Annotated in this window: 40 protein-coding genes and 1 rRNA gene (1 of these 41 running past the window's edge); 36 read left to right on the top strand and 5 right to left on the bottom strand. The window is 50.8% G+C overall.

The genetic code is table 11. From position 1 onward, the window contains the following. The 18 genes from IEW11_RS02890 to argH form a co-directional block, all read left to right on the top strand. Window positions 1–883 carry the 3' portion of a dTDP-glucose 4,6-dehydratase gene (locus tag IEW11_RS02890; protein ID WP_188528869.1) on the top strand. Its footprint begins 65 nt before the window's first position, so only the last 883 of its 948 coding nucleotides appear in the window; the start codon falls outside the window, past its left edge; its stop codon occupies window positions 881–883. 108 nt (window positions 884–991) lie between these two features. Beyond that, entirely contained in the window at window positions 992–2,143 is a 1,152-nt protein-coding gene (gene pseC / locus IEW11_RS02885; RefSeq protein ID WP_188529476.1) for a UDP-4-amino-4,6-dideoxy-N-acetyl-beta-L-altrosamine transaminase, read from the top strand. A gap of 128 nt (window positions 2,144–2,271) precedes the next feature. Then, window positions 2,272–2,688 carry a flagellar protein FlaG gene (locus IEW11_RS02880; protein ID WP_188528867.1) on the top strand — a complete coding sequence of 139 codons (417 nt, stop codon included), beginning with the start codon at window positions 2,272–2,274 and terminating at the stop codon, window positions 2,686–2,688. Between the two features lie 56 nt (window positions 2,689–2,744). Further along, a complete protein-coding gene (gene fliD / locus IEW11_RS02875; protein WP_188528865.1) occupies window positions 2,745–4,604 on the top strand; it encodes a flagellar filament capping protein FliD in 1,860 nt (619 codons plus the stop codon). A gap of 54 nt (window positions 4,605–4,658) precedes the next feature. Continuing rightward, window positions 4,659–5,054, top strand: a complete 396-nt coding sequence (gene fliS / locus IEW11_RS02870) for a flagellar export chaperone FliS (RefSeq protein WP_188528863.1) — start codon at window positions 4,659–4,661, stop codon at window positions 5,052–5,054. Next, window positions 5,047–5,397, top strand: a complete 351-nt coding sequence (locus IEW11_RS02865) for a flagellar protein FliT (RefSeq protein WP_188528862.1) — start codon at window positions 5,047–5,049, stop codon at window positions 5,395–5,397. Before fliS ends, IEW11_RS02865 begins: the two co-directional genes overlap by 8 nt. A 202-nt stretch (window positions 5,398–5,599) precedes the next feature. Further along, a complete protein-coding gene (locus IEW11_RS02860; protein ID WP_028599014.1) occupies window positions 5,600–5,797 on the top strand; it encodes a cold-shock protein in 198 nt (65 codons plus the stop codon). 211 nt (window positions 5,798–6,008) lie between these two features. After that, on the top strand, window positions 6,009–6,557 hold the full coding sequence (hpf, locus tag IEW11_RS02855; protein WP_188528860.1) for a ribosome hibernation-promoting factor, HPF/YfiA family: 549 nt from the start codon (window positions 6,009–6,011) through the stop codon (window positions 6,555–6,557). Window positions 6,558–6,738: 181 nt separating this feature from the next. Next, complete coding sequence (gene secA / locus IEW11_RS02850) at window positions 6,739–9,243, top strand: preprotein translocase subunit SecA (RefSeq protein ID WP_188528858.1); 2,505 nt, start codon at window positions 6,739–6,741, stop codon at window positions 9,241–9,243. A 50-nt stretch (window positions 9,244–9,293) separates the two neighbouring features. Further along, window positions 9,294–10,404 (top strand): peptide chain release factor 2 gene (gene prfB / locus IEW11_RS02845; RefSeq protein WP_188528856.1). Its coding sequence is split into 2 segments (ribosomal slippage): window positions 9,294–9,365 and window positions 9,367–10,404, totalling 1,110 coding nucleotides; the frame shifts between segments, so codons are not numbered across the junction. Between the two features lie 249 nt (window positions 10,405–10,653). Then, on the top strand, window positions 10,654–11,478 hold the full coding sequence (locus IEW11_RS02840) for a YitT family protein (protein WP_373289298.1): 825 nt from the start codon (window positions 10,654–10,656) through the stop codon (window positions 11,476–11,478). A gap of 123 nt (window positions 11,479–11,601) precedes the next feature. Continuing rightward, entirely contained in the window at window positions 11,602–12,651 is a 1,050-nt protein-coding gene (gene argC, locus IEW11_RS02835; RefSeq protein ID WP_229724932.1) for an N-acetyl-gamma-glutamyl-phosphate reductase, read from the top strand. Between the two features lie 62 nt (window positions 12,652–12,713). Continuing rightward, window positions 12,714–13,952, top strand: a complete 1,239-nt coding sequence (gene argJ, locus IEW11_RS02830; protein WP_188528853.1) for a bifunctional ornithine acetyltransferase/N-acetylglutamate synthase — start codon at window positions 12,714–12,716, stop codon at window positions 13,950–13,952. Between the two features lie 45 nt (window positions 13,953–13,997). Next, complete coding sequence (gene argB, locus IEW11_RS02825) at window positions 13,998–14,795, top strand: acetylglutamate kinase (RefSeq protein WP_188528852.1); 798 nt, start codon at window positions 13,998–14,000, stop codon at window positions 14,793–14,795. 19 nt (window positions 14,796–14,814) lie between these two features. After that, window positions 14,815–16,011, top strand: coding sequence for an acetylornithine transaminase (gene argD, locus IEW11_RS02820; protein WP_188528851.1), 1,197 nt, complete (start codon window positions 14,815–14,817; stop codon window positions 16,009–16,011). 113 nt (window positions 16,012–16,124) lie between these two features. Next, a complete protein-coding gene (gene argF / locus IEW11_RS02815) occupies window positions 16,125–17,084 on the top strand; it encodes an ornithine carbamoyltransferase (protein WP_229724931.1) in 960 nt (319 codons plus the stop codon). 17 nt (window positions 17,085–17,101) lie between these two features. Next, window positions 17,102–18,340 (top strand): argininosuccinate synthase, encoded by a 1,239-nt coding sequence (locus IEW11_RS02810; protein ID WP_188528849.1) that lies wholly within the window; start codon window positions 17,102–17,104, stop codon window positions 18,338–18,340. 111 nt (window positions 18,341–18,451) lie between these two features. After that, window positions 18,452–19,867, top strand: a complete 1,416-nt coding sequence (argH, locus tag IEW11_RS02805; protein ID WP_188528848.1) for an argininosuccinate lyase — start codon at window positions 18,452–18,454, stop codon at window positions 19,865–19,867. 690 nt (window positions 19,868–20,557) lie between these two features. On the opposite strand, the gene IEW11_RS02800 is transcribed toward argH, so the two are convergent. After that, the gene (locus IEW11_RS02800) at window positions 20,558–22,762 is read right to left on the bottom strand and encodes an MMPL family transporter (protein WP_188528847.1); all 2,205 of its coding nucleotides are present in this window, start codon (window positions 22,760–22,762) and stop codon (window positions 20,558–20,560) included. Between the two features lie 253 nt (window positions 22,763–23,015). Here IEW11_RS02800 and IEW11_RS02795 point away from each other — a divergent pair, with 253 nt between their 5' ends. From IEW11_RS02795 to IEW11_RS02765, 7 genes are all read left to right on the top strand, one after another. Then, window positions 23,016–23,951 carry an ABC transporter permease gene (locus IEW11_RS02795; RefSeq protein WP_229724952.1) on the top strand — a complete coding sequence of 312 codons (936 nt, stop codon included), beginning with the start codon at window positions 23,016–23,018 and terminating at the stop codon, window positions 23,949–23,951. A gap of 80 nt (window positions 23,952–24,031) precedes the next feature. Continuing rightward, window positions 24,032–24,856, top strand: a complete 825-nt coding sequence (locus IEW11_RS02790) for a carbohydrate ABC transporter permease (RefSeq protein ID WP_188529472.1) — start codon at window positions 24,032–24,034, stop codon at window positions 24,854–24,856. Window positions 24,857–24,989: 133 nt separating this feature from the next. Then, the gene (locus tag IEW11_RS02785; protein WP_188528845.1) at window positions 24,990–26,684 is read left to right on the top strand and encodes an extracellular solute-binding protein; all 1,695 of its coding nucleotides are present in this window, start codon (window positions 24,990–24,992) and stop codon (window positions 26,682–26,684) included. A gap of 93 nt (window positions 26,685–26,777) precedes the next feature. Beyond that, on the top strand, window positions 26,778–28,685 hold the full coding sequence (locus IEW11_RS02780; RefSeq protein ID WP_188528844.1) for a sensor histidine kinase: 1,908 nt from the start codon (window positions 26,778–26,780) through the stop codon (window positions 28,683–28,685). Window position 28,686: 1 nt separating this feature from the next. Continuing rightward, window positions 28,687–30,237, top strand: a complete 1,551-nt coding sequence (locus IEW11_RS02775) for a response regulator (protein WP_188528843.1) — start codon at window positions 28,687–28,689, stop codon at window positions 30,235–30,237. Between the two features lie 178 nt (window positions 30,238–30,415). Beyond that, window positions 30,416–32,176 carry an ABC transporter ATP-binding protein gene (locus tag IEW11_RS02770; RefSeq protein ID WP_188528841.1) on the top strand — a complete coding sequence of 587 codons (1,761 nt, stop codon included), beginning with the start codon at window positions 30,416–30,418 and terminating at the stop codon, window positions 32,174–32,176. After that, entirely contained in the window at window positions 32,173–34,155 is a 1,983-nt protein-coding gene (locus IEW11_RS02765; RefSeq protein ID WP_188528839.1) for an ABC transporter ATP-binding protein, read from the top strand. Before IEW11_RS02770 ends, IEW11_RS02765 begins: the two co-directional genes overlap by 4 nt. A 286-nt stretch (window positions 34,156–34,441) precedes the next feature. On the opposite strand, the gene IEW11_RS02760 is transcribed toward IEW11_RS02765, so the two are convergent. After that, window positions 34,442–35,599 (bottom strand): metallophosphoesterase, encoded by a 1,158-nt coding sequence (locus IEW11_RS02760; protein WP_188528837.1) that lies wholly within the window; start codon window positions 35,597–35,599, stop codon window positions 34,442–34,444. Between the two features lie 197 nt (window positions 35,600–35,796). On the opposite strand from IEW11_RS02760, the gene IEW11_RS02755 reads away from it, so the two are divergent. From IEW11_RS02755 to uvrA, 5 genes are all read left to right on the top strand, one after another. After that, window positions 35,797–37,542 carry an ABC transporter ATP-binding protein gene (locus IEW11_RS02755; protein WP_188528835.1) on the top strand — a complete coding sequence of 582 codons (1,746 nt, stop codon included), beginning with the start codon at window positions 35,797–35,799 and terminating at the stop codon, window positions 37,540–37,542. Beyond that, window positions 37,535–39,364 (top strand): ABC transporter ATP-binding protein, encoded by a 1,830-nt coding sequence (locus IEW11_RS02750; RefSeq protein ID WP_188528833.1) that lies wholly within the window; start codon window positions 37,535–37,537, stop codon window positions 39,362–39,364. The genes IEW11_RS02755 and IEW11_RS02750 overlap by 8 nt, the downstream gene beginning before the upstream one ends. A 219-nt stretch (window positions 39,365–39,583) precedes the next feature. After that, on the top strand, window positions 39,584–39,784 hold the full coding sequence (locus IEW11_RS02745) for a cold-shock protein (RefSeq protein WP_188528831.1): 201 nt from the start codon (window positions 39,584–39,586) through the stop codon (window positions 39,782–39,784). Between the two features lie 252 nt (window positions 39,785–40,036). Then, a complete protein-coding gene (gene uvrB / locus IEW11_RS02740) occupies window positions 40,037–42,034 on the top strand; it encodes an excinuclease ABC subunit UvrB (RefSeq protein ID WP_308422689.1) in 1,998 nt (665 codons plus the stop codon). A 16-nt stretch (window positions 42,035–42,050) separates the two neighbouring features. Continuing rightward, window positions 42,051–44,936, top strand: coding sequence for an excinuclease ABC subunit UvrA (gene uvrA, locus IEW11_RS02735; RefSeq protein ID WP_188528829.1), 2,886 nt, complete (start codon window positions 42,051–42,053; stop codon window positions 44,934–44,936). Between the two features lie 170 nt (window positions 44,937–45,106). Here uvrA and IEW11_RS02730 read toward each other — a convergent pair whose 3' ends face one another. Then, on the bottom strand, window positions 45,107–46,717 hold the full coding sequence (locus IEW11_RS02730) for a nitrite/sulfite reductase (protein ID WP_188528827.1): 1,611 nt from the start codon (window positions 46,715–46,717) through the stop codon (window positions 45,107–45,109). A 270-nt stretch (window positions 46,718–46,987) separates the two neighbouring features. On the opposite strand from IEW11_RS02730, the gene IEW11_RS02725 reads away from it, so the two are divergent. After that, entirely contained in the window at window positions 46,988–47,203 is a 216-nt protein-coding gene (locus IEW11_RS02725) for a hypothetical protein (RefSeq protein ID WP_188528825.1), read from the top strand. Window positions 47,204–47,460: 257 nt separating this feature from the next. Here IEW11_RS02725 and IEW11_RS02720 read toward each other — a convergent pair whose 3' ends face one another. Next, on the bottom strand, window positions 47,461–48,429 hold the full coding sequence (locus IEW11_RS02720; RefSeq protein WP_188528823.1) for a sugar phosphate isomerase/epimerase family protein: 969 nt from the start codon (window positions 48,427–48,429) through the stop codon (window positions 47,461–47,463). Between the two features lie 301 nt (window positions 48,430–48,730). Between IEW11_RS02720 and IEW11_RS02715 the strand changes: the two genes are divergently transcribed. Next, a complete protein-coding gene (locus IEW11_RS02715) occupies window positions 48,731–51,262 on the top strand; it encodes a U32 family peptidase (protein ID WP_188528821.1) in 2,532 nt (843 codons plus the stop codon). A 66-nt stretch (window positions 51,263–51,328) separates the two neighbouring features. Here IEW11_RS02715 and IEW11_RS02710 read toward each other — a convergent pair whose 3' ends face one another. Continuing rightward, the gene (locus IEW11_RS02710) at window positions 51,329–51,688 is read right to left on the bottom strand and encodes a hypothetical protein (protein ID WP_188528819.1); all 360 of its coding nucleotides are present in this window, start codon (window positions 51,686–51,688) and stop codon (window positions 51,329–51,331) included. Between the two features lie 168 nt (window positions 51,689–51,856). On the opposite strand from IEW11_RS02710, the gene pcrB reads away from it, so the two are divergent. The 4 genes from pcrB to IEW11_RS02690 form a co-directional block, all read left to right on the top strand. Further along, window positions 51,857–52,564 (top strand): heptaprenylglyceryl phosphate synthase, encoded by a 708-nt coding sequence (pcrB, locus tag IEW11_RS02705; protein WP_188528817.1) that lies wholly within the window; start codon window positions 51,857–51,859, stop codon window positions 52,562–52,564. 184 nt (window positions 52,565–52,748) lie between these two features. Beyond that, window positions 52,749–55,139, top strand: coding sequence for a DNA helicase PcrA (gene pcrA, locus IEW11_RS02700; RefSeq protein WP_188528815.1), 2,391 nt, complete (start codon window positions 52,749–52,751; stop codon window positions 55,137–55,139). Between the two features lie 43 nt (window positions 55,140–55,182). Then, window positions 55,183–57,201, top strand: coding sequence for an NAD-dependent DNA ligase LigA (ligA, locus tag IEW11_RS02695; protein WP_188528814.1), 2,019 nt, complete (start codon window positions 55,183–55,185; stop codon window positions 57,199–57,201). A gap of 410 nt (window positions 57,202–57,611) precedes the next feature. After that, window positions 57,612–57,671 (top strand): 16S ribosomal RNA (locus IEW11_RS02690); the annotation flags it as partial.

The raw sequence follows: 57,671 nt of genomic DNA, 5'->3' as shown, positions 1-57,671 counted from the left end.
TGACGGCCATGATATTTGGATTTTGGACGATCTGTCGAACGGGCGCAGGGAAAACCTGGACGAGTTTGCCGATCATCCAGGTCTTCGTTCATTCATCGAAGGTGACATCAAAGATGAGGCCCTATTAGGTGATATCTTCGCTGTTCATCATTTCGATATCTGCTACCATTTAGGAGCCTCGATCAACGTGCAAGACTCTATTGATGATCCGCGTACGACGTTTAACAATGATACGATCGGCACCTTTTATATCATGGAACAGTGCCGCAAGCACAATGTTAAAGCGGTCTTTATGAGTACCTGCATGGTCTATGACCGCTGCACGGATGAGACGGGCATAACGGAGGCGCATCCGACCAAACCGGCATCGCCATATGCCGGCGCAAAAATCGCCGCCGAGAACATGGTTCTCTCGTATTACTATGCCTACGACCTCCCGGTTGTTGTGATCCGTCCATTCAATACGTACGGGCCTTTCCAAAAAACAGGCGGCGAAGGCGGAGTTGTAGCGATATTTATACGAAATAAGCTTGCCGGGCTGGACTTGAACATCTACGGTGAAGGAACGCAGACCCGCGATCTGCTTTATGTGGAGGATTGTGCACGATTTGTCGTGGAAGCGGGTTATTCGGACCGCGTCAACGGGCAAATTGTAAACGCTGGTCTGGGGCGGGATATTTCGGTCAATGATCTGGCACGGCTTGTGGTTGGAGAGGAGTCGTGCATCAAACACGTCCCGCATATTCACCCCCAAAGCGAGATTCAAAAATTACTGTGTAATTATGAAAAAGCAAAATCCCTCCTTGGCTGGGAGCCGGCCGTGTCATTAGAGGAGGGCATTGCCCGGACAGAGGCGTGGATTAAAACAAGCCATTTGATGTGATCGTACATTCTAATAGATTGACGGAAGGGGGCGGATGCATTGAGCAAAAATCAAACCACGTGCCATCCTTTGCTTGCCTTACATGGCGGCCAGCCCGTACGTGGCAGCATGCTCGCCTACGGTGCGCAGTGGCTGGATGAAACCGATATTGAGGCCGTAGTCAGTGTGCTCCGGAGTGATTTTATAACCCAAGGCCCCAAGATTGCCGAGTTTGAACGGAAGGTGGCGGCCTATGCCGGGGCCTCCTATGCAGTTGCTTTCTCCAGTGGAACCGGAGCCCTTCACGGAGCATGTTATGCAGCGGGCATTCAAGCCGGGGATGAAGTGATTACGACGTCAATGACCTTTCTGGCCAGCAGCAATTGTGTGCTTTACTGCGGCGGTACACCGGTATTCGCGGATATTCATCCGGAGACGTACAACATTGATCCGGAAGACATCAGCAGCAAAATCACTACCCGGACCAAGGCGATCATTCCTGTTGATTATACGGGGCAACCGGTTCAGATTGACCGGATCATGGAGCTTGCCCGGGACAACGGGCTCGTTGTGATCCAGGATGCCGCTCACTCAATCGGGGCAGAGTATAAGGGACGCAGGGTCGGTTCATGGGCGGATATGACGATGTTCAGCTTCCATCCCGTAAAACATGTAACGACAGGCGAAGGCGGCATCATTGTTACGAATAATGAGGATTACTATAAGAAGCTTCTGCTGTTCCGCAATCATGGCATGACCAAGGACCCTGACGACCTGCTGAAAAATGACGGTCCCTGGTATTACGAAATGCAAAACCTCGGGTATCATTACCGGATGACGGATATTCAGGCCGCACTGGGTGCGTCACAGATGGACAAGCTGGATGAATACGTGAAAAGACGGCGGGATATCGCAGCATACTATACAAAAGAGATCGCTGAAATTGAAGGAATACAGGTGCCTGTTCAGTATCAGGATGCTTCTTCAAGCTGGCATCTGTATGTGATCCGCTTTGATGCCGGCAGGTTTAACGCCTCCCGCAAAGAAATCTTCGAAGCGCTTCGTGCGGAGAATATCGGAGTTCATGTTCATTACATACCGGTGCATCTGCAGCCGTATTATCAAAAGTTAGGTTATCTTCAAGGAAGCTGCCCGGTTGCGGAAGCCGTCTATCAGCAGATCATCACGCTCCCGCTTTTTCCGAGGATGACGGACCGTGATGCTGAAGATGTTATCACGGCTTTAAGGAAAATAGCGGCTTACTATCGAAAAATAGATTGAATCCTTTTCCGCCGGCACAGTGTGCCGGTTTTTTTTATACTTTTTTGCAATACTTCGCTTTAATTTCTAATATAACCGCCTTAACTGTCCGATAAATATAGAAAAGCGCATATTGTGGAGGGATTTGTATGGATGCAAGTTTACCAATTAACAACCTGAGTACTCCGGTTTCCTCGCCGGATTGGACGCAACCTGCTCAACCGGTAAGAGCTCCTGAACGCAAACTACCTTCTGGATCGGATGTTACCTCGGTTTCCTCGGAACTATCAAATACGACAGCACTGAAACAAACGGAGAATATTGGGGAACAAATCAACATTAGCAACCAGCAGGTGCTTAAAGCAATCGAAAAAGCGATCAAGGCGATTGAAGGCAAATCAACAGCGCTGCAATTCTCCATCCATGAAGATACCAAACGAATCATGGTGAAGGTGATGAATAAGGAGAGCGGCGAGGTGATCCGTGAGATTCCGCCGGAGAAGAACTTGGACTTTCTTGTCAATCTGTGGGAACAGGCCGGGATTTTGATGGACGAGCGCAGATGATGTCCGGTATGCCTTACTGTACGGTTAGTAATTCAAGAAAGTGAAGGTGAGTACGAATGATCAGTAATAACATGAGAATTTCGGGATTGGCATCCGGTATGGATATCGATTCGATGGTCAAAAACCTGATGAGTGCGAACCGGTTGCCGCTCGATAAACTGAATCAGAGCAAAACCATCTTGGAGTGGCAGCGCGACTCCTATCGCAGTGTAAACACGAAAATATCAGAATTCCGTAACATGATGTTTGATTTGAGGCTTGAATCCAACTTCAACAGCCGGAAAGCCGTATCGGCTAATGAGAATGCGGTCTCCGTATCCGCCAGTTCAACTGCAACGGAAGGCGTTTATTCCCTTGAGGTAACACAATTAGCAGAAGCGGCTAAGCTGACTTCTACCGCTGCGGTTGGCGCCAAAGCACTTCAAGGCGTCAATACAAAGCTTCAGGACCTCAATCTGGCGAATAATACAACGTTTACGATCGGTGGGGAAAAAGGAACGGCTACCATTAATGTGAATACAGGCGACTCCATTGATGGGTTAGTCAGAGCTGTGAATGAAAAAGCGAATACCACAGGGGTTAGATTAAGCTATGATGCTAATCTGGACCACTTTTTCTTCACTTCCACCAATACAGGCGCGCAGGCTAAAGTGAATCTTCACAGTGAGGAAACGTCTTTGTTTTCCAATGTACTGAAGCTGGGTACATCAGCAACCACTACAGCCGGCAGCTTATTGACCGGGGCGAAGGCATTTGCCGGTGGGGGAAGCAGCAAAATAAACGATGCTCTAACAGCAGATCAGACGTTTAAAGTGAAATATGATGGCGTAGAGGCCGAGTTCACGATTTCCAAAACAACAACGATAAACAGCTTAATCAATCAGATTAACAGCTCTGGAATAGGGAAGAAGGGCGTTTCTGCTTATTTGGACAGCAACAACAAGCTGGCTTTCACCAATCCTGCGGATAATGCCACAACACCGATCGAGTTTAGCGACATGACTTCGGATTCGACAGATATATTAGTCTCTCTTGGGTTGGACAGTGTTACTGTAACCGCTAGAGATTACTATACAAGCAGTGATGCAGGACTTGATGCCCTTATCAAATATAATGGCGTTTCCGGGCAGTATGCTACCAATTCATTTGAGATCAACGGCCTCAATTTTACCGCTAAGCAAGTGACGGGTCCGATTGATATTACGGTAACCCAGGATACGGATGCGATTTTTGACAAGGTTAAGGGCTTTGTCGACAAATATAATGAGTTGATTGATTCGACCAACAAAACACTGGATGAGCGAAGATACCGCGATTTCCTTCCACTGACCGCAGAGCAGAAGGAATCGATGTCAGAGGATGAAGTCAAACAGTGGGAAGAGAAAGCGAAAAGCGGCATGCTTCGCAATGACCAGATGATCTCATCGGCGCTGTCGGGATTTCGTACCGCGATTTCCTCGGTAGTATCGGGTTTGCCAAGCGATGATATGAAGCAGCTCTCACAAATCGGCATCACAACAGGAAGCTACAGCGAAAAAGGTAAATTGTACATTAATACTACGCAATTGAAGAAAGCAATCGCTGAGCAACCGGATCAAGTTGCAGCATTATTTACGGCCAATGACGGTTCGAAAGAAACTTCTGCCGGCGATGGCATTGCCACCCGGCTGGTCGAACAAGCTGATACCCTTATGCAGAAGCTAAGAGCAAAAGCTGGGACAACTTCCAGTGTGGACACGACGTACCTGATCGGGAAGAGAATGAAAGAATACGACGATCAGATTGTGAATATGAACCGCCGATTGGAAGCGCTGGAAACGAAATATTATAATCAATTTACGTCCATGGAGAAATATATCAACCAAATGAATTCCCAAAGCATGTATATGATGCAGCAATTCAGCGGCGGCGCTTGATAATCGATAACCTCAGACAATTATGAAATTACGGATTTGGAGGAACAGAATTAGATGATACAAACGCCAGCAAACAAGTATATGGCAACTTCAATTCAAACGGCGACGCCTGCGCAATTATTGATCATGCTAGTGGATGGTGCGATCCGTTTTTGCAGAGCGGGAATTAAAGGGATCCAGGACGGAAGATTTGAAGATGCGAATACTCAACTTGTCAAAGCCCAGAATATTATTAGTGAATTTGTGATTACATTAGACCGGACTTCGCCGCTTGCGGACAATTTACTGCAGCTGTATGAATACTTCAACCATCTTCTCATCCAGGCCAACATCAAGAAGACGACGGAGCCTGCAGAGGAAGTGCTGCAGTACCTGATCGAGCTGAAGGAAACCTGGATCCAGGCTGCCAGGCTGGCTGCTGCTTCGCAGACGGAAGTAAGCCATGGATAAGCTGATCGCTTCCCTGATAGCGATGACACGGGAGGCTGCGAACCATGCAAATGAGCTGGATGATGCACAGCTTGCACAGTTTGTGGAGGAACGCGAACAGCTGGTGAAGCAGTTAAAGCAGCTAACCGTCCATCTGCCTGAGGACGCACCGGAGCGGCTGCGCTACCGCGAAGATATGAAACAGCTCGGGGAATGGGATGCGATCATCGCAGGGCGAATGTTGGCCTTGAAAGACGAAGCGGTGGATCAGATGGGTAAGATCAACGTTGTCCGCAAACAGAAAAACGCATATGACAGCGGTTATGCCGCCGCCGACAGTTATTATTTTGACCAGCGCAAATGATTTGACTGGGAATAACTAACACATCATAAATGACCCGAAAAGAGTGCTGCGCGCACTCTTTTTCTTTTTCTGTCTAATTGTGTCGAAAAATGAAACGCTTACAAAATAACGTTTGACATTTCTGTGACGTCGTTGTATATTCGAAATGTGGGCCATGTTAATGCGATCTCACAGCTATATGATGACGAAGGGAATGTTCTGAATGCAAGGTAAAGTAAAATGGTTTAACGCAGAGAAAGGTTATGGATTCATCGAGACTGAGCAAGGCGGCGACGTATTTGTTCATTTCTCCGCAATCCAATCCGAAGGTTTCAAAACCCTTGAAGAAGGCCAATCGGTCGAATTCGACATCGTTGAAGGCGCTCGCGGTCCACAAGCTGCAAACGTAGTCAAACTGTAATCATCCGGCTTATTGAGCCTACGGATAGATCCATACAATTGACAAAGTGCTGGAAACCTACTAGCCCCCGGGAAACCGGGGGTTTTCTTATTTTAATTACCATTTATTTATAATTATCAAAATATTCTAAAATATTCATGAATAATTAATAATAATTTTGTAGTAGGGTATCCGAATATGATATGATGTAGTCAGAAAAGGAGGAGTGCCCATGAAATACAACATTCGAGGACAAAATATTCAAGTTACCGATGCTTTACGCGACTATGTGGAAAAGAAATTAAGCCGCTTGGACAGGTATTTTGAAGAACCTCTTACCTCCGAAGTTCATGTCACCTTATCCGTAACGAAGAACAAACATGGCGTGGAAGTAACGATTCCGCTGCAGGGCGTTATGCTTCGTGCGGAGGAGAAGAACGATGATATGTATGCATCGATCGATCTTGTGGTGGACAAACTTGAACGCCAAATCCGTAAATACAAAACCAAATTAAACCGAAAATTCCGTCAGGAAGGCAGCCTGAAATCCCTTATTAAAGAAGAAGGCGGTGCTGTTCGCGTCCTTGAGGAAGAAGAGGACGAGCTTGAAGTGGTTCGAACGAAGCGCTTCACGCTTAAACCAATGGATGTGGAAGAAGCAATCTTACAAATGAATATGGTCGGTCATACCTTCTTTGTATTCTCTAATGCAGAGACGAAGGAAGTGAACGTCGTATATAAAAGAAGCGATGGCAAATATGGGTTAATCGAGCAAGGCTGAATAACCGTCCAATAACGAACCGGGCCCAAGGGTCCGGTTTTTCAATTCGCGGGAGCGCTGTGCAACTGTAATGCGGTCTAACGCGTATATATAAGCATAGGTAATGCTCATTGCGAGTGCCTGCACAAACTGATACAATTTAAGAATTGAGGCGAAACACGAAAGGGGTTTACTATAGACTATGCTCGGACTTGTAAAGAAAATATTCGGCGATGCCAATGAGCGTGAGATCAAGCGATTGATGCGCACCGTCGAACAGATCAATGGTATGGAACCGGATTTTGTGAAGCTGTCGGATGAGGCGCTGCGCGGCAAGACCGACGAGTTTAAAGCGCGGATCGAGAAGGGCGAGACGCTCGACCAGCTGCTCCCTGAAGTGTTTGCAACGGTTAGGGAAGCATCAAAGCGCGTACTTGGCATGCGGCATTTTGACGTTCAGCTGATTGGCGGGATGGTGCAGCACGACGGCAAAATTTCGGAGATGAAGACCGGTGAGGGTAAAACGCTTGTAGCGACGCTTCCGGTCTATTTGAATGCGCTGCTTGGCAAAGGGGTTCACGTGGTCACCGTCAATGACTATCTTGCCCAGCGTGACAGCGAGATGATGGGCAAGCTGTATGAATTCCTCGGCCTCACAGTCGGCTGCAATCTGAATTCACTTTCTCATGAAGAGAAACAACAGGCTTATGCGTGTGATATAACTTACGGAACGAATAATGAATTCGGCTTCGATTATCTGCGTGACAATATGGTCCTGTACAAGGAACAAATGGTACAGCGCCCATTGTATTTTGCGATCATCGATGAAGTCGATTCGATTCTCATTGATGAAGCGCGGACGCCGCTGATTATTTCCGGGCAAGCCGCCAAATCGACGGAGCTGTATTTTGCCGCAGACCGGTTTGTGGGCCGTTTGAAGCCGGAAGAGGATTACACAGTTGATATTAAGCTGCGTTCGGTTATGCTGACGGAGGCGGGCGTGGAGAAAGCGGAGAAGGCCTTCGCGATCGAGAACTTATTCGACCATGCGAATGTGCTGCTGAACCATCATATTCAACAGGCGCTCAAAGCCCATGCGATTATGAAGCGGGACGTGGATTATGTTGTGCAGGACGATGAGGTTGTCATTGTGGATGAGTTTACCGGCCGTCTGATGTCGGGACGCCGCTATAGTGACGGGCTGCATCAAGCGATCGAAGCCAAAGAACAACTCAAAGTACAGAACGAGAGCATGACGCTGGCTACGATCACATTTCAGAACTATTTCCGGATGTACCGCAAGCTTGCGGGAATGACCGGTACGGCGAAGACAGAGGAAGAGGAGTTCAAGCGGATTTACGGTCTTGATGTCATCCAAATTCCTACCAATCGCAGCATGATCCGCAACGATATCCCGGATGTCGTGTACAAAACGGAAAACGGTAAATTCAATGCGGTTGTTGAAGAGATCGTCGAGCGCCATAAGAAGAATCAACCGGTTCTGGTCGGTACCGTATCGATCGAGAACTCGGAACGTCTCTCAGACATGTTAAAGCGTAAAGGCGTTACCCATAAAGTTCTGAATGCGAAACACCATGCAGAGGAAGCGGAAATCATCTCGCGTGCCGGACAGGCCGGAGCCGTGACCATTGCAACGAACATGGCGGGTCGCGGTACGGACATCATTCTCGGTGACGGCGTATCGGACGTTGGCGGCTTGCATATTATCGGCACGGAACGGCATGAGAGCCGGCGTATTGACAATCAGCTGCGCGGACGGGCTGGCCGCCAGGGCGATCCGGGCTCATCGCAGTTTTATTTGTCGCTTCAAGACGAATTAATGCGCCGTTTTGGCTCTGAGAATATTATGGGTATGATGGACCGGCTGGGCTTTGACGAGGATCAGCCGATTGAGAGCAGAATGATTACGAAAGCAATTGAATCTGCGCAGAAACGCGTGGAAGGCAATAACTTTGATACCCGTAAAGTTGTCCTCCAGTATGACGACGTCATGAATCAGCAGCGCGAGATCATCTATAAGCAGCGCCGCGAGGTATTGTATTCCGAGAATATTCGCGAAATTGTGCTTGAGATGATCAAACCGGTCGTCGAGAAGATTGTAGACGCGCATTGCCCTGGCGAAGAAGTGCCGGAGGATTGGGATCTGCAGGCGGTTGTCGACTATGCCCATGCGAACCTTTTACAGGAAGGCACATTAACGAAAGATGATCTGTGGGGCAAGGAAAAGGAAGAGATCGTCGCGTATATTCTTGATAAGGTAACAAAGCTCTACGATGAGCGTGAAGAAGAGATTGGCGTGGAAACGATGCGCGAATTCGAGAAGGTCGTTGTGCTTCGTGCCGTAGATAGCAAATGGATGGATCATATCGATGCGATGGATCAGCTGCGCCAAGGGATTCACTTGCGTGCTTATGGCGGTACGGACCCGCTTCGGGAGTACCAGTTCGAAGGCTTTGAAATGTTCAAAGAGATGATCGACAGCATCCAAGAGGAAGTTACAAAGTATATCATGAAAGCCCACGTTGAGAACAATCTTGAGCGTAAGGCGGTTGCCCAAGGACAAGCGGTTGACAATAAAAGCGAGCCGCAGGCGAAGCAGCCGGCGCGCCGCGAAGAACGCGTCGGCCGCAATGATCCTTGCCCATGCGGCAGCGGTAAAAAATACAAGCAATGTCACGGAAAATAATCGGCTTGCATATCGTGAAGCCACAGTGAATATATGAGGTGAGAGTTAACATGATCGATATATCGGTAAAACAGGACCTGCGTGAAATGGCTAAGAAACTCCAAAATTTAAGGGGGTCTCTTTGACTTAGATATCAAGCGGGAAATGATCGAGAACTATGAGGAAAAAATGACTGCGCCTGATTTTTGGGATGACAACGAGAAGGCGCAGGGCATTATTGCGGAGCTTAACGGTATCAAATCCGTTGTGGAGCAGTATGAAAAGCTGCAAACAGAGCATGAAGACCTGCAAATGATGCTGGAGCTTGCCGAAGAAGAAGACGATGAAGAAATGGGCGCTGAGCTTACAGGCAGCGTGTCGGAGCTTGTTCGCAAGGTCGAAAACTTCGAACTTCAGCTGCTGCTGAATCAGCCGTATGATAAATTAAATGCCATTGTGGAGCTTCATCCTGGAGCAGGCGGCACGGAGTCTCAAGACTGGGGATCCATGCTCTATCGCATGTACACCCGCTGGGTGGAGAAGCGGGGCTTTAAGTATGAAATCCTGGATTACCAGGACGGCGACGAGGCAGGGATCAAGAGCGCGACAATCCTGGTCAAGGGTTATAATGCTTATGGCTATTTGAAGGCTGAGAAAGGGGTTCACCGGCTGGTGCGCATCTCGCCTTTCGATTCCGCAGGAAGACGGCATACCTCCTTTGTATCCTGTGATGTGATGCCAGAGATCTCCGACGATATCGAGGTCGAGATTCGTACGGAAGATTTGAAGATCGACACGTACCGCGCAAGCGGTGCCGGCGGTCAGCATGTCAATAAGACCGAATCGGCCATTCGTATCACGCATATGCCGACCGGCATCGTGGTTGCATGTCAGCTGGAACGTTCGCAGATCCAGAACCGCGAGCGCGCGATGAAGATGCTTCGTTCCAAGCTCTATGAGCGCAAGATTGAGGAGCAGCAAAAACATCTTGCCGAAATTCGCGGCGAGCAGTCCGAGATCGCTTGGGGCAGCCAGATTCGCTCCTATGTTTTCCATCCCTACAGCATGGTCAAGGATCATCGCACCTCGGTAGAAACCGGCAATGTCGGCGCTGTGATGGACGGCGATCTTGATGCGTTTATCGATGGTTACCTGCGCAGCCAGATCCGGTACGAGGCTTAATGCTCCCAGCAGACACGTATCATCTATTACATTCAGCCGCCTGAGGGTTTCCTTAGGCGGTTGTTCGCGTTAAGGATAAATAGAGATGCTGCCTGTCTCAGGAAAGCAGGCTCATATAAAGCATAAAAGGCAGGTTAGCTTACTATGGAGCATAGAGAAAAAGCAACAAAGGATCCCGATCCGATTCGAACGCATAAAAAAAGGCAGCGAAACGGACGGATCAAACAGCCGCCCAACGCAAAACAAACGATGTTCATCAATTTGTTCCTGTTGATGCTCGGTTCTTTTGTCATTGCTGTCAGCTTCAATCTATTCTTGCTCCCGGGCGGGATAGCTTCCGGCGGTGTATCAGGCATCTCGATTCTTGTGCAGCGCGTAACCGGCATTCCGCCTGCTTATACGCAATGGGCGCTCAATATCCCATTATTTATTGCAGGTCTGATGATGTTGGGCAGGCGCTTCGCGCTGCAAACGGCGATTGGCTCGATTCTGCTGCCATTGTTTGTATTGCTGACCGCGGATTGGCCATCGCCTACACATAATGCGCTTCTGGCGGCAATCTATGGCGGCATCGGCGTAGGGATCGGGCTGGGACTCGTGTTCCGAGGCCGGGGCTCGACGGGCGGCCTTGACTTGGCAGCGCAGATTTTACATAAATATACCGGTCTGCGACTCGGCTTGGCGATCGCTTGCTTCGACGGATTGGTCATTGCGGCGGCAGGGTTCATCATTTCTCCTGAAAACGCTTTGTACGCGCTAATCGGCTTGTTTGTCACAAGTAAAACGATCGACGTGGTGCAGACCGGCCTGCTCGTCTCAAAAGTCGCTTTTATCATCTCGGACAAAGCCGATCTCATAAGCACGACGGTATTGAACGATTTGGACCGGGGGTTAACGAAGCTCGATGCTCATGGAGGCTATACAGGTGAAGCAAGAAGCGTGCTCATGGTCGTTGTGGGGCAGAATGAGGTGTCTAAGCTGAAATTGCTCGTAAAGTCCGTCGATCCTGCCGCCTTTGTCATCATAAGCGATACGGCGGAGGTACTTGGAGAAGGATTCAAGCATACAGAATAAACATTGTATTTATATGAATATAAATGTATAATAATTCAGTGATGTTGGTCGGGTATTTTCTCCATGGTCGCCATGGTGTACAATGGATATTTAGGGAAATAACACGGATGGGAGAGAGGGTAAATGAGCGGCAAATTGAATGTGGCCATTGTCGGTTCGACCGGGTATGGCGGTGTGGAATTAATACGGCTGCTGACGGCGCATCCTCAAGTGGAAGTGACTTCGGTCATCTCTTCTTCTAGCGCAGGAACGCCAATTGCGGAGGGTTATCCTCATTTGACGGAGATTCGCACGGATCTGCTGGACGGAATTGAAGCGGCAGCTATTCGCGCAAAGGCGGATGTTGTTTTCTTGGCGACGCCTGCAGGGATTGCGGCAAAGCTGGCTCCCGAACTGCTGGCAGAAGGACTGAAAGTGATTGATATTTCTGGTGATTTTCGATTGAAGTCGCCTTCATTATATGAAGAATGGTATAAGAAATCGCCTGCCGAGGAGGCTTATCTTGCGCAAGCGGTTTATGGATTGGCAGAAGTGTTCGGTGAAGAGGTGCGCGGAGTGGATCTCATATCGAATCCAGGCTGTTATCCGACGGCAACGCTTCTTGGATTGGTTCCTGCTGTGAAAGAAGGTTGGATCGATCCGGCTACCATTATTATCGATGCCAAATCGGGGGTTTCCGGAGCGGGCAGGGGAGCGAGCCTTGGCACGCACTATTCGGAAATTAACGAAAACTTTAAAGCTTATAAAGTAAATAAACATCAACATATCCCGGAAATCGAACAAGTGCTCACGCGGGTCGCGGGAAAACCGGTCGTGACAACGTTTACGACGCATCTGGTGCCGATGACAAGGGGCATTATGAGTACAATGTACGCGACGATTCAAGGGGAGCACACCGATCAGGATTTCATTGACCTCTACCGCCGTTATTATGAGGGCCGGAAGTTTGTGAGGGTTCGTCAAGCGGGACAATGGCCGGCGACAAAAGAAGTGTGGGGCTCCAATTATTGCGATATCGGGTTTGCCGTAGATAGCCGTACAGGGCGTTTGACGATTGTATCGGTGATTGACAATCTCGTCAAAGGGGCAGCGGGCCAAGCGATTCAGAATTTAAACCTGATGATGGGCTGGGATGAAGGACTCGGATTGAACTTCGTGCCTGCTTACCCGTAAGTAACGATGTATGAAGCTGTTGTGCTTTGCCATGACGAATAAAGAAGGAGATTGAAAGCATCATGGGATTGGGGAATGAAAAGGCCTATACGATCGTGCCGGATGGCTCGATCACAACACCGAAAGGCTTCAAAGCCGGAGGGCTGCATTGCGGTTTGAAAAAAACAACACGCCATGATTTGGGCGCTATCTTATGTGAAGTGCCTGCGACGGCGGCAGGTGTCTACACCACGAACAAAATTCAAGCTGCGCCGTTAAAAGTGACACGCGAGAGCATCGGCCAGGACGGGACGCTTTGCGCGATCCTCGTTAACAGCGGCAATGCCAACGCATGTACAGGCAAACAAGGGGAAGCGGACGCTTACCAGATGCGCAATACCTTCGCAGAAGCAATGGGCCTGCCAGGTCACCAGGTTGCTGTAGCTTCTACCGGTGTCATCGGCGAGCTGCTCAAGATGGACCGCGTGCTTAGCGGAATCGAGTCACTTCCTTCCCGGCTGGCATCTTCGACCGAAGGCGCGGAGGATTTCTGCCAAGCGATCTTGACCACTGATCTTGTGCAAAAAATGGTGTGCGTAGCGGTGCAGGTTGACGGTCAAACGGTACATATTGCCGGCGCAGCCAAAGGCTCGGGCATGATCCATCCGAATATGGCTACAATGCTCGGCTTTGTGACGACGGATGCGGCGATCAGCAGCGATGCGCTGCAGAAGCTGCTCCGTAAAGCAACCGATTTGACTTTCAACATGATTACGGTGGACGGAGATACGAGTACGAACGATATGCTTGTTGCGATGGCAAGCGGGCTTTCGGGTACGCCGGAATTGACCGAAAGCCATCCCGACTATGCAACGTTTGCCGAAGCGCTCCGCTACGTATGCGAAGTACTGGCTAAAGCGATCGCGCGCGATGGCGAGGGAGCGACGAAGCTTGTAGAAGTACAGGTTCGTGGAGCGGTTAGCGATGAGTCAGCGCAAGCGATTGCCAAAACGGTCATCGGTTCATCGCTTGTCAAATCAGCGGTATTCGGCGCAGATGCGAACTGGGGTCGCATTATCGCAGCGGTAGGACGTGCCGGTGAACCGGTGAATCCGGATGCGGTCGACATCCGCCTTGGCGATATTTTAACATTGGAGCAATCCAGGCCCGTTCCGTTTGATGAGGAAGTAGCCCTCGAATATTTAAAAGGGGATACGGTAGTCATTCATGTCGATTTGCATCTTGACAGCGGTCAAGCAACCGCCTGGGGATGCGATCTGACTTACGATTATGTGCGCATTAACGCGGCTTACCGGACCTAACGCAGACGGTGGTTCGAGGTAAGTGAAAGGGAGTAAAGATCGAGCATGGAAACAAAGGAACAGCGGTTTGTGATGAAATGCGGCGGCAGCACGCTCGCTGCGCTGCCTGCATCCTTTTTCGAGGATTTACGTGCTTTGCAGGAGCAAGGCGTGCGGCCGGTCATTGTACATGGCGGCGGACCGGCGATTTCGGAGACGTTAACGAAGCTTGGCATTGAATCGGAGTTCGTGAACGGCCTGCGCAAGACAAGCGATGAGGTGCTGGATGTCGTGGAGATGGTGCTGGCCGGCCGAATCAATAAAGAAATCGTGCGCAAAATCGGGCAAAGCGGCGCGAAGGCGATCGGATTATCCGGCGTGGATGGCCAGCTTATCCAAGCAAAGCCTGTAGCGAACAGTGCTGAAATCGGATTTGTCGGTGAAGTAACCGACGTCAATGCGGAAGTTATTGAAGGCGTAATGGGCATGGGCTACATTCCGGTCATTGCTCCGATCGGCATCGATGCGGGCGGACAGCGTTACAACATTAATGCAGATACAGCAGCAGGTGCGGTAGCTTCTCACCTTGGCGTCGAGCGTATGATCGTCGTGACCGATGTGCCGGGCATTTTGAAAGAGGTAGACGGTGTGAAGCAGGTACTGCCGACCGTCACCGTTGCACAAATTGATCAAATGATCGAATCCGGTGAAATTTATGGCGGCATGATTCCAAAGGTGCGCGCAGCGGTACAATGTATTCAAGGGCGTGTTCAAGAGGTTGTGATCGTGAGCGGAGAAGAGCCGGGCGTGCTTAGCAAGGCGGTCAAAGAAGGCGGCATCGGCACAAGAATTATTCAATCATAACGAAGGGTGGCGGCGGACAATGAGTGATGTGAAAGGGAGCGAAAGCTCGTTATTCCCAACCTATGCAAGGTATCCGGTGGCGCTGGTCAAAGGGCAGGGCAGCTGGCTGTGGGACGATAAAGGCACGAAATATCTCGATTTCATGTGCGGGCTTGCGGTGACGAACCTCGGCCATGCGCCGCAGAAGATCAAGGAAGCGCTGGTAAAACAGCTTGATGAGCTTTGGCATGTGTCGAATCTGTTTCACATCCCGAATCAAGAGGAAGCGGCCCGCCTGTTGACGGACAACAGCTGCGCCGATGCGGTATTCTTCTGCAACTCGGGTGCAGAGGCGAACGAGGCGGCGATTAAGCTCGCCCGCCGTTATCATCAAAAGGTGCTCGGCAACGGGCGCTACGAGATCATTACATTTACGAATTCGTTCCATGGCCGGACCCTGGCGACACTGACGGCAACCGGACAAGACAAGGTCAAAGAAGGCTTCAGCCCGCTGCCGGAAGGCTTCCGTTATGCGCCGCTGAATGATGAAGCGGCATTGGAAGCTGCAATTACGGATCAAACTGCAGCTATCATGATTGAGACGGTTCAGGCAGAGGGCGGCGTCCATCCTGTGGAGCCGGCTTTCATGCAGTTTGCAGCAAAGTTATGCGAGAAACACGGCATCCTGCTGATCGTTGATGAGATTCAAACCGGCATGGGCCGTACAGGCAAGCTGTTCGGATTTGAACATTATGGCATCGAGCCGGACATCTTTACGTTAGCGAAGGGACTTGGCAGCGGTTTTCCTGTGGGAGCCATGCTGGCCAAGGGCAAGCTGCGCGAAGCATTTTCTGCGGGCAGCCACGGTTCTACATTCGGAGGCACGCCGATTGCAACAGCGGTGGTCAAAGCGACCGTTGAGACGATTGTTGGCGATCGCGTAGCCGACCAAGCCGCGCAAGCGGGCGAGTATTTGGTCGGACAGCTGAGGACGTCGCTGGCAGGCAATCCGTTTGTCAAAGAAGTGCGCGGCAAAGGGCTGTTGATCGGCATCGAATGCGTACAGCCGGTCGGCGATTTGATTACGGAGGCGCGTGAGCGCGGGCTGCTCGTTGTGACGGCAGGACCGAATGTCATCAGGCTGCTCCCGAACTTGCTCGTGACCAATGAGGAAATCGATCAGGCAGTGGGCATTTTGTCCGCTCTGCTGGCAGAACAGACGGCTGCGGCGCAATAACAAAGGGAGTAGCGGGACTCAGGTCCAGCTACTCTGCATGTCCATGTATGTCCGACACCTATGCCAAGACAAAGAAGCCGCATATAGACACTAGATCAAAAGGAGTGAATTCATTGGCACAAGATACAATTAAAGAAGAATTGGCTCAAAGCTTGAAAGGCCGGGATTTTCTGGCGCTTGCTGATTACAGCCCGGAGGAAGTGCGGTACCTGATTGATTTAGCCATTGATTTAAAGAAAAAGCAAAAAGCCGGGGAGACCTATCACCCGCTAAAAGGCAAGACGCTGGGGATGATTTTTGAGAAATCCTCCACACGTACACGCGTTTCTTTTGAAGTCGGGATGTATCAGCTGGGGGGACACGCATTGTTCCTCAGCCGCAATGACCTGCAGATCGGACGCGGGGAGACCATTTGGGATACAGGCCAGACGATGTCACGTTATCTAGACGGCATCATGATCCGTACGTTTGCGCATCGCACAGTTATCGATTTGGCGCGTGCGGCGACCATTCCGGTCATCAATGGATTGACCGACCGTTCCCACCCATGTCAGGCGCTGGCTGACTACCAGACGGTTTTGGAGCACAAGGGCCGTTTGGAAGGGCTGAAAATCGCCTACATCGGCGACGGCAATAACATGGTTCATTCCCTGCTGATGGGAGCGGCCAAGCTGGGGATGCATATGTCCGTTGCAACGCCGGAAGGGTACGAACCGGATGAACAAATCATCCAAAGCACGAACGAGACGGCCGCCGAAACCGGCTCCAAAATCCATGTCTGCCGTGATCCTAAGGAAGCGATTGAGGGTGCCGATATCGTCTACACTGATGTATGGGCAAGCATGGGCTTCGAGGAGGAGCAGAAAGAGCGTGAGCTTGCTTTCGCAAATTACCAGGTGAATGATGAACTTATAAAATATGCGAAGAAAGACTACTTATTCATGCACTGCCTGCCTGCTCACCGCGGGGAAGAAGTGAGTGAGAGTGTCATCGACGGAAACAACTCGATCATCTTTGATCAAGCGGAAAACCGCCTGCATGCGCAAAAAGCCATCATGGCTGCTATTATGTAAAGGAGCGATTCAAAATCATGGCAAAAGAAAAAATCGTATTGGCCTACTCGGGCGGACTGGATACTTCCGTCATTCTTAAATGGCTGAAAGAAACGTATGATGCGGAGATTATCGCATTTACTGCCGATATCGGGCAAAAGGAAGAACTCGATGGTTTGGAGGAAAAAGCGCTGGCTACCGGTGCGTCCAAGGTATACATTGATGATTTGCGTGACGAGTTTGCAAAAGATTTTATTTATCCGATGTTCCAATCCGGCGCGCTCTATGAAGGTCAATATTTGCTTGGCACCTCGATTGCCCGCCCGCTGATCGCGAAGCGGATGGTGGACATCGCCCGTGCTGAAGGCGCTACTGCAATTGCGCACGGCGCGACAGGCAAAGGAAACGACCAAGTGCGCTTCGAGCTTACTGCTGCAGCGCTTGCTCCGGACCTTGGCGTTATTGCGCCTTGGCGTTTGGAAGCGTTCCGTGAGCAATTCCCAGGCCGTGCAGAGATGATCGCCTATGCGGAAAAGCATGGCATTCCTGTACAAGCTTCAGCAGCGAAGCCTTATTCCATGGACCGCAACCTGCTGCATATTAGCTTTGAGAGCGGCATGCTGGAGGATCCATGGTTTGATCCAAGCGCGGAATCGAACCGCGATATGTACGTGCTGAGCGTATCCCCTGAGGATGCACCGGATCAAGCGGAATATGTGGAGCTTACTTTTGAAAGCGGGAATTGCGTCGCGATTAACGGCGAACAGCTGAGCCCGCTGGGCGTTATGGATAAACTAAACGAGCTGGGCGGCAAGCACGGCATCGGACGCGTCGATATGGTAGAGAACCGTTTTGTCGGCATGAAGAGCCGCGGTGTGTATGAAACGCCGGGCGGATCAATCCTGTTCACCGCTCACCGCAAGATGGAATCACTCACGATGGACCGTGAAGTGATGAATCTGCGTGATTCTTTGATCACCCGATACAGCACGCTTGTATACAACGGCTTCTGGTTTGCGCCTGAGCGTCTGGCGCTGCAAGCGCTCGTAACCGAAAGCCAGAAGAATGTTACCGGTGTGGTGCGGGTGAAGCTGTATAAAGGCAACATCATCGGCGCAGGCGTCAAAAGCCCGGTCAGCTTGTATAATCCGGACATCGCGACCATGGAAGCCGATCCATCCAAAGCTTATGATCAAGGCGATGCAACAGGCTTTATTCGTCTGAATGCCCTTCGTCTCAAGGTCTCTTCGGGTGTAGAGCAGAGCAAGAAGCAATAACATAACGAATCAGGCGAAAATCCAAGCTGCTGATAAGACCCCTCTTATTACAGCTTGGATTTCCATGCGTATAGCTGAGTAACGTAAGGAATGAAAAGGAGTGTATCGACAGTGAGCAAATTATGGGGCGGTCGTTTTACGAAAAAAACAGACCAACTGGTTGAGGAGTACACGGCATCCATAACGTTTGACAAGGAATTGGCCGAAGAGGATATTCAAGGCAGCCTTGCCCATGTGGCGATGCTGGGCAAGCAGGGAATTCTGCCTGCCGATGATGTGGATACGATCAAGGAAGGATTGCTGCGCGTGCTTCAGCGTATCAAGCGCGGCGATATTGAATTCTCCGTCACCGATGAAGATATTCATATGAACATCGAGAAAACGCTGATCGATGATATCGGTCCGGTAGGCGGTAAGCTCCATACCGGACGCAGCCGTAATGATCAGGTTGCGACGGATATGCACTTGTATTTGCGCAAGCGCGTGGTTGAATTCATAGAACTGCTGCGCAAGCTGCAGGAATCGCTTGTTGGACAGGCCAAGGCGAACCTGGATACAATTGTGCCGGGATACACCCACTTGCAGCGGGCACAGCCGATTCTGTTCGCGCATCATCTTATGGCATACGTATCGATGTTCGGCCGGGATATCGAGCGCCTGCAGGACAGCTATAAACGCGTCAACACGCTTCCGCTTGGTGCTGGTGCGCTAGCGGGTACAACCTTTCCGATCGACCGCCATTTTGTCGCGAAGCAATTGAATTTTGACCGCGTGTATGAGAACAGCCTTGATGCGGTAAGCGACCGTGACTTTATTCTTGAGTTCCTGTCGCATGCCTCCATTATCATGATGCATCTGTCGCGTCTTAGTGAAGAGCTGATTCTATGGTCCAGCACGGAGTTTCGGTTTGTTGAGCTCGATGACGCCTTTTGTACCGGGAGCAGCATCATGCCGCAGAAGAAAAATCCGGATGTGCCTGAGCTTGTTCGCGGGAAAACCGGACGTGTCTACGGCAACCTTGTCGGCCTGCTGACTGTACTCAAATCACTGCCGCTTGCCTACAATAAGGATATGCAGGAAGACAAAGAAGGCATGTTTGATACCGTACGCACAATGCAGGGTGCGCTGCAGCTGTTCGCTCCGATGATTGCCACGATGAAAGTGAACAAGGAACGGATGCGCCAAGCGGTTAACCAAGACTTCTCCAATGCGACGGATATTGCCGACTTCCTGGTGGGCAAAGGCCTGCCGTTCCGTCAAGCGCATGAGGTCATCGGTAAAACCGTATTATATTGCATTCAGCAGGACAAGTACTTGCTTGATCTGACGATCGATGAATTCAAAGAATTTTCTCCTCTCTTTGACGAGAACATTTACGAAGTGTTGCAGCCGGAGCAGGTTGTTAATGCCCGCAATGTATACGGCGGCACCGCGACAACTCAAGTCAGCGACGCGATTGCTCGTGCGGAGCAGTCACTTAATGAAGTTTCGGCTTGGGTAAGCGAATATTCGGAACGTTGCAAGTAATTTCAATTTGTTCTCAAGTGAATAGAGCGTACCCTGAAGCAAACAGACAGAGTCCGAAGCATGCAGCGTGTGCCTCGAAAACCAAATGAAGAGAGACGTCATGGAAGCTAGACGATAAAACCAGAAAAAGCCCCGTTCTCGGGGCTTTTACTTGTCTTATAGCTATGCCGGAGAGGCGATCAACGCCGGACCGGAGATGGTTTTCGGCTAGCAGAACAGATTAACGGGAAAACCTCCATCAAATATTCTGATGATGCCTTTATTCCTAGGCTTTGCAGGAATACCTCCTCCTAATTCAATCGAATTCTGACATTTAATTAAATAAGTTAAATATTAGCTGGATGAATTCCAGTTAAGTACACTTGACATGGTCAAGTTGGATAGTTAGCAGGAGAATTTCCATTTAAATTATGCAGTAGCACGTAATCGCACAATAACACGTGATCACACAGCAGCGCGTAGCACGTAACTCACACCACGTAATCACACAGCAGCGCGTAGCACGTAACTCACACCACGTAATCACACAGCAGCGCGTAGCACGTAACTCACACCACGTGATCACACAGCAGCGCGTAGCACATAACTCATACCACGTAATCACACAGCAGCGCGTAGCACGTAACTCACACACCACGTAATCACACAGCAGCGCGTCAGCATCAGCATAACCAATAAATGCTGATATATTTATTCGTGTGCCCCGGGCTTATCCTTATGCCTGAACCATCGCGGTGCCCACCAGTTCCATTGGCCCAGCAGCTTCATCATGGATGGGACGAGGACCATCCGGACAATCGTGGCATCGATAAATATCGCCAGCGCGATCCCCACACCGAGCTGTTTAACCGGCATGACACCGGTGAAGGCAAAGGCGCCCGTAATCACAATCATAATCGCCGCAGCCGACGTGATAATCTTGCTTGTCAGTGCCAGACCCTCGAGCGTCGCTTGATCATTATTCCCCGTCTTGCGGTAGATCTCTTGAATTCTGGAGATCAGGAATACCTCATAATCGGTACTCAAGCCGAACACGATGCTGAAGATGAAGATCGGGATAAACAAGGCAATGCTTGTCGGATCCAGCCCGAATAATCCATCCTGAAAGATCCATACGATAATGCCGAACGTCGCGCACAGGCTGAGCACGTTCATGAGGATCGCTTTCAGCGGAATCAGCACCGAGCGAAAGGCGATAAATAGAATCAGATAAGTCGCGCCGAGAATCAGCGCAAGGCTGTAGCCGACTTTTTGATAGATTTCATCGAAAATTTCCTGGTTGAACTTCGGATAACCGCCCACCATCAGTTTAACGCCTTCCTCATCGCGGTCCATCTCCCGTACCCAATCCTTTGTCTCCTCATCATAGGTCCCGGTATTTAACTCCACCTGCAGCAATGTCTGATTTCCGCTCAGAAGCCGTTCAACAATGGGAGTGAGCATAGCGGATGTCCCAGGGTCAGAGTATACGGCAGCCCATTGCTCCGCATTCAGATTACCCGACAGAGAAAATAACGATTCCACCGTGCTGACCTGCGGATCGGCAGCGAGCTTTTCATTTAAGGTCTGCAATGCCGCTAAAGAGGACAATGTTGTCACATCCTCTGGCGTTTCCGCTATAATGACCACTTTTGCGGAATCTTCATTCAAGAAGGTGGCTTCATAGGTTTCGTAAGCGACCCTTGACTCATAACTCATCGGCAGCGCATCGGTACCCGGTACGCGCAGATTCATGTCCCGAATCGGTATCATGCTGACAATCAGAATGAGCAGTGCGCCGGCAGCCATAATAATCGGACGCTTCATCACGATTCGCGAGAATCGGAGCCATGCGCCTTCTTTATCCGGCCGTTCCTTCAGCACCATCAGCTTATTCACACGGTGGCCCAGCAGGGAGAGTAAAGCGGGCAGCAGCGTAATCGCCGAGAGAATCGAGAAGAAGACCACCGTCATTCCGCCCAGTGCAATGACTTTAAATATGTCGACCTGGATAAACATCATCCCAGCCAATCCGATAAACACGCACAGTCCGGAGAAAATGATCGATTCGCCGGCTGTCAGGACGGATATTCTAACGGCTTCATGGACGCTTCGATGCTTCAGCTCCTGCCGGAAGCGGTTGACGAACAGCAGCGCAAAATCAATGCCAAGCGCCAAGCCGAGCATGACGACAACATTAAGCAGGAAGATCGATAAGTCCATTTGCAATCCGAAGAAGTAAAGCACACCCATAGTGCTGACGACACTGATCAGGCCGACAATAAGCGGTAAACCCGCAGCGATCAACCCCCCGAATGCGAACAGCAGCACGATCATCGCCACAGGAAGCCCGATCATCTCGGCACGGGTAAGATCCTCTTGGCTGGCCGTGTTCAAGTCCTCTTCAATAATCGGCGCTCCAGTCAGCTGTACAGGAATCACTTCATCATTCAGATTGGCAACAGCATCGCGCACGGAGCGGATAACAGGCGGCATATCCTTACTCTCCAGATCAAAGCTTAACGTTGCATAGGCCACGCCATTCTTCGCCATGGCCGGATCCGCTCGCGCGCCAGCTGCTTCATAAGGAGAAGCCGTATCGGCCAAGCCTTCCAGCTCAAGGGTGCGCATCTGCTGCACGGTTTCTACAACATAGCGGCGGAATTCGTCGTCGTTCACCGCATCGGGCTGTTCGAATACGAGCATTAAGGTTGATTCGTAAATACCAAATTCTTCTTTTAGAATGGTGTTCACCTCAGCGAACGTACCCTCCATCACAAATCCGCTTCCTTTTAACACCGCAGGGAGCTGAAAGGCAAACACCGACAATCCAAGCACAAATACGATCCATACCGCAACGACTGACTTGCGGAACCGGTAGCACACATCCCCCAAAGCGCTTAACCAACGAGACATTCCTTCCCCACTCTCTTTACGTTTTGATTCTTACAGCTTTATCCACACTCAATTATTGCTATCGTAATCGATTGTGGAGCACGTTATCAAGTTTAGCACCTGAAATTCTGATACCTGATATAAAAAATGAAACCTTACGAACAGGGGCACAAAAGGACTACAATTTATATGACAGATAGAAGCGCTTACACCATGTCATAACTTAGGAGGTCTGACAATCATGAGAGCCAATCTGAGCTATGACGTTTCAGAGATGCGGCCGATGAGCCGCAAGGACAAGATACTCAAGCTGCTCAAACAATTTTACAGTCAGCGTTATTTGCAGGTCATGGCGCTGCTCGGCGTCGCGTGGATGTTTATTTTCAACTACATCCCGATGTACGGCGTCATTATCGCATTTAAGGAATTCAGTATTATAAGGTCCGTGGCTGAAGCGCCTTGGGTAGGGTTAGATCACTTTAGGGCTTTTCTCGATGATGACGAGCTGCCCAGTGTTATTCGAAACACGCTGGGAATGAGTTTGATCAAGCTCGTAATAGGCTTTCCGCTGCCGATTGTTTTTGCGTTATTTTTGAATGAGCTCAGATCTTTGCGCTTCAAAAGAGCGGTCCAAACCGTCTCGTACCTGCCGCACTTTCTTTCCTGGGTCATTCTTGGCGGTATTTTGACTACATGGCTGGCGGATGTTGGCATTATTAACAAAGTGCTGCTTGCACTTGGCTGGATTGATGCGCCGATCAGTTACCTGGCGGAGCCGCAATACTTCTGGTCGATCGTTATCGCTTCGGATATCTGGAAGGAGCTCGGCTGGTCAGCTATCATTTATCTGGCTGCAATGGCGGGTGTCTCCCCTGAGATGTATGAAGCCTCAACAATCGACGGTGCGGGAAGATTCCAGAAGATGTGGTATATTACGCTGCCAAGCATTAAAGGCACCATTACAATTCTGTTCATTCTGGCCGTGAGCGGCGTCCTCAACTCCAACTTCGATCAAATTCTGGTGCTGAAAAATCAGCTCAACGAAAGCGCAAGTAACGTTATCGATGTGTATGTTTATGAGACGGGTCTGGCTAGCGGCAGATACTCTTACGCTACGGCAGTGGGGCTCATCAAATCTATCATTGCGCTCATCTTGCTGCTGATTGCGAACTCGGTGACCAAGAAAATTAACGGTCATTCTCTATTCTGATATAAAGGTGGTTGCTGCGGGTGCTGACAAAACGAAAAACAGCCGGAGAAGCCTTATTTGACGGCTTCAATATACTCGGCATGCTGGCCATCTGTTTTATTACGCTTTATCCGATATGGTATGTCCTTGTCAACTCCTTCAATGATGGTCAGGATGCGATGCGGGGCGGTATCTACTGGTGGCCAAGAGCATTTAGCATGGATAATTACGTCGAGGTGTTTAAAAACCCGGGCATCATGACGGCGATGGGCGTCACCGTAGCCAAGACCTTAGTCGGTACGGCCGCGCATGTGTTCTTCACCGCAATGGTCGCATACGCGTTCTCACAGCGTGAATTGATTGGACGCAACATCTACCTGCTCATGGGTACCTTCACGCTGTTCTTTAGCGGTGGATTAATTCCTTTCTACCTGTTGATTCGCGATCTGGGAATGTTGGATAATTTCATGGTCTACATTATTCCGTTCTTGTTCAGCTTCTTTGATCTCATCATCTTCATGTCCTTCTTCCGGGAAATCCCGGGGGCGCTGAAGGAAGCGGCAAAGATTGACGGGGCGAATGACTTCTCCATTTTTACCCGGGTTATTATTCCGGTCTCCATGCCGGTTATCGCAACGATCTCGTTGTTCCACGGGGTGTGGCAATGGAATGATTACTTTGTCGGCATGATTTACATCAACAATATGGACCTGCAGCCGATCCAAACCTTCTTATTCCGGGTCGTTGCGCAATCCAGCTCCAGTCAAATCGTAGCCGCTGCCGGAGGAGGGGTTGACCGGACGGTTACCTCGCAGTCGATTAAGCTTGCCACAATGGTTGTAACGACAGCGCCGATTGTGTTCGCTTATCCGTTCCTGCAAAAGTATTTTGTAAAGGGTCTTATGATTGGTTCAGTGAAAGGTTGATCCTTTTCCAACATGGTTGCCGGTCTTCGGCGGCAGCGAACCGTGTTTTGCCGTCTTACAGCAAGGCCGGTTCGTTCGCCAAAGATTGATTTATACAACACCAGTACGAAAAAACAAGTAAAGGGGTAGAGCAATGAAGAAGAGATTGCCAAAAAGTTTGTTGGTCTTAACGTTGATTTTCACGCTTGTTTTTGTGGCAGCATGCTCCAATGGAAGCAGCAACAACGCTGAACCAGCTAATCAAGGAGCAAACGAAGGGGCAGGCGAGAATACGGCGGCAGCGCCATCACCCGATACACCAGGCTGGACGCTTGATACTTCACCGATTACGTTTGACTGGTATTTGAACTTTGCATGGTTCCCGAATAAATGGGGCGTTGACCCAACCTCCAAATATGTAACGGAGAAAACGGGCGTTAACATTGAGTTTATCGTGCCTGCCGGCAATGAAAATGAAAAGCTGAACACGATGATCGCTTCCGGCGACCTGCCTGACTTCCTGACGCTTGGCTGGTGGGAAGACGGCGTGAAAACGATGATCGAAGGCGACCTGGTGCTTCCGCTGAATGAGTTGGCAGAGCAGTATGACCCGTACTTCTTCAACGTATCCGATCCGGCGAAGATCGCTTGGTATACGCAGGAAGACGGTCATATCTACGGTTACCCGAACTCCTCCTCTTCACCAAGAGACTATGAAACTTACGGCGAGAATTACATTTCGAACCAAACGTTTGTCGTGCGTAAAGATATGTATGAAGCCATCGGCAGCCCGGATATGCGTACACCGGAAGGCTTCCTGAATGCGCTTCAAAAAGCGCAAGAAATGTTCCCGGATGTGAACGGCCAGCCGCTCATCCCGATTGGCTTCCATGATTTCGGCGATGATGGCAACTACTCTTTCATCGACTATTTGCAGAATTCGTCCTACCTGGCTAACTATCTTGCTATTCCGCGTGAAAAGGATGGCCAGCTGTATGATGTTTCTACCGATCCGGAATTCGTAAAATGGCTGAAAGTATTCCGCCAAGCTAACGAAATGGGCTTGATGTCCAAGGATGTCTTTATCGATAAGCGTCCGCAAATGGAAGAGAAAATCGCGCAAGGCCGTTACTTTGCCATGATGTATCAACGTACTGACTTTGCAGCACAGCAGAACGTATTGTTTGCTAATGATCCAAACTCTGTGTATATCGCAGTAGACGGACCGGCCAATGCCGACTTGGATCAGCCGACATTGGCAGGCCCTAGCATCTCCGGCTGGACAGTGACATTGATCTCCAAAGACGTGAAGGACAAAGAAAGAGCGATCCGTTTCTTAAGCTACTTGCTGAGCGAAGAAGGTCAAAAGGATCTGTATCTCGGTGAAAAAGGTGTCAGCTACGACACGATCGACGGTAAGGATCAATTCCTGCCGGAGGTACTGGAACTGCGCAATACGGACCGTTCCGCATTTGACAAGCAGTATGGATCCTCGCTCACCTTCTGGATGATGCAGGATACCAATATGATCACGAAGTGGGAGCCGCCGTCTGTCGAACCATTCAAACAGCTGGAAGACTGGACGAGAGGGAAGACGGTCAGCTACTCGCAGTTTGACCTGATCAATCCGCCGAACAGCTCGCCGGAAGGCATTAACGCGAAGAAAATCTCTTCGCAGTGGGGTAAAGTGCTTCCAAGATTGCTCCTTTCCGGATCGGAAGAAGAGTTCGACCAAATCTTTAACGAGTTCATTGCCTTCCGCGACAAAAACGGCTTCGCCGAATTGATGGAGTACCGTCAAGCGAAATATGAAGAAAATATCGGAAAGCTTGCCGAATTCCTGAATTAATCTTATATTTAACTCACCAAAAAACCCAGACCCCATGGGTTTTTTGGTATATGATAAGACTTAGTTTCCACCACCCTACGCGGAAGTGATCGGATGAATAAACGTCTACGCAATCTTTTTAACCGGATGCTCTTTCGCATCGAGCAATTATCGCTGCAGTCAAGGCTCAACATCGCCTATGTGGTCATTATTTTGCTGCCCAGTATTTTGATTTCCATCTATATATTTAATGAATTCTACGGCAATTATCTCAGGGACGTGGAGCGCAGCAACGAGAATGCCCTTGAGATTGAGCGAATCAACATTAACAATAATATTGCGGCGATGGAGCGTGCGGCGCAGCTTACCATTTCCGATGAGGATGTACTGGAGTATCTGGGGCAGACAACCGAGCCAAGCACAAGTGAGCTGATCGCATTCAGTAGAAACACTGTGCCCAATATCCTTAGAATTCAATATAACAATCCGACGATTGAGCATATCCGGATTTTTACGCGGAGCGAAGCATTATTCGAGCTATGGCCGGTATTTCACGGGGAGAGGCGGATCAATAACGAACCTTGGTACGATGAAGTCATGGTGAAAAACGGCATGGAGCATTGGATGATCCAAAGAGAGGATAAGGAAATTATCCGCTACTCGGAGGAAGGAAGGGGCGAGCAGCCGAAAATTTCACTGTCCAAAGTGATTCAATATCCGCAAGGCAATCATGTGGGCATTATCCAGGTGGATATGCTGCTGACGCAGTTTTTTTCGAATATGTTCAACACGCTGCAGGATGAGCAAGCCCAGCTGCTCGTGATGGATGGGAAAGGGGAGCTGTATACAAACCCGGCTCATTCCTTCCTGGCGGAAATCGGATTGACGGAAACGTTCATTAAGGAACAGTTCAATCAGCTGCTGACAACCGATCGGCAAAGCGCTGAGTTTATGTTTAACGGCATTCCTTTTCTGCTCGCACATACGTATATCGAACGAATTGACGCCTATATGCTAAATGTCGTATCGCTGGAGAATGTGTACCGCGATTTAAATAAAACGCGCAATTATATCCTGCTGGCTAATATTGTTTTGATCGTTATTTTAGCGGTCGCAACCTACATTATAAATTCGATTATTTTAAAAAAGCTTCATATTCTCGCGAGTTCGATGAAAAAGGTGCGGCAGGGCGATTTTCACATTGAGCTTGCCGTTCGCGGCGGCGGCGAAGTGGGGGAGCTTGCCCACCATTTCCGCAAAATGCTCAGTAAGATTAACGAGCTGATCGCAGAGGCGGTTAATAAACAAGCCGCTTCGAAGGAAGCGGAGCTGAAAACGCTAAGAAACCAGATCGATCAGCATTTCCTGTATAATACGCTCGAAAACATCAAAATGCTGGCCGAAATCGAGAATCAACCGGTCATCTCGGATGCCCTTACTTCGCTTGGCGGTCTGATGCGCTACAACCTGAAATGGACGAGCGAATATGTTTCGCTGCGTGAAGAGATCAATTACATTACGAATTATATCGCGATCATGAATGTCCGGTTTGACGAGAAAATCATGCTGCAATTGGATATCCCGCCCCAATACCTGAATCAGGAGCTGCTGAAGATGTCGCTGCAGCCGGTTGTGGAGAATGCCGTAAAGCATGGACTGAAAAGCGGCGAGATGACCATTACAATTAAGGCGAGCGCAACAGACGGAGATATGGTCATTGAAATGACGGATGATGGGATCGGCATGACAGCAGACGTGCTGCAGCGGTTGAACCGGAAATTCGATTCGGAAGCGGATGTTTATGATGATACTCCGGATTCACTGGCAGGAGGGACGCCGGCCGGGTCCGTGATGGTTGGGGGCAGCAGTCCGGGAACAGGCATTGGATTGCACAATGTGCATCAACGGATTCAGATGTTTTACGGTAAGGAGTACGGTCTTCGAGTTGAAAGTAAAGAAGGGAAGTACACCCGGGTGATTATGAGAATTCCATACTTCATATTGACGGGAGGGCTCTCTTAGTATGCGAACGCTGTTGATTGTCGATGACGAGAAAAATATTAGGCTTGGCTTGCGTGCCATGATTGAGCGGGAGTATCCCGACGTATATCGAATCCTGCTGGCAGCTGACGGCAATGAAGCATTGGAGACAACACAGCAGGAGAAAGTAGAGATTATCATTACAGACATTCGGATGCCCGGGATGGACGGCATTTCATTCATTAAGCGCATTGCGGGCTTCACTCCAAAGCCATCGGTTATTATACTGAGCGGTTATGATGATTTCCAGTACGCCAAGGAAGCGATCAAACACGAGGTCAAAGAGTATTTGCTGAAGCCGATCGTGCGCGACGAGCTGTTCGGGGCGCTGGGCAGAATTGAGGAGGAAATCACGCGTTATGAGGAAATTTCGGGCCGTTTGCAAGCTTCGGATCAATATCGGGAAGCGCTGCGCGCAGCGACGCTGAGCAATATTCTTCTGCAAAATGAGCTGTCCGAGGCTGAAGTCGCCGAACGCTGTGCGGCAGCCGGGCTGGACGAGTTCGATGATTGTTATTATGTTGGTCTATTAAAATATACGGGTTCCGGTCAGGAGCTGTTCAAGGGCGAGGAATTTTTACAGCGCGAGGCTCAGAAAGAAGGCACCAAGCTCGTTTATTTTGAAGATAAAAACGACCATTTGACCCTGGTAACCGAGGATGAGGGATTTTTTCAAGGCCTGCTCGAACATTTAATTGGCAAGAGCTCCGCCGTATTCTACATCGGGTTAAGCGAGCGCGGCCAAGGCATTGGCCGGATCGGCAGCTTTTATAAGCAGGCAAGGCATGCGCTGAAATACAGCCTGCTGCAGCAGCATGCGCGCGCGGCGGTTATCCGGTACGATGAGATCAAAGGCCGGGAGCAGGTGTTGCATGTGCCGGTGGATGATATCCGCAAGCTTGCCAATATGATGGGTACTGACCGCGAGAAAGAAATGAAGTCGCTGCTAGTCGAACTGCTCGATTTCCGTAAGTTCAATGGGGTGGATATCTGCAGCCTGGAGTCAATCAGCAAACATCTCAATGAGATGGTATTCGACCGGGTCGTCCATTTGTACGGCGAGGAATCGGTTGAAATATTGAAAATGTACCGGATGGCCGGCAATATTTATAACTTTGAGAGCCTTCAGGACTATTTTCACAGTGTCGAGAGCTTGCTCTTTCAATTAAATCACTATATCCGCAATATCAGGTCGGTTCATGTCGAGCAGAAGGAAATGGGCAAGGCGGTACAGTACATTCATGAGAACTACAATAAGGACTTGAATATGGCCATTGTGTCCAATCACGTTTCATTGAATTATTCATATTTCAGCCAATCCTTCAAGGAATATACCGGTGAAAATTTTGTGCATTATTTGAAAAAGGTGCGCATCGAAAAAGCGAAGGAGCTGCTGCTGCAAACGAACGATAAAGTGTATGAGGTCAGCGAGAAGGTGGGCTTCGAGAACCCGAAGCAGTTTAACCGGGTATTCCGGGAGCTTGAAGGCGTTACCGCCATGGAGTACCGGTTGAATCGGAGCCTGCGGTTATAAGGAAAGGCAATAAGCTTCGCTGCGGCCAACGCCGCGGCGTTTTTTGTGTTAACTGCATTCCGGCTTATAATGGGTAACAAATCCATTTTTTCAAATTAAGGGTACACAGGGCAGGAGTCACAAGGTAAAATGGAAAGTACTGATTTCTATGATCTAAATGAAGAAGGGGGCGCCATCTATGCAGTATTTTTCCAAGCTGAGTTGGTTTTTCCGTGAACGTTGGTTATTCTATGTGCTCACTGTCCTTCTTGTGGCCTCCACCAGTTTTTTGAATAGCATCTCGCCCCGCCTGATCGGCAATACGATCGACCGGATTCGCGAAGAAACACTGACACAGGCAGGGTTGTATCAAACCGTGGGATGGCTGCTCGGCATTGCCGTTTCGATGTTTATTCTCGTCTATTTGTGGAATAACCTGTTATTCGGAAGCTCGGTACTGCTTGATAAGCAGCTGCGGAGCCGGCTGTTCAAGCATTGGACGACAATGACCCCTTCTTTCTTCCAGCGGAACCGTTCCGGCGAGCTGATGGCGCTTGCTTCCAACGATATAACGGCGGTTAGCAATACAGCCGGCTTCGGCGTCCTGACGCTTGTGAATACGATAGTCGCCACGACGATCGTTGTCATTTCCATGGTGATATTCGTCAGCTTCAAGCTGATGGCCGCCGCGTTATTGCCGCTGCCGCTGCTTGCGCTGGCGATCAATCGCCTCGGCAAGGCAATGAGGATACAGTTTCTGGATGCGCAGGAATCGTTCGGGCGGATGAACGATCATGTGCTTGAATCGATCTCCGGCATGCGCGTGCTTCGATCCTACGTTCAGGAGGATAAGGATATTGAGGCATTCGGCCGCGTGACGGGCGATGTGATGGAGAAAAATATCAAGGTTGCGTACATTAACGCGATGTTTCAGCCTGCAATCTCGATCATTGTCGGATTAAGCTTTGCGATCGGCATCGGTTACGGCTCGTACCTGGTGTTCCGAAATGAGATCACCTTAGGCGAGCTGGTTACCTTCAATATTTACCTGGGGCTGTTAATATGGCCGATGATCGCGTTTGGCGAGTTTATTAATATTTTGCAGCGCGGCAGCGCTTCCGTGAACCGGATTCAAGATAATCTGGAACAGCGGCAGGAGGTTGTCGAGCCTGAACGCCCTGTAAAGGTTGAGGTGCCTGAACGTATAGAATTCCGCGGACTCACCTTCCGTTATCCGGGCTCGAATGTTGACAGCTTGAAGGGAATTTCCCTGCGGATAGACCGAGGGGAAACCATCGGCATCGTCGGGCGAACCGGCGGCGGCAAGAGCACGCTGCTGAAGCAGCTGCTGAGGCAATATCCCATTGAGGCCGGCAAGCTGTTCGTGAGCAATGTTCCCATCGAGCAGATTTCATTGGATCGTTTAAAGCGTTGGATCGGTTATGTGCCTCAGGAGCATCTGCTGTTATCCAAGACAGTGAAGGAAAACATCGCCTTAGGCAAACCTGAAGCGACAGAGGAGGAATTGGCCGGCGTTATTGCCATGGCATCGCTTGAAAATGACATCAGGCAGATGAAGCAGGGCCTGCAAACGATGATTGGCGAGAATGGCGTCATGTTATCCGGCGGCCAGAAACAGCGGGTGGGTATTGCAAGAGCGCTGCTGGTCGATCCTGAAATTTTAATTCTGGATGATGCGTTATCCGCTGTGGATGCCCGAACGGAACATGCGATCCTGCAGCATATCCGCGGCAGCCGTAATGGCCGTACGACGCTGATCGCTACCCATCGGCTAACTGCAGTCACTCATGCGCATCGGATTATTGTGTTTGAAGACGGCGTCATTATCGAGGAAGGCACGCACGCGGAGCTCATGCAGCGCAAGGGATGGTATGGGCGCCAATACGACCGGCAGAAGCTGGAACAAAGCTTGCTGGCTGATGAGAAGGAGACGCCATGAGTAAACCGCATACGAAATCTGTAGCCAAACGGCTGTTCAGTTATATGCTGCTATTCAAACGCCGGATAACCGTGGCGATTTTGATCTTAATCGCAGCGATGTTATTCCAGCTTGCCGGACCGATGATTGCCAAAGTCATTATCGATGACCATATCCTGGCGATTGAAAAGGATTGGTATGAGCTGGCACCGCGGGATGTACCGGATGATATGAATGCTGTTCCATTTCAGGATAAAGCGTTCGTGAGGTCGGATTGGGCGCGTGAAGGCGAGCTGGGCCAAGCCGCCGCTGTGGCCAACATCCGGCAGGAAGGCGCCTCGTTCGTCCTGCAGAGCGATTCCATCGGCACTTTCACGCTGACACCGGCAGAGGTATGGGACTTCTACCAATACGATGTTCAGCCGGTCATGCAGCTAGTCGGCTTGATTGTGTTATTAGCGATCTGCGCAAGCGGATTGAATTTTGTGCAAAGCTTTATGCTGCAGAGCTCGGCGCAGCGCATCGTCCAACGGATTCGGATGGATGTGTTCCGCAATATGCACCGCATTGATATCCGGTATTACGATAATACGCCGATCGGGCAGGTGGTGTCCCGGGTCGCGAATGATACAGAGAATGTCAAAGACCTCTATATGAGCTTCATGGCGACCTTTGTCGTCAGCGGGTTGAATATATTGGGCGTATTCGGCGCATTGCTCTTTCTCGACTGGAGAATGGCGCTCATCTGCTTTATCCTGCTGCCGATCTATACGGGCATCATCGTGCTGCATCTGAAATATTCGCGCAAATACGTAGCAGCTATTCGCGCCCGGCTGGCGGAGATGAATGCAATGCTGAACGAAACGATTCAGATCATGCCGATTCTTCAGGCTTTTCGCCGGGAACAGAGCGTCCGTTCGGAGTTTGAGGCTTTGAATGATGACCGTTACCGTAATCAGATCATGCAGTTCCGCATCTTTGCGTTTTCGGGACGGAATGCCGTTTACTTCGTCGGAAGAATCTTTACGGCGATGATCATCTGGTATTTTGGCAGCGGATCGCTGGAGTCGGCGATTTCATTTGGCGTGTTTTACGCGTTCATCGATTATTTGGGCCGAATCTTCGAGCCGATCATCGGGATCTTCGACCAAATGATGAATGCGCAGCGTGCGGTCGTATCGGCAGAGCGTGTGTTTGAATTAATGGACAAAGAGGGAGAGGATATCGATGCGAAGCAGGAAGCCGCGCGCCCTCAAGGCCATGTCACGTTTAGCGGCGTCACGTTTGGCTACAAGCGGGAGGAGCCGGTGCTGCGCGATATTTCCTTTGAAGCGGGACGGGGCGAGACCATCGCGCTGGTCGGGCATACTGGCTCGGGCAAGAGCTCGATTATGAACCTGCTGCTCGGTTTCTACGAGCCGGATGAAGGGACGATACGGATAGACGGAGAGGATATCACACAGATGTCGAAGCAGGCGCTGCGCAAGCATATGGGCATTGTGCTGCAGGATCCGTTCCTGTTCACAGGTGATATTCGATTCAATGTCCGTCTGCACAATCAGGAGATCAGCGATGAGCAGGTCAGGCAGGCGTTAAGAGAGGTCGGCGCCGAACCGTTTGTGCGGCAGCTGTCCAAAGGCATCGAAGAGCCGGTCGTGGAGCGGGGCAGCACCTTGTCCGCAGGCCAGCGGCAGCTTGTTTCCTTTGCACGGGCGCTTAGCTTTGATCCGGCTATTCTTATTCTGGACGAAGCGACATCGAGCATTGACAGCGAGACGGAGGCGCTCATCCAGAAGGCGCTTGATGTGCTGCGCCATGGGCGGACGACCTTTATTATCGCCCATCGTTTATCGACGATCAAAGAAGCGGACACGATCCTAGTGCTGCACCGCGGGGAGATCGTAGAACGCGGCACGCACGAGCAGCTCATGGCGCTGGAGGGGCGCTATTACCGAATGTACCAGCTGCAGAGCAACGAGACCGCGGGCTCGATCCGTTGATTGGCAAGCGAAAGCCACCCGACCACCTCTTCGATCGTCGCGATAAGGTTACGCTTAAACGAAGCAGATCGAATGATTCTGGAGAAGCGTCAGCGGTCGCCTTTGTTCCCGGATTCCCACCTCGGCTTATTCATTTAAGGGAATCCGGGAACAACAGCGATCGGAAGAACATTCGACTGCGCAGTGAATGCGGTACAACCAAAGCTTTTAAGAGAACGGGGCTATCCCATCGTCATCGATGAGTTATGGGACAGCGCCATCTTGCGGTTATGTCACATAGGCAAGCTTAGGCTTTGTCATCAAAGGTAATGATTAATTCAATGATTTCCGAGCGGCTGCCGAGCCGGATTGGCGGTCCCCAGAAGCCTAAGCCGGAGGATACGATGGCATGCATTGTATCTTTGCGTTTGTACCCCCAATCGAGCTCAAACAAGCGTCGTGTAATAAAATGGTTGGGTGTCATTTGCCCGCGGTGCGTATGCCCGGACAGCATGACATCCACCCCTGCGGCGGCTGCCAGATCCAGATGATACGGCTGATGATCCATTAGGATGACCGGGTGACTGAGATCGACGCCGCTGAGCAGCTCACCGAGCTTTAGCCTGCCGGCGCTGCCAAAACGTGCTGAATCAGCGCTGCGGTCCTTCCTGCCGACGATATACAGTGAATCGGCTACTTGCACGGAGCGATCCAGCAGCACCTGGATGCCGACCTGCTGCAGCCGTTCCACAAACTCATCCACATGGCCGCCGATATATTCATGATTGCCGAGCACGGCATATACGCCATGTTTGGCCTTTAATCCGCGCATGGTCTCCGCCATATTTTGCTGAATGAAAGGTTTAATATCGTCATCGATAATGTCCCCGGGCAGCAGGATCAGATCAGGGTTCAGCGCATTGATCCGTTCTACAAATCCCTGAAGATGCTTATTGCGCACGATCGTTCCCAGGTGAAGGTCGGAAGCGACGGCGATCCGCATGGTTTTCAATTGTCCGGCCGGTTTATCGATCTTGATCTCATAGGTGCGCACAATCGGACGCCATGCATTCCAAGAGCCGACGGCCAGCAGGAGCGCCAGGATGCCCAGGATAATATAGCCGATACCCGGCACGTATTCGTCCGCAGGCACATTATTGATATTTAACAAGAGGGCGGCGACATCAGCCATAGGCAGCAGCAATACGGCATACATTAAAATAGCGAACCAATAAGAGCCGGCAGCCTTCAACAAATAGAAAACAAAATAAGGGACAAAACGCTCCGCCAATCTGGCAAGAAGATATCCCAAACTTACGATCCAGAACACGATCCAATAGGGCCAAGGATTGGTCATGCCGAAGGTATGCTGGAGAAACACAAGGCCATGCCAGCCAATGTAATAATTGATGCCCAGATATACGATAAGAATCGTTGTAATAACAGCGATGAAACGACGGCGCATACAGTACACTCCTTAGATGATAGACTTCTAGAGAAGCATTACGGATGAGCCATGCGTTTCGTCGCAAAATTATCCATATAAATCACGGATGAGAAAAGATCGTTTAATATTATTGAATATTCAGTCATACTGGATTAACATGTAACTTAGCAATGTTTCTTCCGTGTTTGTATGAATAAGGCAGGGATGTGAAGCTCATGAGCGGGAAAAAATTGTTAACCGATCATTTTAAACGGTACGGCTGGATCTATGTATTTGCTTTTGTATTGCTGGCTTCGGCCAATATCATCTATGCGTTTTTCCCTAGAATACTGGGGCAATTCGCCGATGAGCTGAACCGGAATGGACTGACGCGGCAGGCGATTGTTCTCTACAGTCTGACTTTGCTGGCGATCGGCATCGGTTATGGCGTGCTGTTCGGCTTCGGACAGTATGTGAACCACCGGATGGGGAGAAGGTTTGAATACAATTCGCGGCAGCGCCTTTTCCAACACTTTACGCGTCTGAGTGAGCAGTATTATTCAAAAAACGGCATTGGCAAGCTGCTTAGCTATGTCATGAACGATGTGACGGCAGTGCGGGAATCGATTGCTAATGGAGTTAACCAATTGACGAATGCGTCTGTCCTGCTCATATCCGTCATTACGATGATGATCCTGAGCGATATACCCAAGCTGTTGATTCTGTCCTGCATACTGCCTCTGCTGTCTATTCCGATTCTTGTGGTTTACTTTGGTCCGCGTATACGTGAACGATCAAAGAAGGTTCAGGAAGCGCTCGCAGAAATGACCGAATCGGCGGAGGAGCAGTTTGGCGGCATTCGCGTAACGAAAACGTTCGGCATTGAAGACATTGCACAGAAGCGGTTCGGGCAGACAGTCGACCGGATCAAAGACAATCAACTGCTGCTTGTCCGCATGACAGCGATGTTTCAAGCGATGATTCCGTTCGCGGGCGCTTTGTCGCTTGTCGTTGCGATTACGTATGGCGGATATCTTACGATTGAGGGAGCTCTCTCGATTGGCAATTTTGTAGCATTGACGCTTTATTTAAGAATGATCATGAATCCGCTGCAGTCGATCGGCAACGTGATTAATACCGTGCAGCGCTCGCGGGCGTCTCTTGACCGTCTTAACCGGCTGCTTGCGGAAAAACAGGATATTCAGGAAGCGGAGCAGGCCGTGCCGCTGGTGCAGGGGGCAGGGGATATCACCATCCGGGGCTTGTCATTTGCTTACCCCGAAACCGATCGCTTGTCCTTGGAGCAGCTAAACATTCATGTGCCGCAAGGGAAGACGCTCGGCATCGTGGGCAAGACCGGGAGCGGCAAGACAACCCTCGTTAAGCTGCTGCTGCGCACTTATGATCCGCCCAGGGGCACGGTTTTCATCGGGGGCCAGGACATTAGGGATTTGACGCTGGAGAGCCTGCGTACCCAGATCGCATACGTGCCGCAGGACGGTTTCCTGTTCAGCACCACGATCCGCGATAATATCGCCTTTTATAACCGGCAAGCTGGCAATGCGAGTGTAGAGCGGGCGGCAAAGCTTGCGGAGGTGTATGATAACGTCGCTGGCTTCACCGACCGCTTTGAGACCAAGCTGGGGGAGCGGGGGTTGACGCTCTCCGGGGGACAGCGCCAACGGACCAGCCTTGCCAGAGGGCTCATCAAGGACGCGCCGATTCTTATTCTCGATGACAGCGTAAGTGCTGTAGACGCTTTAACGGAAGCGAGTATTTTGCAGAACCTGCGGGAGGTCCGCAAAGGCAAGACGACGCTGTTGATCGCGCACCGGATCAGCGCAGTCAAACACGCCGACGAAATCATCGTGTTGGAGGAAGGCCGCATTATCGAGCGGGGCACGCATCAGGAGCTGCTGAGCAAACGGGGGTATTACGCTTCGCTGCATGAGATCCAGGAAGAAGGGGTGTCCCATGGCTAAGGAAGGCGATATACGATCGGAAGAGGATATTAATCCGAATTACACAGTGAGCAAGGAAAATAGGCGCAAAGCTTTTCTGGCGATGCTTGCCTACGCCAAGCCGCACCGGATGATATTTGTAGCTGTCTTCTTTTGTGCCGTATTTGCAATATCGGCTGACCTGCTTCAGCCCTATCTGGTCAAGGTGGCGATAGACGACCGTGTGCTGTTCGGCGACCATGGCGCAGGCAGATTGATTATGCTTGGCGTGATCTATTTTCTGTTGGCCGTTCTCAGCATGCTGTTTACGTTTTGGCAGGCGAACCTGCTTCAAAAGGCAGGGCAGAGCATCGTCGCGGCGCTTCGCAAGGATTTGTTCAAGCACATTTCAGGGCAGTCGATGTCCTTCTTCGACCGCCACGCGATCGGCAGCCTCGTGACCAATGAATCAAGCGATACGGAGACGATCAACCAGTTTTTTACGCAGGTGCTGTTAAGCATTATCCGGGACGGCATGTCGCTGCTGATGATTATCGGGTTTATGTTTTTTCTTGATGTACAGCTTGCGCTGTATTGTTTGATTCTGCTCCCGCTTATTGCGGTCATTGCTGTCGCCTTCCGCGCGCTCCTGCGCAATTCATACCAACGCGCGCGCACGCAGCTGTCGCGGTTAATCGCCTTTCTGGCAGAAAATTTGGCGGGGATGAGCCTGATTCAAAATTTTCATCAGGAGAAGGAGCAGGTATCGCGCTTTTCCGAGCGCAATGAGAAATATTTAAAGGAAAGCCTGCGCGAGGTGCGGGCAACCGTTATCTTTAACCGCTCATTTGATATCTTAGGAAATGTGTCGGTCGCTTTTGTCGTGTGGATTGGCGGCATCGCTGTATTTAACCAGCAGCTGGAGTTCGGGGTGCTGTATGCCTTCATCAGTTATATCCGGCAGTTCTTCCAGCCGATCAACCAAATCACCCAGCAGTGGAATACGCTGCAATCCACGCTTGTTTCGGTCGACCGCTTGTGGCGTATATTTTCCGTTCAACCGGAGGTCCGCGATCCCGCACCGGAAGCAGCCCGCCCTATAGGCTTGTCCACCGTGAAGGGCAAAGTCGATTTTAATCATATCCGCTTTTCGTATGCGGATGACAAGGACGTCCTGCATGATCTGGAGCTGCACATCCAGCCGGGTGAGTTTGTAGGCATCGTCGGCACAACCGGCGCAGGCAAAAGCTCCCTTGTGAATCTGCTGGCCCGTTTTTACGATGTAAAGCGGGGCAGCGTGGAGATTGACGGCGTCGATATCCGCAGGCTGCCGCTGGATTCCCTCCATCGCATTGTCGGGCTGGTGCAGCAGGATCCGTATCTCTATTCGGGATCGATTGTGGACAATGTGCGGTTGTTCGATGAACGCATCTCGCGGGAAGCGGTCATCGAGGCATGCAGAACGGTTGGCGCAGATCCGATGATCGCCAGATTGAAGAAGGGATACGATACGCGGCTGTCCGAGCGGGGCAGCGGCCTGTCGGCAGGCGAGCGGCAGCTGATCTCCTTTGCCCGGATATTGGTGTCCCAGCCCAAAATTCTAATCCTGGACGAAGCAACCGCTCACTTGGACTCGCATACCGAACGATTGATCCAGCAGGCGCTGAACATCGTTTCCGAAGGCAGGACCACGCTGGTCATCGCACACCGGCTCTCCACGGTTAAGCATGCCGACAGGATCATTGTCATGCGCAGCGGCATGATTGAAGAAGAAGGTACACATGAGACGCTCCTTCAATTAGGGGGATATTACGCCGAGCTGTACCGCCATGCGTTTCAGGGAACGGCAGCGGGAGAGCGGTAATGAAAGCGGATATCTTTTTACTTGAATATTTGTCGGTATGGTGAATTAATTCGTTTGCATTCCGTATGAGTCTGTGATATGATCATAACAGTTGATAAAAGGTGTTACCGATTCGCATATTGAAAAGGGCTAACATTTACAATGAAACCTTTTTCAATATGTGAATTTTTGTTTATCGGCAAAATGAACATGTTAAAAACACTTTTGGAGGTAATAACTATGCAACAAGGTACAGTAAAATGGTTCAACGCAGAAAAAGGCTTCGGTTTCATCGAAGTTGAAGGCGGAAGCGACGTATTCGTTCACTTCTCCGCAATCACTGGCGACGGCTTCAAAACCCTTGACGAAGGTCAACGCGTTGAGTTCAACGTTGTTCAAGGCAACCGCGGACCACAAGCTGAAAACGTAGTAAAACTGTAATCCACTTACAGATAAAACTGCTCTTCCCCTCTGGGGTGGAGCAGTTTTTTTTGTAATTTTAAGAAATGATACGTTTCGCTTGTACCGGAAAATAGGGAACATCCTCCGATTGCAACAGGGCATTGAAACCATTATAATGGATGGGAACACATATTCTTATTAGATGTTCATTGTCTACTTTACTGGATAATTTGGGTATGATTATTAATAATACTTTTTCATAGATTAAAAGGGATACGAGAGGAGAAGGGCATGAGCGAATTGGAAGTGATGTCAAAATCGTTCGAGCTGCTTTCTGAATACTCGCCGCAGGGCGACCAACCCGCAGCGATCAAAGAGTTAGTGGAAGGGATTAAGCTGGGCAAAAAGCATCAAACCTTACTAGGCGCAACCGGAACGGGGAAAACCTACACGATCGCCAATACCATCGCGCAATTGAATCGGCCTACCCTCGTCATCGCGCATAACAAAACATTGGCTGCGCAGCTGTGCAGTGAGTTTAAAGAGTTCTTTCCGAACAATGCCGTCGAGTATTTCGTCAGTTACTACGATTACTATCAACCGGAGGCTTATATTCCTTCGTCGGATACGTACATTGAGAAGGATTCCAGTATTAATGATGAGATTGACAAGCTGCGCCACTCCGCTACAAGCGCACTGTTCGAACGCAGAGACGTTATTATCGTGGCGAGCGTCTCGTGTATTTATGGCCTCGGCTCGCCTATGGAATATAAGAGCCTTGTGTTATCGCTGCGCGTAGGGATGGAGAAGCCGAGAAATGCGATCCTGCACAAGCTGGTGGATATTCAATACCAGCGCAACGACATCAATTTCGTGCGCGGGACATTTCGCGTACGCGGCGATGTGATCGAGATTTTTCCCGTAGCGAATAACGAGCGGGCGATCCGGGTTGAGCTGTTCGGCGATGAGATAGAGCGGATCACGGAGATCGATGTATTGACCGGCGAGATTGTGGGCGAGCGTGATCATGTCGCCATCTTCCCCGCCTCTCACTTCGTAACCCATGAGGATACGATGAAGGCGGCGCTGGTTAATATCGAGCGTGAGCTGGAGGAACGGCTGGCGGAACTGCGGGAGCAAGGCAAGCTGCTTGAGGCGCAGCGCCTGGAGCAGCGGACGAGATATGATATCGAGATGATGCAGGAGATGGGCTTCTGCTCGGGGATCGAGAACTATTCGGGGCCTTTAACCTTCCGTGAACGGGGCTCTACGCCCTACACGCTGATGGATTTTTTCCCTGACGATATGCTGATCGTCATTGATGAGTCGCATGTGACGCTGCCGCAAATCCGCGCCATGTACAACGGTGACCGTGCGCGTAAGGAAGTGCTTGTCAACCATGGCTTTCGTCTGCCGTCGGCGATGGATAACCGGCCGCTTCGATTTGAAGAGTTCGAAGACAAGGTCAAGCAGATCATCTTTGTCTCGGCGACACCGGGCCCTTATGAGATAGAGCATTCTCCGGAGATGGTCGAGCAAATCATCCGTCCGACCGGACTGATCGATCCGATCATTGAGCTGAGGCCGACGAAAGGGCAGATCGATGACCTGCTTGGCGAAATCCGGGACCGCATGGCTAAGGATGAACGGGTGCTGGTTACGACATTAACGAAGAAGATGGCGGAGGATTTAACGGATTATTTGAAGGAAGTGGGCATCAAGGTCCGTTACCTGCATTCCGATATCAAGACCCTGGAGCGGATGGCGATTCTGCGCGATCTGCGTCTTGGCACTTTCCATGTTCTTATCGGCATTAACCTGTTAAGGGAAGGGCTCGACCTGCCGGAGGTATCGCTCGTTGCCATCCTGGATGCGGATAAGGAAGGGTTTTTGCGTTCGGAACGCTCGCTTATTCAGACGATCGGCCGCGCCGCGCGCAACAGCGAAGGCCGGGTTATTATGTATGGAGACAAGGTGACCGACTCCATGGCTAAGGCCATGCAGGAGACAGAGAGACGCCGGACGATTCAGCTTGCTTATAATGAGAAGCACGGCATAACGCCGCAAACGATCCGGAAGAGAATCCACGATGTTATCGAAGCGACCAAAGTAGCCGAGCAGAAGGCCGAATATTTGACGAGCGGCGAGCTAAGCAAAATGTCGAAGAAGGACCGCCAATCGCTCATTCAGCGGCTGGAAGCGGAGATGAAAGAGGCGGCCAAAAACTTGCAATTCGAACGGGCCGCAGAGCTTCGTGATGCATTATTAGAATTGAAAGCGGAAGGGTAGAAGGAGGGAAAGAAACTTGGCTAGTGATCAGATCGTAGTCAAGGGCGCACGCGCCCATAATTTGAAAAATATCGATGTAACGATACCCCGCGACAAGTTTGTCGTATTGACGGGCCTGAGCGGTTCAGGCAAATCATCACTGGCATTCGATACGATCTATGCGGAAGGGCAGCGCCGATACGTGGAGTCGTTGTCTGCTTATGCAAGGCAGTTCTTAGGGCAAATGGAAAAACCGGACGTCGACTCCATCGATGGGCTGTCGCCGGCCATTTCGATTGACCAAAAGACGACCAGCCGCAATCCGAGGTCTACCGTAGGTACGGTAACTGAAATATATGATTACTTGCGGCTCTTGTTCTCCAGAATCGGCAAGCCGCATTGTCCGGAGCACGGCATCCAGATCACATCGCAGACCGTGGAACAGATGGTCGACCGGATCATGGAATATCCCGAACGCACAAGGCTGCAGATTCTTGCTCCGCTGATCTCCGGAAGAAAAGGGGAGCATACAAAGCTGCTTGCGGATATTCAAAAGCAGGGTTTTGTCCGTGTGCGGATCAATGGGGAAATACGCGATCTAAGCGAGAAAATCGAGCTGGAAAAAAACAAGAAGCATACGATTGAAGTCGTCGTCGACCGGATTGTGGTCAAAGATGATGTCCAATCAAGGCTTGCCGATTCATTAGAGACGGCATTGAAGTTATCCGACGGTCAAGTCATCGTTGATGTGATCGATAAGGAAGAGCTGCTGTTCAGCTCGAACCTGGCTTGCCCGATCTGCGGATTCAGCATCGATGAGCTGGCGCCGCGGATGTTTTCCTTCAACAGCCCCTTCGGAGCATGTCCTGAATGTGACGGACTCGGAGCCAAGATGATTGTGGATCCGGACTTGCTCGTTCCGGATGTTTCGAAGTCGATCGAAGAAGGTGCTTTTGAAGCATGGGCGGGCAGCACATCGAACTATTATCCGCAATTTCTGGATGCTGTGTGCAAGCATTACGGAATCCCGAAGGATAAGCCGGTAAGCGAGTTGTCGGCGGATCAGATGAAGAAGTTGATGTACGGAACCGGCGGTGAACGTGTCCGATTCCGCTACGAGAATGACTTTGGCCATTCCAAGGAAGCGCTCGTACCGTTTGAAGGGATTGTCCATAATCTCGAGCGGCGCTACCGCGATACAGGGTCGGATGGGATTCGCGAGTACATTGAAGCTTATATGAGCGCGAAGCCATGCAGCAGCTGTAAAGGGCACCGCCTGCGCAAGGAAAGTCTTGCTGTAACGGTAGGGAAGGAAAATATCGCCCATGTTACATCACTATCGATTGGCGATGCGCAGCGCTTCTTTGATGGGCTGGAATTAAATGATAAAGATCGGACGATTGCGCATTTGATCCTGAAGGAAATCAACGGTCGGCTCGGCTTTTTGGTCAATGTAGGCCTGGAATATTTGACGCTCAGCCGTGCGGCGGGCACGCTCTCCGGCGGCGAAGCGCAGCGGATTCGTCTTGCTACGCAGATCGGCTCGAGCTTGATGGGTGTGTTGTATATTTTGGACGAGCCGAGTATTGGCCTGCATCAACGCGATAACGACCGCCTGATTAAGACGCTGGAGCATATGCGGGACCTGGGCAATACGCTTATCGTGGTTGAGCATGACGAGGACACCATGCTGGCTGCCGACTATATTATCGATATCGGTCCCGGAGCCGGTATCCATGGCGGAGTCGTTGTGGCGGAAGGCACACCTCAGGAGATCATGCAGGATGAGAAATCGCTCACCGGGCAATATTTGAGCGGACGCAAGTTCATTCCCGTTCCGCTTGCGCGCCGGGCGACGAGCGACAAATGGCTGGAAGTTCGCGGGGCCAAGGAGAACAATCTGCGCAATCTGAATGCAAAGATTCCGATCGGCGTATTCACGGCTGTTACCGGTGTATCCGGCTCAGGCAAATCAACGCTGGTCAATGAGATCTTGTATAAGACATTGGCGCGTGATTTGAACAAAGCGAAGATGCGTCCGGGAGCGTACAAAGAGCTTCGCGGGCTCGAGCATTTGGAGAAAGTCATCGACATCGACCAGTCGCCGATCGGACGGACGCCGCGCTCCAATCCAGCGACCTACACGGGCGTATTTGACGATATCCGTGACGTGTTCGCCACCACCAATGAATCGAAGGTGCGGGGTTATAAGAAAGGACGCTTCAGCTTTAATGTGAAGGGCGGCCGATGTGAAGCGTGCCGCGGCGACGGCATCATCAAGATCGAGATGCATTTCCTGCCGGATGTTTATGTGCCGTGTGAGATTTGCAAAGGTAAACGATACAACCGTGAAACACTTGAAGTAAAATACCGCGGTAAAAGCATTTCCGACGTGCTGGAAATGACGATCGAGGATGCCGTCGAGTTTTTCAAAAACATTCCGCGTATCCATCGCAAGATGCAGACGTTGTTTGACGTTGGACTAGGCTACATGCGTTTGGGCCAACCGGCAACAACATTATCCGGCGGGGAAGCGCAGCGTGTGAAGCTGGCGGCAGAGTTATACCGCCGCAGCACCGGCAAGACACTGTACATTCTCGATGAGCCGACGACAGGACTGCATGTCGATGATATCGACCGCCTGCTTGTCGTCCTGCATCGACTCGTTGATTCGGGTGAATCCGTGCTTGTCATCGAGCATAATCTCGACGTCATCAAGACGGCGGACTATCTCATTGATCTTGGTCCGGAGGGCGGTACCGGCGGCGGAACGATCGTGGCGACGGGGACACCTGAAGAAGTGGTAAAAGTAAAAGGCTCCTATACCGGGCGTTACTTGAAACCGATTCTGGAACGCGACCGTGAGCGAACTGAAGAGCAGCGTAAATTACAGGATGGCGTAGCGGCGGCTTCCGCGCAATAGCAAGTCATGGTCTGCAGCAAAAAAATATGAAATCCGCCTGTTTAACCATCGAGGATGAACAGGGGGATTTCTCATAACATAGCAGCTTTATCTTTTATGTAAGCTGCTCTTTCTACACGAAACGGTGCTGCCCTCATCTAAGGGCAGCACCGTTTTTGCTTGCTTATTTATTAAGATGCAAGGATATCCGTCAGCTTCTCTTGGAAAGCCGGAACGCCTACACGGTTTACAAAAGCGTTAAAGGATTCATTAGCTTGGCGCTCTGCTTTGTAGAACTCAAGCAACTGTGCAATAACGCCGGCAACATCGTCGCCTTTGACACGGCCTTTAAGCGGTGTATTGAATGCCGCTTCAGGTCCAAGCGTACCGCCGACAGCAATGTCAAACGCATCAACCATGCCTTCAGGCGTTTTAACAAGCGCGCCTTGAAGGCCGATGTCCGCGATGTGTTTCTGGCCGCAAGCATTTGGACATCCGATCATATGGATACGGATTTTTTCATCCAGCTCCATATTCTCATCCAAATATTCAGCAACGCGTTTAGCGCGTTCCTTGGTCTCAACAACTGCAAGGTTACAGAACTCATTGCCTGTGCAGGACACGGTACGGCTCATGAAATGTTTAGGATTCGGAGTCAGACGCTGCAGTACAGGCGCTTTCAGCACTTCTTCGACTTTTGCGTCCGGAATGCCGCCAAGGATAATGTTTTGCGCCATTGTTGTGCGAACTTTACCATCGCCGTATTGCTCAGCCAGATCAGCCAATTGCTCAAGCTCTTCCGAATTGGTGCGGCCTACAGGCACGTTCAATCCGATGAAGTTCATCCCTTCTTGCTTTTGCTGATGCACACCGTCGAAATAAACGGCTTTCCAGCCGACGATTTTGTTCTCGCCTTTGGATGGCATGTCGCCGATAATTTCAATCAGTTTTTCTTTGAATTTCTCAACGCCCCAGTCGGCCACTAAGAATTTCAAACGGGCGTGATGGCGTTTCTCACGGTAGCCGTAGTCACGGAAAATTGTCGTTACTCCGATGGCAACCTTCAAAACTTCATCCGGACGAACAAAAATATCAAGCTCCTTCGCCAAGTGAGGTTTAGCGGACAAGCCGCCGCCTACATAAGCGTGGAAGCCAAGAACCTCTTCGCCGTCAATCACTTTCGTGGCAGGGACGAAGGCAAGGTCATTAATTTCTGCATGTGCATTGTTATAAATGCTGGAAGAGATGGACATTTTATATTTGCGGGGCAGGTTGGAGAAATCACGATTCAAAATGAAGAAATCGTTCACCTGTTCAACAATATCCGTTGTGTCCATTAATTCGTCTTTATCGATACCGGCCAGCGGGTTGCCGACAATAGTCCGCGGGCAGTCGCCGCAAGCTTCATAGCTGTACAATCCGACATTCTCAAGACGTTTGAAAATGTCCGGCAAATGTTCAACGCGCAGCCAGTGGAATTGAATTGCTTGACGAGTCGTTACGTCAACCAAGCCGCGGCCGTAATCCCGTCCGATGGAAGCAAGGGCACGCGCTTGAGCTGCCGTCATGACGCCTTGGTTGATACGAACGCGCATCATGAAATGTCCGTCTTTAGGCTTTTGCTCGTATACGCCGGCCCATTTGAAGCGGTTCATGTCGTCGCCTTCAATCGCGTCATAGCCCTTATCAGCGTATTCTTCAATAATAGTTCGAATTACGTCAAGACCGTCTTTCTCGATCTTTGCGAATTCGAATTTATTCAATTTGGATGGATCCTTCATCCATACCGCTTCGTAAGCCATTTTCACGTTCCTCCTTAATTGTTACCACACTAGAAATTCCGATGAAATTAGTATGATTACTCTACTGCTGATGGTATCATATTTTCCTGCTGTGGACAATGGTTGGCATCGATTCATCTGATAAGAGAATGTTATACGCGACATTGTCTGTTTTTAGACGTTCCAATAATCGTGACAAACTTGTTACACTTAACAAATCAGACTTGCATCAAGCGTTCCTAAAGGCTAACATAGAATAATATAGGCTACGTGCGAAAAGGAGGTCCCCCCATGTTTTTGGCAGAGGAAAGTACAGCCGCAGTTGTAAGATTTCACGGGTTCGACATTTTCATGCTGTTGTTCACCCTGATCATCTTTATTGCGTTTGTTCGATTACTGATGGCTCGCCCGAGAAAAAATCTGTTCGCGATCGGCTTTACAGCGGTCTCGCTCATATTGTTTCTCGTCGTAGACTACATCATGATCTTCAAGGTATGGATGGGCTGATTACCGGTTCATACATAGCTATCGATGGCAAACAACCTTGATCCTCGCATGAAAGAGGGACAAGGTTGTTTTTATTTTGTCTTTTTTCTCCTCTATATAAGCAGCAGGAATTAATCTTCATACAAAAAGCAAAAGAGAGGGAAGACGTTGCGTTGGCAACGGGCGGACAACAGCGGCTGGAGGAAGGTACACCTGATCGTCCCCGGATATTAATCTTCAAAAAAGGGGAGCGACCCTCCCGGATCGCTCCCTATTGCTTATACCCACCACATTTCGCCCAAAGGCTCCTTAATCAATACGGTCTGCAGGTTTTGAACGGCTTTCGTGAAGCCCTCGTCAACGGACATCAGTCCATCTTCATGCTCGATGCTGACCACATAATCGTAGCCAACCAGGCGAAGCGCACTGATGATGTCCGCCCATGTTTTCATATCGTGACCAAAGCCGACGGTTCTGAACTGCCATGCGCGGTCCAGCATAAGAGCGTAGGACTGCATATCGGTTACACCGTGCTTGTTCACATTAATCGGATCGATCGTTGTATCTTTGGCGTGGAAATGGTGAATCGCACCAGCACGGCCAAGGATATGAATCGCTTGTACCGGATCAATGCCCTGCCACCACATATGGCTTGGGTCAAGGTTCGCGCCGATCGCCTCGCCTGCCGCTTCGCGAAGACGAAGAAGGGTAGCCGGCGTATGTACGGAGAATCCGCCATGAAGCTCCAAGCCGATTTTTACATTGTTTTCGGTTGCCAGCTTGCCGATTTCAGTCCAATATGGAATGACTTTATTCGTCCACTGCCAGTCGAGGATTTCTTGATAATCGTTCGGCCAAGGAGCAACCGGCCAGTTCGGATATTTAGCATCCTCATGGTCGCCTGGGCAGCCGGAGAACGTATTAACAACTGGAACGCCGAGTTTGCCGGCCAATTGGATCGTTTTGCGGATGATTGCGTCATGCTCGCTGGAGATCGCTTTTTGCGGGTGCAGCGGATTGGCATGGCAGCTGAGGGCGCTGATGGTCAGGCCGCGTGATTCTACCGCATGCTTGAACGCATTCAATTTGCCTTCATCGGCCAGCAATTCGTCCGGATTGCAGTGTGCGTCGCCAGGATAGCCTCCGGTTCCAATTTCCACTGCATCCAGGCCTTGCGCAGCGATATAGTCGAGTGCTTCCTCAAGAGATTTTTGGGCGAAAAGTACAGTAAATACACCAAGTTTCATTAGCTCTGAATACCTCCCATTTTCGGATGGTTGATTTGGTAAAGCGTTTACCAACGTATTATACCATGTCTTAATTGGTGAACGAAACAAGGGATGCCTCCAAAAAGCAATAAAAAGCAAGATCACATAAAAATAGACCAAATTAAGCAGCGCAAACCGCTCTTGCAAAACTCGAAAAAGAACAGGCGGATATAGAATAAGTAATAGATGACAGTGGATATGGCGTGCAGGGTTTGTTAAAATGAAAGAAAGTATAAGCTTCATCTTATACTAGCGTTAATTTGAAGGAGCAACATATTATATGACAACCTATAAAAGGGAAGATATTGAACTGCTGGCCCCGGCCGGTGATTGGGACTGTATGCGGGCGGCAGTTGCGAACGGCGCGGATGCGGTCTTTTTTGGTGTAGAGAAGTTTAACGCAAGAGCGCGTGCCAACAATTTTCAAAGCAGCGAGCTTCCGGAAATTATGGCTTTCCTGCACAGCTACGGCGTAAAAGGCTTTTTGACCTTTAATATATTGGTGTTTGAGGACGAACTGAATGATGCTAAAAAGCTTATCGAAATGTGCATCGATGCCGGCGTGGATGCTGTCATTGTGCAGGATTTGGGCCTCGTTAAGCTGATCCGCGAGCTGTCGCCGGATTTCCCGATTCACGGCTCGACACAGATGACGATTACTTCGCCGGAAGCGGTGGAGTTTACGAAGCCGTTCGATATCGAACGGGTCGTTCTCGGACGGGAGAACAATCTGAAGCAAATCCGTACGATCGGAGAACAGGCCAAGCTGCCGATGGAAGTCTTCGTACACGGCGCGCTTTGCGTGAGTTATTCCGGCCAATGCCTGACCTCGGAAATGTGGGGTGGACGCTCCGCTAACCGTGGAGAGTGCGCACAGGCTTGCCGCCTGCCGTACGATCTGATGGTCGATGGAGAGCAAAAGCCGATGGGCGACGTTGCTTATTTGCTGTCGCCGAAGGATTTGGCGGCGATTGATATCGTACCGGAGCTTATTGAAGCCGGCGTAACCTCCTTTAAAATTGAAGGGCGTCTGAAGACTCCGGAATATGTGGCCAATGTGGTGAGCAAGTACCGCAAGGCGATCGACAGTTATTTCGACGGCGACCGCAGCGGACCTGCGAAAGAAGATGTACGCGAGCTGCAGCAAAGCTTCTCGCGCGGTTTCACGCACGGCTTCCTGGATGGCACCAACAATAAAAAACTGGTTGAAGGCACCTTTCCAAAAAGCCGCGGCGTCTATATGGGCCGGGTTGAGCGGGTACTGCGCGATGCGGTCGTATGCCGCATTGACGCCCCGCTTAAGCGCGGGGACGGCATAGTGTTTGACGCAGGCGACCCGACGAAAAAGGAAGAGGGCGGCCGCGTCTATGATCTGCGCCGGCAGGGCGTGAAGCTGGAAGGCGAAGCACAGGAAGGCACAGTGCTGGAAATCGTGCCGGGCCGCAATGATGTTGATCTGCAGCGGGTGCATGTCGGCGACCGGATATGGAAGACAAATGATCCGGCACTCGATAAGCGGCTGCGCCAGTCCTTCGAAACGGACAAGCCGTATCGTGTATTTCCACTGAATATCAAAGTAACAGGCGCGGCAGGCCAGCCTCTGCGCACATGGTGGACGGATGTGCAGAAGGGGACCACCGTTGAGGTCGTGTCCGAGCTCGAGTTGGAATTGGCCCAGAAGCGTCCAATGGACGAGACGCTGCTAAGAGAGCAGCTCGGCCGCCTTGGCGGAACCGTCTATCAGCTGGAGCAGCTCGATGTCAATTTGAACGGAGACTTGATCGTCCCGATTCGCGAGCTGAACCGGATGCGGCGGGAAGCCGTGGAGCAGCTTGCGGGCGAGAGGCCTAAGCCGCCGGTATACATCAAGCGGCAGGTTGACGTTTTTGCCGATTCTCGCCGCGAAACGAACAGAACTGCTTCGTTGGATAGCATAGCTGGACCACAACTGACCGTTCTCTGCCGCAGCTTGGAGCAGGTAGAAGCGGCAGTGAAGACCAATGTCGAGCTTATCTATGCCGACTTCGAATTCATCAAGCAGTTTCCTGCTGCCGTGGAAGCGGCAAGACGTGCGGGCAAACGCATTGCACTTGCAACGCCGCGCATCCATATGCCGGGAGAAAACGGGTACCACAACAATATTCTGAAGCTGCAGCCGGATGCGGTGCTGGTGCGCAATACCGGTGCGCTCTACTTTTATCTGCGGGCTCGTTCCGAATATGAAGCTCAAGGCAGGGCGGCGGAATTCCCGCAGCTGATCGGAGATTTCTCGCTGAATATCGCCAACCATAAGACGGCGGATCTATTCCTTGATGCGGGATGCGAGCGGGTGACGCCTTCTTACGATCTGAATGTGCAGCAAATGGTCGATCTGCTGGGACGCGCGGACACAAAGCGGATGGAAGTGGTGCTGCATCAGCATCTTCCGATGTTCCATACCGAACACTGTGTCTATTGCACCTTCTTAAGCGAAGGGACAGATTACACCAACTGCGGCCGTCCGTGCGAGGAGCACCATGTTTCGCTGCAGGACCGGATCGGTATGTCGCATCCGGTTCGCGTAGATGAAGGCTGCCGGAACACGGTGTATAACGCGATCGAGCAATCGGGCGCAGAATATTTGAAAAACTTTGTGGAGCTCGGCGTATCCTCCTTCCGGATCGAGTTTTTGGAGGAAACAGCAGAGAAGGTAAGTGAGGTTATCGGTCTGTATAATGAAGCACTGGCTGGACGGATTAGCGGCACGCAAGTGTGGCGCAGTCTGAAAGCAACCAACCAGTTGGGCGTAACGCGCGGACAGTTGGTTAAATAAGCAGGAATGCTTTTGCAAAAAAAGGCGGCGATTCAACCCCATATGCTGGGTGGATCGCCGTCTTTTTCATTTATCTTCGTACCCTGGATAATTGTAGTCCGTATTGTGAAGCTCCCCGATGATGTTCATGCTGCGGATATGATCTCTTGTTTCCTCCGTACCGACACGATAGATCGCGCGGTATACCTCAATCAAATGTTCGGTGAACTGATCGTTTGCCGGATCATGGTCATTTGATTTGTAAGGAAGAGGAGCTCTTATGTGTGTGAGCTCATCATCGTGCTGCTGGTGGTCGAGCAAAGTCTGCAGCTTCTGGAGCTCCTCCTCAGTGGCGAGAATTTGCAGCTGCTCGGAAAGGGATGGCTCGGTCTCGATGGACTTTCCTGATACCGAAACGTAATAATGATTTTTCATATTTGAATTCATGTCGAATTCCTCCCTATTTATAGTGGTTTGCTATATTTGGCTCTATGGATTTATACCACTTAAGCGGCTTGGGTGAATCATTCTGCCCGATCACACATCCTAAATTGACAGGCGGTAAGGGGTGACTTAGACTAAACAAAACGAACATTAGGGAGTCGAGAAATAAGAATGCGGGAAGCATTGTTTGCGAATTGGAGACATGTGTTTAAATTGGACCCGGACCGTCCGTTGGACGACGAAATGTTGGATGCCATTTGCATGTCAGGTACGGATGCGGTCATGATCGGCGGGTCAAGCGGGGTTACATTCGATAATACCGTTGATCTGCTCTCTCGTATAAGAAGATATGAAGTGCCTTGCGCCTTGGAGGTTTCTTCTGCGGACGCGGCTGTGCCTGGATTTGATCTGTACTTGATTCCTATGGTGCTCAATACGCAGCGGGCCGAATGGATTGTCGGCCGTCAGGCGGAAGGTGTGCGCGAGTATGGCTCTTTTATACCGTGGGAGGATACGTTTGCGGAAGGATATATCATTCTTAATAAGGAAGCTGAAGCCGCGAGGTTAACGGAGGCCAGCACCGAACTGGACGAAGCGGATACGCTTGCTTATGTCCGTCTGGCCGACCGCTTGATGCGCCTTCCGGTCATTTATCTCGAATACAGCGGCCGGTTCGGTGACATGCAGCTGGTGCAGCGAGCGCACGGCTTGCTGACGCAAGGCCGCTTGTTTTATGGAGGCGGGATCGACAGTGTGGAGAAGGCGGGCCTGGCCGCCGCTGCTGCGGACACGGTTATCGTCGGCAATGTGATTTATTCGGATTTGGCTGCTGCACTGCAGACGGTCCGGGCGGTTAAGGAAATCGGGCAGCCGCTCTGATAATAGAGGGCAGGCAATGAGCGTTCTGTCTGTAACTTTGTCAGCGGGTAACGATCATTCAGGGCCAAATGGCTGCGTCAATGGTAAACTTTAATTCGTTCGGACCGCGTATCTTCAATTGACACCTTCCCGTCCATTGAATAGACTTGGGATAGGCGAACAAATGCGAACAAAGGAGTACACTATGTTTAATCGAATAGATATCGATCAAGCGGTACAGCGACTTAATGAACGTCAAAGGGAAGCGGTGCAGGCGACGGAAGGCCCGCTTCTGATTATGGCCGGCGCAGGCAGCGGGAAGACCCGCGTGCTGACGCATCGCATTGCATATTTGATCGACAAGCGCCGGGTTGCTCCCTGGAGCATTCTGGCGATTACGTTTACGAACAAGGCGGCCCGGGAGATGCAGGAGCGGGTAGCCGCTTTGGTCGGTCCGGGTGGACAGGATATTTGGGTATCGACCTTTCACTCGATGTGCGTGAGAATTTTGCGTAAGGATATTGACCGCATTGGCTATCATTCTAATTTTTCTATCTTGGATTCAACCGATCAATTGTCTGTCATACGCAATTGTATGAAGGATATGAATGTGGACACAAAGAAATTTGAGCCCAAAGGCGTGCAGGCCGTCATCAGCAGCTCGAAGAATGAGCTGATCACACCGGAACGTTATGAAAGCACAGTGGGCGATTATTACCAGCAGATTGTCTCGAACGTATACCATGCGTACCAGAAGCGGCTGAAAAGCAACAACTCCCTCGACTTTGACGATTTGATCATGATGACGATCCAATTGTTCAAGGACGTGCCGGAGGTGCTGGAGTTTTATCAGAACAAGTTCCGGTATATTCATGTCGATGAGTATCAGGATACGAACCGGGCGCAGTATATGCTGACCCGGATGCTGGCTGACAAGCACCATAACATCTGCGTGGTCGGTGACAGCGACCAGTCGATCTACCGGTGGCGCGGTGCGGATATCACCAACATTCTTAATTTTGAAGAGGACTATCCGGAGGCGCGCGCGATTTTGCTCGAGCAGAATTACCGCTCCACAGCCAATATCTTGAACGCGGCGAATGCGGTGATCAAGCAAAATACCGGACGCAAGGCGAAAAAGCTGTGGACCGACCGCGGCGAAGGCGCGCCGATTACGGTCTATCAAGCCGATTCCGAGCATGAGGAAGGATACTTTATTACGGGGGAGATCCGCAAAAACCGCGGGAGCGGCAAAAAGTATGCGGACCACGCGATTTTGTACCGGACGAATGCACAGTCCCGGGTCATTGAGGAAATACTGATTAAATCGGATATTCCTTACCAGATTGTCGGCGGGATCAAGTTCTATGACCGGAAGGAAATTAAGGACCTGCTCGGGTATTTACGGTTAGTGTCCAATCCGGACGACGATATCAGTTTGATGCGCATTATTAATGTGCCTAAACGCGGCATCGGCGATACGACGCTGGCGAAGATCTCTGCCGAAGCGGTAAGGCGCGGCGAATCGATGTTTACGGTACTGAAAGACTTGGAGGGCGTTGATGTTGCGGGGAAAACCCGCCTTGCGCTGATGGAGTTCCGCAGCATGATCGATTCGTTAACGCAGATGGTGGATTACCTCTCGGTAACCGAGTTGACGGAGAAGATGCTGGAGATGAGTGAGTACAGGCTGGAGCTGCAGCAGGAGAATACGCTGGAGTCCAAGTCCCGGCTGGAAAACATCGACGAGTTTCTCTCGGTAACGATGGAATTCGAGAAACGCAATGACGACAAGACGCTCATTGCATTCCTGACCGACCTGGCGTTAATCGCGGACATCGACTCGATGGACAAGGCGGATGATGCGGAAGCGGAAAAGGGCGATGCCGTCACCTTAATGACGATGCACAGCGCCAAGGGCTTGGAATTCCCGGTTGTGTTCATCATCGGCATGGAGGAAGGGATCTTCCCGCACAGCAGGGCTTTCTCCGATAACGAGGAGCTCGAGGAGGAACGCCGGATTGCTTATGTCGGCATCACCCGCGCCGAGCAGCAGCTCTATCTAACGTGCGCCAGAATGCGCACGCTGTTTGGCCGGACAAGCGCGAACCCGCCTTCGCGCTTTCTGGAAGAGGTGCCGTCCGAGCTGAAGGCGGACGCCGGCTCAAGCGGCCGCGCGGGCAGCTACGGCAGTGCTGCCCGCCGCGGCGGTTCCACCACGGAACCGGCCGCAGGCTTCGGGTTCCGCGGTGGCAGCGGGGCCGGGCGCGGCGCTGCAAGCGCGCCCGGCCCGGGAGGCCGCCCCGGCTATGCGGGGGCGGCAGGCACCGCCGCGGGCGGCGGCGCAGCGAGTCGTGGCGGCGCTGTGCGCGTCACGACGCCGATGCACGCCGCCCAGGCGGCAGCGGCAGGCGCGGCAGGCGATGCGCCGCGCAATTTTGCGGCGGGCGACAAGGTTGCGCACGCCAAGTGGGGCACCGGCACGATTGTCGCCGTGAAGGGCGCCGGCAATGATATGGAGCTGCAAATTGCGTTCCCGGCGCCGGTTGGAGTGAAGCGGCTGCTTGCCGGATTTGCGCCGATTACGAAAGTGTAAAAATCCGGAGCGTTATTATTACCCGAGAGGATGGTCGCCCTTTATGGAGCAGCAGTTGCTTGCACGCATGGAAGAACTGGCAGCTGAGATTAATCGCTATAACTATTACTATTACACACTGGATGATCCGAAGATCAGCGATAAAGAATATGATGCGTTATATGATGAGCTGGTCGCTTTGGAGCGGGAGAGCGGCGTCGTTCTCCCTCATTCTCCGACAGGCCGTGTAGGCGGAGAGCTGCTCAAAGGCTTTGAGCCGCACCGCCATCGCGCGCGCCTGTGGAGCTTGGACAAAGCGCAGGACGCAGAGGATCTCCTGGCCTGGAATCAGCGTGTGCGCAGGGCGATTGCCGATTACAATACGAAGAACCCCGAGTCGGAGCCGCTTCCGGAGCCGACCTATGTTGTCGAGCTGAAGTTTGATGGACTGACCCTCAATCTTACGTATGAGGACGGCGTTCTGGTGCAGGCGGCTACCCGCGGAACCGGTACGGTCGGTGAGGGGATTTTGGCGCAGGTCAAGACGATCCGATCGGTTCCGCTCAGGATACCGTTTACGGACGGGATTATTGAAGTGCAGGGCGAGGGCATCATGAACCTCTCTGTGCTCGCAGCTTATAACCAGACGGCCGTCGAGCCGTTGAAAAATGCGCGGAACGCAGCTGCAGGCGCACTTCGTAACCTGAACCCGAAAACGACCGCAGAGCGGAAGCTGAATGCTTTTTTCTATAATATCGGATACGCTGACGGCGTTGCGTTTGCAACGCATCAGGAAATGATCCAGTTTCTTCGAGATAACGAGTTTAAAGTAAACCCATATATCGTCTATTTTGATTCAATTGAGGATGTGCTGGCGGAATTGGAGCGGATCGCGTCCATGCGTGCCGACTTGGACTTTCTGATTGATGGAGCGGTTGTGAAGCTGGTAGATATGCGCACCCGGGAAGCGATTGGATACACGGATAAGTTTCCGCGGTGGGCAGTCGCCTACAAATTCGAAGCGGAAGAAACAACGACGATATTGGAATCCGTAGGGTGGGAAGTAGGCCGTACGGGCAAGATTACACCGGTCGCGCGGGTAGAAGCGGTGGAGCTGGCTGGGGTGACGGTTCAGAACTGCACGCTTAACAATATCGGCGATATCGAACGCAAGAACTTGAAGCATGCTCTGGGCACCCGTGTGTTTATTCGCCGTTCTAATGATGTCATTCCAGAGATTTTGGGAAAGGCAGACGATGAGGAAGGGCAAGAGATTGTGTTCCCGACGGTTTGTCCGTCCTGCGGAACCGAGCTGGAGCAGCGCGGTGCGCATTTGTTCTGCAACAACAAGCTGGCGTGCAAGCCGCAAATCATTGGGCGGATTACACATTTTGCTTCACGGGATGCGATGGATATCGAGACGTTCAGTGTCATGACCGCGGAGCAGCTGTATGAAAATTGTGAAGTGCGCGATCCGGCGGATCTATATGAAATCACCTATGACGATCTGATTAATCTGGAACGGTTCGGAGACAAAAAAGCGCGCAAGCTTATTGAAGCGTTCGAGAAATCGAAGGAACGCGATTTAGCCGCGTTTCTGTTTGCGTTAGGCATTCCCAATACAGGCAAAGCCACGACCAAGATGCTGGCAGATCATTACCGCAGCTTGGATGCCCTGATGGCCGCTGAGCCGGAGGAACTAGTGGGGCTTCCCGATGTTGGTGCCATCGTTGCCGACAGCATAGCCGGATTCTTTAGAGATCCGATTATAAAAAGCAGTATCGAGCGTATGCGTTCGCTTGGCGTAAAAGCTGAGGCGGAACAACCGGCAGCGATAAGCCAAGATAGCGTTTTTAGCGGCAAGACGGTCGTACTGACGGGAACATTATCTCAAATGACGCGTGATGAAGCAGCTAAGCGGCTAGAGGCATTGGGGGCGAAGGTATCGGGGAGCGTATCGAAAAAGACGGATTACGTTATTGCCGGAGAAAGCGCAGGAAGCAAGCTGGTGAAAGCGCGGGAGCTCGGCGTGACTGTTATAGAGGATGAAACCGAGCTTTTAAAGCTATTGGGCTTATCCTAGTTAGAGTAATAAGGAAGAAGAGTACGCCGGTCCACATGGATCGGCGCATTTTTTGCAGTAACATAAGAATGCATAAGTTCCCCTTCATATTTCTTTTACCGCGAAACGGTGCCGCATCCCAAAGACGGCAACAGCTGGTTCAAGCTAATGTAAAAAAATACTATTTGTTTTTTTTCGATGGATGTGTTAAATTATTTCTTGTCGCTTTTGAGCCGCGTTGAGATGCTGAAATCACTCGAAAAAAAGATGTGAAATAAGTTGTTGACATCGAGGGCAGAAGCTGATATTATGAATAACTGTCACGACAGAATGTGACAAGCAAGTTCTTTGAAAACTGAACAAATGGATCGCGTCGATCCGACAATATTTTTTGTCAGCAACTATTGAGCTGAACAAGCTTATCTATAACTTTTATGGAGAGTTTGATCCTGGCTCAGGACGAACGCTGGCGGCGTGCCTAATACATGCAA

Source organism: Paenibacillus abyssi (assembly GCF_014640295.1).
GTDB lineage: Bacteria > Bacillota > Bacilli > Paenibacillales > Paenibacillaceae > Paenibacillus_D > Paenibacillus_D abyssi.
This window is presented reverse-complemented; position numbering and strand designations above follow the sequence as displayed.

Coding starts and splice junctions, on each gene's coding strand:
- pseC (WP_188529476.1), top strand. CDS start 992: ATGCTCGCCTACGGTGCGCAGTGGCTGGATGAAACCGATATTGAGGCC.
- IEW11_RS02880 (WP_188528867.1), top strand. CDS start 2,272: ATGGATGCAAGTTTACCAATTAACAACCTGAGTACTCCGGTTTCCTCG.
- fliD (WP_188528865.1), top strand. CDS start 2,745: ATGATCAGTAATAACATGAGAATTTCGGGATTGGCATCCGGTATGGAT.
- fliS (WP_188528863.1), top strand. CDS start 4,659: ATGATACAAACGCCAGCAAACAAGTATATGGCAACTTCAATTCAAACG.
- IEW11_RS02865 (WP_188528862.1), top strand. CDS start 5,047: ATGGATAAGCTGATCGCTTCCCTGATAGCGATGACACGGGAGGCTGCG.
- IEW11_RS02860 (WP_028599014.1), top strand. CDS start 5,600: ATGCAAGGTAAAGTAAAATGGTTTAACGCAGAGAAAGGTTATGGATTC.
- hpf (WP_188528860.1), top strand. CDS start 6,009: ATGAAATACAACATTCGAGGACAAAATATTCAAGTTACCGATGCTTTA.
- secA (WP_188528858.1), top strand. CDS start 6,739: ATGCTCGGACTTGTAAAGAAAATATTCGGCGATGCCAATGAGCGTGAG.
- IEW11_RS02840 (WP_373289298.1), top strand. CDS start 10,654: ATGTTCATCAATTTGTTCCTGTTGATGCTCGGTTCTTTTGTCATTGCT.
- argC (WP_229724932.1), top strand. CDS start 11,602: ATGAGCGGCAAATTGAATGTGGCCATTGTCGGTTCGACCGGGTATGGC.
- argJ (WP_188528853.1), top strand. CDS start 12,714: ATGGGATTGGGGAATGAAAAGGCCTATACGATCGTGCCGGATGGCTCG.
- argB (WP_188528852.1), top strand. CDS start 13,998: ATGGAAACAAAGGAACAGCGGTTTGTGATGAAATGCGGCGGCAGCACG.
- argD (WP_188528851.1), top strand. CDS start 14,815: ATGAGTGATGTGAAAGGGAGCGAAAGCTCGTTATTCCCAACCTATGCA.
- IEW11_RS02810 (WP_188528849.1), top strand. CDS start 17,102: ATGGCAAAAGAAAAAATCGTATTGGCCTACTCGGGCGGACTGGATACT.
- IEW11_RS02800 (WP_188528847.1), bottom strand. CDS start 22,762: ATGTCTCGTTGGTTAAGCGCTTTGGGGGATGTGTGCTACCGGTTCCGC.
- IEW11_RS02795 (WP_229724952.1), top strand. CDS start 23,016: ATGCGGCCGATGAGCCGCAAGGACAAGATACTCAAGCTGCTCAAACAA.
- IEW11_RS02790 (WP_188529472.1), top strand. CDS start 24,032: ATGCTGGCCATCTGTTTTATTACGCTTTATCCGATATGGTATGTCCTT.
- IEW11_RS02785 (WP_188528845.1), top strand. CDS start 24,990: ATGAAGAAGAGATTGCCAAAAAGTTTGTTGGTCTTAACGTTGATTTTC.
- IEW11_RS02780 (WP_188528844.1), top strand. CDS start 26,778: ATGAATAAACGTCTACGCAATCTTTTTAACCGGATGCTCTTTCGCATC.
- IEW11_RS02775 (WP_188528843.1), top strand. CDS start 28,687: ATGCGAACGCTGTTGATTGTCGATGACGAGAAAAATATTAGGCTTGGC.
- IEW11_RS02770 (WP_188528841.1), top strand. CDS start 30,416: ATGCAGTATTTTTCCAAGCTGAGTTGGTTTTTCCGTGAACGTTGGTTA.
- IEW11_RS02765 (WP_188528839.1), top strand. CDS start 32,173: ATGAGTAAACCGCATACGAAATCTGTAGCCAAACGGCTGTTCAGTTAT.
- IEW11_RS02760 (WP_188528837.1), bottom strand. CDS start 35,599: ATGCGCCGTCGTTTCATCGCTGTTATTACAACGATTCTTATCGTATAT.
- IEW11_RS02755 (WP_188528835.1), top strand. CDS start 35,797: ATGAGCGGGAAAAAATTGTTAACCGATCATTTTAAACGGTACGGCTGG.
- IEW11_RS02750 (WP_188528833.1), top strand. CDS start 37,535: ATGGCTAAGGAAGGCGATATACGATCGGAAGAGGATATTAATCCGAAT.
- IEW11_RS02745 (WP_188528831.1), top strand. CDS start 39,584: ATGCAACAAGGTACAGTAAAATGGTTCAACGCAGAAAAAGGCTTCGGT.
- uvrB (WP_308422689.1), top strand. CDS start 40,037: ATGAGCGAATTGGAAGTGATGTCAAAATCGTTCGAGCTGCTTTCTGAA.
- IEW11_RS02730 (WP_188528827.1), bottom strand. CDS start 46,717: ATGGCTTACGAAGCGGTATGGATGAAGGATCCATCCAAATTGAATAAA.
- IEW11_RS02725 (WP_188528825.1), top strand. CDS start 46,988: ATGTTTTTGGCAGAGGAAAGTACAGCCGCAGTTGTAAGATTTCACGGG.
- IEW11_RS02720 (WP_188528823.1), bottom strand. CDS start 48,429: ATGAAACTTGGTGTATTTACTGTACTTTTCGCCCAAAAATCTCTTGAG.
- IEW11_RS02715 (WP_188528821.1), top strand. CDS start 48,731: ATGACAACCTATAAAAGGGAAGATATTGAACTGCTGGCCCCGGCCGGT.
- IEW11_RS02710 (WP_188528819.1), bottom strand. CDS start 51,688: ATGAATTCAAATATGAAAAATCATTATTACGTTTCGGTATCAGGAAAG.
- pcrB (WP_188528817.1), top strand. CDS start 51,857: ATGCGGGAAGCATTGTTTGCGAATTGGAGACATGTGTTTAAATTGGAC.
- pcrA (WP_188528815.1), top strand. CDS start 52,749: ATGTTTAATCGAATAGATATCGATCAAGCGGTACAGCGACTTAATGAA.
- ligA (WP_188528814.1), top strand. CDS start 55,183: ATGGAGCAGCAGTTGCTTGCACGCATGGAAGAACTGGCAGCTGAGATT.